This is a genomic window from Hymenobacter cyanobacteriorum (genome assembly GCF_022631375.1).
GTDB classification, from domain to species: Bacteria; Bacteroidota; Bacteroidia; order Cytophagales; family Hymenobacteraceae; genus Hymenobacter; species Hymenobacter cyanobacteriorum.
The window spans coordinates 228,388-284,028 of the sequence record NZ_JALBGC010000005.1 but is presented as its reverse complement, the minus strand read 5'-3'; the positions used below and the strand labels follow the sequence as shown (position 1 = coordinate 284,028).

The following is a 55,641-nucleotide window of genomic DNA, read 5'->3' as shown; positions in this document are numbered from 1 at the left end:
CCCGAAGCGCACTTCTTTGGCGGGCTGACCAGCTGGCTCCACCACTCTGGCGCTGCCAAGGCGTTCGAGGAGCAGCGCGAGGCGACCGTTGTAGAGTGAGAGGCGATGGGTGCGGTCGGTGTCGTTGCTGTGGTCGGCTTCAGCCAGGGCACGCTCGGCTTCGAGGGTAGCCAGCTCGGTGCGCAGCAGCTCCAGGCCGTGGGGCGTAACGTAATTGGGCGTGCCCGGCGGGAGGGCCGCCCGGGGCGGAATAATGGGCGGCGTTTGGGCGTCGTCTTCCCTGGTAAATCCTCGGCTCATGCTTCGGCAAACGCAGGCGCGGCGGACGGGTTGTGGGAGCATAGCGCAACCATCGGGGCCAAACCGCGGTTACCCTACGCTATTTCGCCGCTACCCTATCCCGATTCGTTCGCGCTATTGAATGTCAGAACTGCTTATTGAGCCCGCCGATGCGGCGGTTGCTCCTACCCTACCCACCCGCCGGCTCGACGGCGCCCTCGTCTGGCTCATGGCCCTCACCTGCGGGCTGGTGGTGGCCAACATCTACTACAACCAGCCGCTGCTGGCCGCCATTGGCCGCACTTTTCACCTCTCCGACAGCAGCGCCAGCCTAGTGGCCACGGCCACGCAAATAGGTTACACGCTGGGCATGCTGTTCGTGGTGCCGCTGGGCGATATGCTGGAGCGCAAACGCCTGATGCTGTTCATGCTGCTGGGCGCGGCGGCCTGCCTGGGGCTGGCGGCGTTTGCACCCAGTTTTGCGCTGCTGGCGATAGCCAGCATTCTTATCGGCATCTGCTCGGCGGTGCCGCAGCTGCTGCTGCCCATGGCCGCGCACCTGGCCCCCGAGGCCGACCGCGGCCGCATCGTGGGCCGCATCATGAGCGGCTTGCTGATTGGCATTCTGGCCTCGCGCACCGTGAGCGGCTACGTGGGCGCCCACCTGGGCTGGCGCGCCATGTTCGAAATCGCGGCCGGGCTGATGCTGGCGCTGTTAGGCCTGCTGGCCTGGCGGCTGCCGCAGGACCGGCCCAACTTCGCGGGCACCTACGGCGCGTTGATGAAGTCGCTGCTGACCCTGACCGCGACGCTGCCGGCCCTGCGCCGCTCGGCGCTGGTGGGTGGCCTGCTGTTTGCGGCCTTCAGCGTGTTCTGGACCACGCTGGCGTTTTTTCTGGAAGGCCCGGCCTACCATTACGGCAGCGACGTGGCCGGTTTTTTTGGCGTGATTGGGGCCGTGGGTGCGCTGGCCGCACCGCTGGCCGGCAAGGCCGCCGACACGCGCGGGCCCGATTTTGCCATCGGCGTAGGCATTCTGTTGGCGCTGGCGGCTTATGTGTTCATGGGCCTCACCAGCTACCACCTGGCCGGGCTGGTGCTGGGCGTGATTTTGCTGGATGTGGGCGTGCAGTCGGCCCACATCTCCAACCAGACCAAGATTTTCTCGCTGGTGCCCGAGGCCCGCAGCCGGCTCAACACCGTGTACATGACCGGGTATTTTACGGGCGGCTCCATCGGCTCGGTGACCGGCGGCCTAGCCTGGACCCACGGCGGCTGGGCCGGCGTATGCGTATTGGGAGCCGCCTTCGCGAGCGCGGCGTATCTGGTGAGCCGCTTTTACGGGCGCGAACCAGCCGCTGAGCAGGCTCACTAAAAAGACCGCGCTGGTTACCCGGCGCGGTCTTTTTATTCGTGCGTTCATCTGACACCTATTCAGCCGTTGCCAGCCGCGCCACGCAGGTTTTCAGGCTTTCGCGCCAGTGCGGAATGGCCACGCCCAGCGCGGTTTTGATTTTGGTTTTGTCCATCACCGAAAACGGTGGACGGGTGGCTTTAGTGGGGTACTCGCTGGTGCGGATGGGCGTGGTTTTCACCGCAATGCCGCTTAGCTCGAAGATGGCCGTCGCGAAGTCGTACCACGAAGTCAAACCTTCGTTGCTGTAGTGATAGAGGCCGTAGGCCGTGCTTTGGCTTTCAATAATACCTAGGATGACGCCGGCCAAATCGATGGCGTAGGTGGGCGTGCCCACCTGGTCCCAGATGACGCGCAGCTCGTCGCGCTCGCGGCCCAGCTTCTGCATGGTTTTCACGAAGTTGCCGGCAAACTCCGAGTACAGCCAGCTGGTTCGCAGCGTGAAATACCGTTCCGTGAGGCCTGGAATCACCTGTTCGCCTTCGAGCTTGGTGAGGCCGTAGATGCTAATGGGCGCGGTTTCGTCGGTTTCGGCAAGGGGCTGGTTGCCACTGCCGGCAAACACGAAATCGGTCGAAATCTGAATGAGCGTACTGCCGTGCTCGCCGCACAGGCGGGCCAGGTTCACCACGCCGTCGCGGTTGATGCGGCGGGCCAGGTCCACTTCGTCCTCGGCTTTGTCGACGGCCGTGTAGGCGGCGCAGTTGATGACGTAGGCCGGGCGGTGCTCGGCAAATAGCGCGGCCAGGCCTTCGGGATTGAGGATGTTGGCCTGCTCCTCGGCCAGAAAATGCAGGCCGGCGGTGCCGCGCTCGCGGGCCACGTGCGCCAGGCATTGCCCCAATTGCCCGGAGGCCCCAAAAACCAGTATTGTACTCATTGCTAAAACTCAGATTGGCCCGCAATTTAGCCCCGAAAGCGTAGGGTGCGGGGTTTGCCCCCGCCCGTCGTTGAACGACTCGCTGCTGAATCGTTCAACGACGGGCGGGGGCAAGCCCCGCACCCTACTGCGGCGGCAGCAGCTTCTGGCCCGCCGATACTTCCTTGCCCACAACCGCCTGCTTGTTTTTGATGGGCTCGAAGCGCACTTCGCGGGGTTGCTTCTCGCTAAGGTATTTCCAGTAGCGTAGCGGCATGTGGCGGCGGTGCAGCTTCAGGTTGCGGCGCTCGGGGATATTCACGTGGTCGAAATACGCCTGCCAGAGGTGCTTGAACAGCGGCTCCCGCTCATCGAGCACGGTGGCGGAAATGTCGGTGGCTTTCCGGCCCGTCGGGTTTTCAAACTGCACAATGTCGGTGCGCGTCAGGTCGTAGTACAGCCCGTAGTGGCGGCGGCGGTCGTAAATCAGCCAGCGCTGGTCGGCGTAGCGCTTGGTGAAGTGCGCGGCGATAAGCGGGAGCACGTCCATGTCGGGCTCGATGGTGGCGTGAAACAGCTCGTCGCTGGTTTTCTCGAAGCGCACGAAGGCTTCCATGCGGTGCTTTTCGCGAAACATCATCTGGGCCAGGCGCTGCACGCGGCGCACGTCGGCGTTGGCGTAGTTCTCGGCCACATCCACGGGCGAGCGCAGAGCCAAATCCACGTAGCGGAAAATCAGCAGTTCGCGGTCGGCATCTTCGCTGAGGAACACGTGGTAGAGGCGGGTGCGGGCCTCGTTGTCCATCGTGCGCAACAGGCCCTCCCACACGCGGGCCGCCAGCGCCTCATCGGTTTCGCGGTGGGCCGGCTGGGCAAAGAGGCCGGTTTGGGCCGTGCCTTCGGGCTGCACGCTGTTGGGCGGCGACTTGCTTTCGTAAATGCTGAACAGCACCGTAAGTAAGCCCTCAAACGTGCCGTCGTAGGTATAATCCAGCGGTGCGCCCGTAAGCCCGGGAGCCCCGGCCCGGCGTGGAGCAGCTGGTGTTGGCGTGGCAGCGGGGCGGCGGATGGGCTTCAAAGGCAGGTGGGCTTCTGGCGAAAACTTCTATATTTAAGCCAGCAAACAGCTGTCTTTTTTACACTTGGCCCCGACGATTTATGAACCTCGACACACTCCTCGGTCCCCTCAAAGGCGCTACCCGCCGCGAAGTCGGCGGCGCGCAGGTCGACGTGGTACGCACCGGCAATTCCCGCGTAAAACGGATTGTGTACCCGGTCGGTTTTCGCTGGTCGAAAGACATGAAGCCGGTGGTGGGCACCGAGCTTTGCCAGCACGCGCACGTGGGCTTTCTGGCGGCCGGCCACCTCAACATTCAGTATGCCGATGGTACGCTCGAGAAGTTCGTCGCGCCGCAGGTGGTGGCCATCGCCCCGGGCCACGACGGCTGGGTGGTGGGCAACTCGCCGGCCGTGCTCATTGAGTTCGATTTTGAGGGCGAAACCGTGGAGCGGCTGGGCCTGCGCCGCGATTAAGCAGTAGGTACCCTACGCGGCCTGCTGGCGCTGCTCGCCCTGGCGGCGGGCTTCGTGGCGGGCGCGGGCCTCGTCGTGCAGCTGGCGCACCAGCGGCATCAGCTCGCTGATGCGGCAGCAGCACGAAAGGCGGTTCACTTTATCGGACTGCGGCAGCACAACGGGCTGCGGCTGGGGCTGGCGGTGAATAACTTTCATCACAGAAAAAAGAATGTCGTGCTGCACGCCGCCCAATTGGCCGGGGTGCAGCAGCGGCGTGGAAGAATAGGAATTGAAGTCGGCTTTCATGCGGAAAATCAGGAGGCTTGGGCAAACAAATCGAGCTGCTGCGTGACGAGGGCCGAGCGTACCGAACCGGCCCCGAACAGAATCTGGCGGCGCACCTGCTGCTCGGTCAGTTCGCCGATAACGGGCTGGTGCTCGCCCCGGCAGGTGAGGAAATACTTGGCGCGCTTCAGCACCACACCCAGCTGGCGCAGCGTTTCCATATTAAGCGTGGCGAAGCGCCGGGCGGCGATGATGCGCTTGGCCGAGCGCGCGCCCACGCCGGGAATGCGCAGTATCATCTCGTAGTCGGCCACGTTCACATCGACCGGGAAAACGTGGCGGTTGCGCAGGGCCCAGGCCAGCTTGGGGTCAATTTCGAGGTCGAGGTGCGGGTGGGCGGGGTCGAGGATTTCGTCGGCCTGGAAGCCGTAGAAGCGCATCAGCCAGTCGGTCTGGTACAGGCGGTGCTCGCGGATGACGGGCGGCTGCGTGACTTGCGGCAAGCGGGCGTCGTCCGTCACCGGAATGTAGCCGGAGTAATACACGCGCTTCAGGCCGTAGCCCTGGTAAAGGCTGTCGGTGAGCTTGATGATTTGCAAATCGGTTTCGGCGCTGGCCCCCACAATGAGCTGGGTGCTTTGGCCGGCCGTGGCGAAGCCGGGCACTTTCTTGAACAGCGCCTTCTCTTCCTTATTCTGAATGATGCCGTCCCGAATCTGGGCCATCGGGGTCAGGATTTCCTGGTAGTTTTTCTCCGGCGCCAGCGTGGTAAGGGCCAACTCAGAGGGCAGCTCGATATTTACGCTGAGGCGGTCGGCGTAGAGGCCGGCTTCGGCAATCAACTCTTCGCTTGCGCCGGGAATGGTTTTGACGTGGATGTAGCCGTTGAATCGGTGCTCGGTGCGCAGCTTTTTCACGATGCGCACGAGGCGCTCCATCGTGTAGTCGGGGCTGGAGAAGATGCCGGAGCTCAGAAACAGGCCTTCGATGTAGTTGCGGCGGTAGAAGTTGATGGTGAGGTCCACGACTTCATCTACGGTGAAGGCGGCACGCTTCACATCGTTACTCCGGCGCGACACGCAGTAAGCGCAGTCGAAAATGCAGTGGTTGGTGAGCAGGATTTTCAGCAGGCTCACGCAGCGGCCGTCCTCGGTGTAGCTGTGGCAGATGCCCATGCCTTCGGCATTGCCGAGGCCTTTGCTTTCGTTTTTGCGCTTGCCCCCGCTGCTGCTGCACGACGCGTCGTACTTGGCCGCATCGGCTAATATGCTTAGTTTCTCCTGAATGCGCTCGTTCATGAAGTGGGACGTTGCTTTCGGCTTTAAAATTACGAATCAGCCCGCAATCGGGCACCATGTGTTAAGCTAATTTTTTTGGGAATAGTTTCTTTTTCCGGGAAAAACCTACGGCTATAGTTTCGCAACAGCTTAGTAAAACAACGCGTGCCGCACGCCCAACAGCCGGCCGGGCCGCAAACGCCTCCGGCTCCTTTTCGTACTTTGCGGCGTTGCCCTTACCCATGAGCTTTCGCGGTTATTATTTATTGGCCTGGCTGCCGGGCCTGCTCCTGTTGCTGGGGCTGGCCCGGCCGGCGCGCGCGCAGACGTTTGACCCGCGCTCGGCCGTGCCGCCCGACTCGCTGCACGCCACCCAAGAGGTGCTGCCCGCCCGCCCCGATTCGCTGCGCGAGCGGTTCGACCAGGAGCGGCTCATCAACCGGCTGCAGGCCTACACCCGCCGCAAAACCATCGTGGGCAAGGCCATGTCGGGTCTGCTCAATTTCACGCGGCGGCAGGAAGAGCAGGGCGGCCTCGATGCCGTGCTGCTCGACCGGCAGTTCGACCGCCACAGCTTCAAGATTGTGCGCCGCGTTGATATTCGGCCGCTTGATGCGTTCGGCTACAGCCTCACCGACTCGACCCGCCACCCGCGCACCTTCCTCGACAAAGCCGGCAACGGCCTGCACATCAAAACCTCGCGGGCCCGTATCCGGCAGGTGCTGCTGTTTCGGCCCGGCCAGCCGCTCGAGCCCCAGGCGCTGGCCGAATCGGAGCGCCTGCTGCGCCAGACGCCCGAAATCCTGGATGCCCGCGTGCTGGTGAACGAGCGCACCACCACCCGCGACAGCGTCGATATAGAAATCCTGACCACCGACGTGTTCAGCATCACGGCCGGCGTGCAGGTGGGCACGGCCACGTCGGGCACCATCACCCTCGGCGACCAGAACTTTCTGGGCCTGGGCCACCAGATTGAGAACTCCTATAATTACGGACGGGAGTACGACAACTCGCCCGGCGCCCAAACCTGGGCCTACGAGGGCAGCTACACGGCTCCGTTCCGGCACTTCCTGTATGCGCAGGCGCGCTACCGCGACGAGTTCAATTTCCGCTCGGGCGGGGTGTCGCTCAGGCGGGATTTCTACTCGCCGACCACTCGCTATGCCGGGGCCATCAACATCGACCGCTACGCGCTGAATATTTCGCTGGCCCCGCCCCCGCCCGGCCAACCCTACCGCTATTATCCGCTCAACTACGACGTGCAGGATGTGTGGGTGGGGCGCGCCCTGCGCCTGCGCTCCTACGACCTGGGCTACGAAAACCCGGGCCGCATCATTGTGGCTACCCGGGTGGTGCGCAGCCAGTTCCAGACCGTGCCCACGCCTACCCCGGTGGAGGTGCCCAACTACCAGAATTCTTACCACAACAGCACCCTGCTGCTGGGCACGGTGGGCTATTCGGTGCGCCGCTACTATAAGGACCGGTACCTGTTCGGCTTCGGCCGCACCGAGGACGTGCCGACGGGCACGCTGGTGAGCTTCACGGCGGGCTACGACATGAACAACGTGGTGCCGCGGCGCTATTTCGATGTGCGCCTGGCGGCGGCAGCCTTCAGCACCCGCACCGGCTACCTCTACGGGTCTGTAGACCTGGGCGGCTACCAGCGCCTCGATGCCGAAAGCCGGTGGGAGCAGGGTTTGCTCACGGGCGAGCTCACCTCGTTCACCAAGCTCTACCATGCCGGCAACTGGCAGTACCGACACTTTCTCAGCAGCCGCGCTACCATCGGCCTGAACCGGCGGCCCGGCGAGTTTCTGCAGGGCATCACCAACGACCGGGGCCTACGCGGCTTTTCGCCGGCCAACCCCATTCTGGCCACCAGCCGTTTTGTGCTCAACTACGAAACCACGTTGTTTACGCCGCTGTCACTGCTGGGCTTCCGGCTGGCCGGCATTGCCTTCGCCGATGCGGCCTGGGTAACCGACCGGCCCGGCGGCGGCTCGCCCTTTGCCGGCGCACCCTACACCGGCTTTGGGCTGGGCCTGCGTTTCCGCAACGAGTTCACGGTGCTGCGCACCTTCCAGCTGCTGCTGGGCTACTACCCGCGCGGCCTGAGCGCGGCCAACGGCATCCGCATGTACGAAAGCACCCGCGAAACCATCACCTTCAGCGATTTTGGGCTGGGGTCGCCCGGCGTGCCCGGCTACCAGTAGCCGGGCACTGCCCGGGCGCTAACGCAACAGCGCCCGGCCTTCTGATTGAGGGCCGGGCGCTGCGCTGGTAACTATATTAACGGGTAATTATCGGACACTAAAAGCGAACAAACGATAGCAGGCAGCGAAACCAGGCCTAGCGGCCCGAGTTGAAGGCGATGGGCAGGGTGCAGGCCACGCGCACGGGCTGGCCGTTCACGCGGCCGGGCTCCCAGGCAGGCATGGTCCAGATGAGGCGCAGGGCCTCTTCGTTGAGGCCGTTGCCGGGGCCACTTACCACGTGGGCATCCTGCACTTTGCCTTGGGCACTGAGCGTGAAGCTGATGTAGACTTTACCCGAAATGTGCCGCTGCAATGCCTGCTGCGGGTAACGGATGGATTTGCCTACGTAGGCGGCAAATGCTTTGTCGCCGCCCACAAACTGGGGCCGTACTTCGGGGTTCACAAACACCGAGTCGGGGTTGATGGCGGCCGGCGCGGCCGGGCCGGAAGGTGCAGCCTGGTTGGGGCCCGTCTGGGCCTGGCTATACCCGGTGGCAAACAAGCCCAGCAGCGCAGCGAAAACGGAAAAGCGTAAAGTATTTTTCACAGTGAGACAGGATAGATGATGTAAGCAAGGTGGTGGGCACAGTAACAACCTGCCCTAACTATGATGGAAAGCTACAAAATAGTTTTTAAGAAATTGACTTATCAACAGATTTTTGCTTCTTACAGTAGGCAAGCAAGGGAATACTATCGTGGCATTATTTAAAGGCTTAAAATCGGATAAATCGTATAATAACTTCTTTTGCGCGATTTAATGGCATTATTACGAGACTCCTTCATCAGATTGACTTTGCTTACCGGCCCGTTATTTTTTCGTTAAGCAAAACAGCATTATTCCGTAGAGTCAAAATTCCGTACCAGAAAAAGAATGGCCTTTGCTAGATTTGCAATCGTAAATCGACGATAAAAGTACAATGGCATCTCATAAGCGCGAGCACTTCACCGCTGCCGAGCAGCAACTGGCCGCCGTGGCCAAAGCCCTGGGGCATCCGGCGCGGGTGGCCATTGTGCGGCTGCTGGCCCAACGCCGGGTCTGCGTGTGCGGCGAGCTGGTGCTGGAGCTGCCGCTGTCGCAAAGCACCGTGTCGCAGCACCTGAAGGAGTTGAAAGCGGCGGGCCTAGTGCAGGGCGAGGTGGACGGGCCGCGCGTGTGCTACTGCCTTGATGCGGCCGGCTGGGCGGTGGCCCGGCGGCTGTTTGGCGATTTGCTGGCGGAAATGCCTGTTGCTGCTGCGCCAGATGCCGCTGGCTGCTGCTGAAGCCGAGGCCCTACCGAAACGGCCGCTGTTCCACTGTTTTTTCCTAAAAACCTTATTTCAACCAATCAACGCCATGAAAATTTTCGAGATGAAAGAGGCCCTGAACGGGCTGGCGGCCGTGAACTTCTGCCTGCCCGATGGGACGCAGTTGCCGGCCCATTTCCACGTGACGGAAGTGGGCTTGGTGAGCAAGCACTTTATCGATTGCGGCGGCGTGGAGCGGCGCGAAACGGTGGCCAACTTCCAGCTCTGGGAGGCCGGCGACTACGACCACCGGCTGGCGCCGCAGAAATTCCTGCACATCCTGAAGTTGTCGGAGAAAATTCTGGGTCGCGAGGATTTGGAGATTGAAGTGGAGTACCAGCAGGCTACCATCGGCAAGTTTGGGCTGGCGTTTGATGGAACGGATTTCCGGCTCACGGCCAAGCACACGGCTTGCCTGGCGCAGGATGCCTGTGGCATTCCGGCCGACCAGCAATTTGCGCTGCCGCAGCTGCAGGTAGCGGGCTGCACGCCGGGCGGTGGGTGCTGCTAGCACTACCCTTCACAACGGATTTCCCAGAGACTTATGCCTGATAAAAAGAACATTCTGGTGCTATGCACCGGCAACTCCTGCCGCAGCCAGCTGCTACACGGCTACCTGGCCCAAGCGCTGGGCGAGCGCGCGGCGGTGTACAGCGCCGGCGTGGAAGTGCACGGCCTCAACCCGCGTGCCGTGCGCGTGATGGCGGAAGACGGCGTGGACATTTCGGCCCACACCAGCAACCACGTCGACGAGTACGCGGCCGTGCCTTTCGACTACGTCATTACCGTGTGCGACCATGCCCATGAGGTGTGCCCAATGTTCCCCTCCACGGCCCAAAAGCTGCATCACAACTTCCCCGACCCAGCCAAAGCTACTGGCAGCGAGGAGGAAATTATGGCGCAGTTCCGCAGCGTGCGTGAACAGGTGAAGGCCTACGCGCAGGAATTCGTGCGGGCCGAATTTTAGGGGTAGGGTGCGGGGCTTGCCCCCGCCCGCCGTTGCTTAAATTTGAATCGTTCAACAACGGGCGGGGGCAAGCCCCGCACCCTACCCTGTTAAAGCCTTTCTGCCCTTATGACCCTGCTTCCTCTCACGGCGGCCCACTGGCCGGCCGTGCGCGCCATTTACGCCGAGGGCATGGCCACCGGCACCGCCACCTTCGCCACCGAGCCGCCCAGCTGGGAGGCCTGGGACACCAGCCACCTGCCCACCTGCCGCCTGGTGGCCGCCGATGCCTCCGGCACGGTGCTGGGCTGGGTGGCGCTGTCGCCGGTATCCAGCCGCTGCGTGTATGCGGGCGTGGCCGAGGTAAGCGTGTACGTGGCGGCCGCCGCCCGGGGGCGCGGCGTGGGCCTGGCCCTGATGCAGGCGCTGGTGACGGAATCAGAAGAAAACGGCCTGTGGACCTTGCAAGCAGGTATTTTCCCCGAAAACGCGGCCAGCCTGCGCCTGCACGAAGCCGTGGGCTTCCGGCAGGTGGGGCGGCGCGAGCGCATCGGCCAGCTACGCGGCGTGTGGCACGACACGCTGCTGCTGGAGCGCCGCAGCGCCGTAGTAGGCACCTCTAACCCCGTTTTGGCCTGATGCAACCGACGCTGCGAACCTGCCTGCTGGCCGAGGTGCTGGGCACTGCCATTCTGTTGATTTTCGGGACGGGCGCGGCCGTGGTCGATGCCCAGACGCACGCGCTGGGGCACGGCGGCGTGGCGGCGGCCTTTGGGCTGGTGGTGTTCATCATCATCCAGAGCCTGGGCGAAACCAGCGGCGCCCACGTGAACCCGGCCGTGACGCTGGCCTTCTGGGCGATGGGGCGGTTTGAGGGGCGGCGGGTGCTGCCCTACGTGGGGGCGCAGCTGGCGGGCGCGGCGCTGGGCAGCTTGCTGGTGAAGCTGATTGCCGGGCCGGGCTCCGACCTCGGGGCCACGCTGCCGGCCCACGGCCCCTGGCAGGCGCTGGGCATCGAAACCTTCCTCACCTTCTGGCTGATGCTGGTGATTTTCCGGGTCACCTCGGGCTCGAAAGAAGTGGGCATGCTGGCGGGGCTGGCCATCAGCAGCACGGTGGCGCTGGAGGCGCTGGTGGCCGGCCCGCTCACGGGCGCGAGCATGAACCCGGCCCGCTCGCTGGCCCCGGCGTTACTCAGCGGGATTTGGACGGATTGGTGGGTGTATATCGTGGGGCCGGTGGCCGGCGCGCTGCTGGCCGTGGCGGTGGATAAGTGGCTGCAAAGCCGCGAGGTTGTTCGGAAAGTCGCTGTTTAAAACGTCTGTCATCCTGAGCGCAGCGAAGGACCTCATTGCGGCTACAACCGTCTGAAATTACTGCAAGCTGTTCATCGGTGATAAGGTCCTTCGCTGCGCTCAGGATGACAGGATTTTCGACATTCGAACCAGTTCCAATAACGGCCTGCCCCACTGGCACCGCCGCAACCTTTCGGCCCGACGACCGGTTGCGGTGCTTTGAATCTTACAAGCTACCGCCATGACCACTGCCGCCCTGAGTGCCCTGTATGAGGAGCTGACACCCTGCACCGGCCCCGACCTGAACTCCCTGCTGCCCCCGGGCATTCAGCGCGAAATCGGCCATTTCAACGCGTTTGATTTGAGCAACCTCTGGGAGGCCAGCCCGCTGCGGCCCGCCACGCCGTATGCCTGCCGCTCCTTCTACAAAATCAGCTTGCTGCGCAGCCGCAGCTGCACCGAATACGCCAACCAGACCATCGCCATTGCGCCCGATGCGTTGGTGTTTTCGACGCCCAAGGTACCGTTTCAGTGGTGGCCCGCCGAGCCGCAGCGCGGGCATTTCTGCCTCTTCACGGCCGAGTTTCTACTGCCGGTACTCGGGGGCCTCACGCCGGATGAGCTGCCCCTGTTCCAGGCCGACGGCTACCCCGTGTTTCAGCTAACGCCGGCCGAAGTGGGGCGGGCGGAGGCCATTTTTACTCGCATGCACGAGGAGCTGGCCTCCGACTACGCCCACAAGTACGACTTGCTGCGGGCCTACGTGCTGGAGCTGCTGCACCTGGGCCAGAAGCACCAGCCCGCCACCACGCTGCACCCTGCCCACACGGCGGCGGCCCGGCTTTCGTCGCGCTTCGTGGAGCTGCTGGAACGGCAGTTTCCGCTCGCCACGCCCCAGCAGCGCGTGCGGCTGCGCACCGCCAAAGACTTTGCCGACCACCTGGCCGTGCACGTCAACCACCTCAACAAGGTGCTCAAGGACAGCACCGGCCGCACCACCACCGACCTCATTGGCGGGCGGCTGGCGCAGGAAGCCAAGGCCCTGCTGCGCCAGTCGGACTGGACGCTCTGGGAAATTGCCGACAGCCTGGGTTTCGTCGATGTAGCGCACTTCTCGCACTTTTTCCGGCGCTACGCGGCCGTGAGCCCCGGTGCGTTTCGGACGCTGGAAGCGGTGCCGGTTTGATTTCTACAAGAAGCTGATTGGCGGGTACAACACCGCCGGCAGTGGGCCGGAGGACCTTTGTCGTGTTCAAATCAACACCATCAAGAACCTCCCTATGAGTACTTCCAAAATCGCCCTGCTCACCGGCGGCAGCCGGGGCCTGGGCAAAGACATGGCCCTGAAACTGGCCCAGCAGGGCATCGACGTTATCCTGACCTACCACACGCAGCAGGCCGAAGCAGAAGCTGTGGTGGCCGAAATTGAAGCGTTGGGCCGCCGCGCCGTGGCCCTGCGCCTGAACGCGGCCGACATCAGCACGTTCGAGGCGTTTTTCGGGCAGGTGGCCACGGCGCTGCACGACACCTTCGGCACCGACCGTTTCGATTTTCTCATCAACAACGCCGGCACCAGCCTCAACGTCCCCATTGCCGAAGCGACGGAGGCGCAGTTTGACGACATGCTGAATATCCACTTCAAAGGCGTGTATTTCCTCACGCAACGGGCGCTGCCGCTGCTGCGCGATGGCGGCCGGATTGTCAATGTTTCTTCGGCCACTACGCGCAGCTCCTTCGCGGGCGTTTCGGTCTACGCCTCCATGAAAGGGGCCGTAGAGGTATTCACGCGCTACCTGGCCCTGGAGCTGGGCAGCCGGGGCATTGCGGCCAACGTGGTGGCGCCCGGCGCAGTATTTGGCGGCGGCGCCATGACCGATACGCCCGAAATCCGCGCCTGGGTGGCCCAGGCCACGGCCCTCGGCCGCGTGGCCGAGCCCGACGACATCGGCGGCGCGGTGGCCTTCCTCTGCTCCGAGGCCGGGCGCTGGGTGAACGGCCAGCGCCTGGAGCTAACGGGTGGCATGACGCTGTAAGGTCGTCAGAAACGTAAGTTCACGCTACAAAAAGGGCCCCAGTGCTACGCTGGCGGCCTTTTTTGCTTTACAGCATCCGGGGCGCTTAGTTCGTGGGCTGGACGCCAAACGGTTTTTCGATTTCCTGCGCGAGCAGTGATAAGAAGGTAGTCAGCAGCACAATCTAGTGTTAGATGGCTTGTGAAAAGACACGCCCCGACTAGCCGAGCTTGGCGCTAGTGTTTTTGGTACCACTCTTTAGCTAAACGCCAAGGCTGATATGCTGCCGCCGGCAATTGGACAGCGTATTCATCGGTAGCGTATTCATCGGTTCCTCCCAGTTCTAGCAAAACCGCTGCCACAGCATCTAACAGATACGTAGGAGTTGAGCCCATACCGCATAAGGCCTCATAGGACGGTTCCTCTAATGTTGGCAGCAGTAATGTGAAGCCGCCAGCTATTGTCTTACTTGATGCTTCTACGGCAAAGAAGCCTTGCTCATCCTTTACATATTCGCAGGTGATTTGCTCTGCTGTTAGCTCTTCCAATCGTGCGATGATTGTTTCGACTGTTGGCGGTTCGCCAGTAAAGCAGAATCTCTTTCTCAACAATCCCATACTGTAATTATACAGGAATTTATCATGGAGTAGAAAGCTGCCTTTAAACCTTGCTACCGATTGGCACAATCGCACGATAACGTCTGAACGGTTTTCGCCCGACCTTTGCCCCTTCAACCAACAATACCGCACCCTATGGCCAGCCTCCTCCTCGGCGATTACAACGACCTCGAAGTAGCCCGCGAAACCAGCATCGGCCTCTACCTCACCTCCGACGACGGCGACCTGCTGCTGCCCGAAAAGTACGTGGAGACCGGCACCCGCGTGGGCGACATCGTGCGCGTGTTCGTGTACCGCGACTCGGAGGACCGCCTCATTGCCACCAACCTGCGGCCCCTGGCGCTGGTCGACAGCTTTGCCGCCCTCACCGTGAAGGACCACGGCCCGGCTGGCGCTTTCCTGGAGTGGGGCCTGGAGAAAGACTTGCTCCTGCCCTACCGCAACCAGCGGCGCGACCTGCGCATCGGCGAGCGGGTGTTCGTGTACGTGTACCTCGACGAGGAAAGCGACCGACTGGTGGCTTCCACCAAATGGAAGCAGTTCCTGCAAAACACCCCATTCCAGGGCGAGCCCGGCGACGAGGTGCGCCTGCTGGTGGCCGACGAAACCGAGCTGGGCTACCCCGTCATCGTTAACGGGACGCACCAGGGACTGCTGTTTCACAACGAAGTATTCCGACCTCTGCGCCTGGGCGAGCAGCTGCCCGGCTTCCTGCGCCAGGTGCGGGCCGATGGCAAGCTCGACGTGCGCCTGCAAAAGGAAGGCTACGGCGAAGTAGAATCGGCGACGGATACGTTGCTCAAAGCCATTCAGGCCGCGCCGGGCGGCCGCCTGCCGCTGGGCGATAAAAGCCTGGCCGAAGACGTGTACCGCCGCGTGGGCATGAGCAAAAAGGTGTTCAAGAAGGCGCTGGGAGCTTTGTTCCGGCAGGGCCTGGTGCTGCTGGAGCCGGAAGCAACTATTCTGAAGTAGGGTGCGGGGCTTGCCCCCGCCCGTCGTAGAATGGCAGTCATAAGTCATCACCCTATATTTCGGAACACTCAACGAACTGTTCACCGACGGGCGGGGCAAGCCCCGCACCCTACATGGAACCTGCCCCACAGCGCCGCAGCATCCGTTACCAAGGATACGATTACAGCATGGCGGGTTATTACGCCCTTACCATATGCGCCCGCAACAAAGCTCATTTGTTCGGCAGCCTGGCAACCGGCGGAACAATACACCCATCCCCACTAGGAGAAATCGTACTAGCTGAATTGACAGCCATACCAAGCTATTTCCCAGCCGCCCGCCTTGATACATGGGTGCTCATGCCCAACCATTTGCACTGCATCCTGGTGCTAACCCGGAATAGGGCTGTGTCGGTAAGCACGATAGTTGGCAGCTTTAAATCGCGCTGTTTCGCGCGCTGGCGAAAACAAATAGTCGCAGGTGGTCAGCCAGCACCGCCCTCCTGCTGGCAGCGCGATTACTACGAGCATATTATTCGGGATGCCCGTGAATTAGAAGGCTACCGCAAATACATTCTGGAAAATCCCAACCGTTGGTAAGTGCGGGGCTTGCCCCCGCCCGTCGTTGAACGGTCAGTACCGATACCGTTCAACGACGGGCGGGGGCAAGCCCCGCACCCTACTTCAGCATCGCTCTGCTCGCCAGCCGCTTCAAGTAGCTGCCGTTTCGTCGCGCCGCGTGGCAACGCTCAGCCTTATTCCTTTACCAGTTTCAGCGCCTGCATACCGGCGGCAGTTGCCAGGCGCAGGGTGTACACGCCCGCGGGCAAGCGGCCGAAGCGCGTGGTTTCGAGCGCGGGCTGGCTAATACCGGCGGGCAGCGGCCCCAGCTCCTGGTGCAGCACTTCGCGGCCCAGCGCATCGAGCACCGTGAGGGTGGCCGTGGTGGTGGCTTGCGGCAGCTCCAGGCTCAGGTGCACGGCTTGCTGGTACGGATTGGGCCAGGCCAGCAGCCGGGCGGCCGGGGCATCGAACCGCACGGTGCGCACGGGCGAGAACGTGGCCGAACCATCGCGGTCGAGCTGGCGCAGGCGGTAGTAGCGCAGGCCGGCTTGGCCGGTTTCGCCGTCGAGAAAGCGGTAGCTGCGGGCGGCGGTGCTGCTGCCTGCGCCGGCCACGAAGCCCAGGTTGCGGAAGGCCCGGCCGTCGGGGCTCACCTGCACGTCGAAACCGGCGTTGTTGAGCTCGGTGGCCGTGTTCCAGGTCAGCAGGACATTGGCGCCCTGGCGGGCGGCTTCGAAGCGCACCAGCTGCACGGGCAGCGGGGCGGCCGCATCGCTGATGGCCAGGATGCTGAAGCCCGAAAGGCCGGCAGGGCCGGTGAGGGTGCGGGCCGTGGTGTTCACCGCCGTGTTGAAGTAAGTGCCGTAGCCGCTGTTGGCGCTGTTGCGCTGGCTGATGCGCTGGGCGGCCTCGCTGGCAATGGTGCCCAGCAGGGCCGGGTCATACGCCAGGGTGGGCTGGTAGGTGTAGCCGCTGCCGTCGGCGTTGGCATCGCTAAAATCGAAGTAGGCGTTGGCGTAGCGGGCCCCGGCCGCGAAAGGCGCGGGCGGCGTGGTGCCCGAATAGTAGCGGGCCACCACGCTAGTGGGCACGGTGCCGGTGGGGCCGTAGGCGAGGCTAGCCAGCAGCCGGCCGTTGAGCGAGAAGGTTTGGGCACCGCCCAGCGCCGGCGCGCCGGCTACTTCCAGCGGGTTGGGCAGGACGGAGGCCGACGGCGTTACCTCGTAGGCGCCCAGGTCGGGGGCGCCGGCGGCCACGGTGGTGGGGCGAGCGGTGCCGAGGATGTCGGTATCGACCACGGCCAGCTGCACACCCGTGCCGTTGAGGACGTAGGCGCTGGCGTCGGTGGTGTTGGGCTGCAGATTGGTGGCCGAGGTGAAGGCCGCCGTGTTGCCGCCCGACGACTTCATGGAGCTGGCATCTTGGCCGGTAGCGGCCTGCCAGGCGGCCAGCGTGCTGCGGTCCTGGCCCCCGAGGCGGCCCACGTATTCGGCCGAGCCCGTGCTACGCAGGTCGTAGAGGTTGTAGTCGATGGTGGTGAAGGGGTTGCCGGTGGCGGCCTGCACGTACACGGCGTAGTTGGTGCCCATCTGCCCGGCGTCGGGGTCGGCGGTGGTTTGCACGTTGCTCAGGATGTTGTTGCGCAGGTCGATGCCGCCGGCCCCGTTGGCCACGAAGAGGGCCGCGGCCACCTTGTTGGAATAGGGGTTGTTGGGCCGGCTGCCGTTGAGCTGCACCGAGTTGTTGTAGATGCTGTAGCCCGAGCCGCTCAGCACGCCGATGCCCATCAGCTGGGTGGTGTTGCTGGCTCCGTCGCCGCCGCCCGTCAGGTCGGCCACCACGTTGTTGCGCACCGCGATGTTGGCCGTGATGTTGCCGGGGTCGAGCGAAATGCCCCGCACACCCACGCTGCCGGTGCCCAGGTACTTGAGGGTGACAACCCGGTTGCGGGCCACCACCGTGCCCGGCGTGTTGCTGCCCACCACAATGCCGTAGAGGTTGGTGGTGTTCGAGCTGCCAAAGCTGATTTGATTGCCGCCGATGGTGGTGTTGCTGGCGTTGAACACCAGCAGGCCAAACGAGCTGCTGTTTGTGATGGTGTTGCCTGGCAGCGCAGCCGCGAGGCCGCCCAGCACGTTGCCGTCGTCGTTGAGGCCGGCCCCGGCCGCGTAAATCCCGATGCGGGCCGTGCTGATGGTGTTGCCCCGCAGGGTGTTGTTGGAGTTCGTACCGGCCAGATTGGTGGCGCTCACCTGGCTGCCGTTGATGGCGGCGGGGGCCAGGTAGATGCCATAAGTGGCGTTGGCGTTGGCGTTGTTGAGCGTGACGGTGGCGTTCAGGATGTTGTTGTACTGGCAGCCGTCGGTGGCCGAGTTGCGGAACAGGGCGTAGCCGTACTCCATGGCCCGGTTGTCGCCGCCCAGCAGGTCGCCCGCCGCAATGGTGGGGTTCTCGCCCACGTCAATGCCGTCGAAAGTCACGTAATCGGCCCCTTGCAGCTTGATAACGGCATCTTGCTGGCCAGCGGCGGCCGAGCTCGGCGGCTGCACCACGGGCTTGGACGGGCCCGAGTTGTCGCGCTGGAAGGTGATGGTGTTGCTGCTGCTGGTGCCGGCCGGCGAAATCAGGTTCAGGTTGCTTTCCAGGAACGTGCTGCCATCCTTCACGCCGAGCACGACCGGCCCGGCCACGCCCCGGCTGTTGAGGGCCGAGAAGGCCGCCGTCATCGTGGTGAAGTTGGGCAGCCCGCCGCCGCCGGGGTTCACGGTGTAAGTGCCGTTGAGGGCGCCCACCGAGTAGAAAGCCGCCGTGCTCAGGTTGAGCGTGGCCATGTCGTAGACCGACTGGCGCGGGTAGGCCGCAAAGTCGTTGGCAATCTGCGTCTGCGTCTCGCTGGTGGAGAAAATGTAGTAGTTGATGGACGTCCCCGTCTGCCCCGGAATGGTGCCAGTGATGGTGGTGCCGCTCACCGTCATCGGCACGATGGTGGAGGAAGCGTAGCTGTTGGTGGTGTAGCGCAGGAAGAAGTTTTCGCCGCTGCCGGGCACGGCGCTCAGCGTGGCCGTGATGGTGGCCGGCTGCCCGTAGCCCACCGCCGCGCCGGGCCCCGACGGCGCCCCGATGGTAACCGGGTTGAACGCGGTTTCCAGCACGGCCATGTCGTTGTTGGCGGCCGTGTTATTGGTGATGTTGAACGTGTAGTAGCGGCCACCCGTCACGGCGGGCAGGTAGCCCGGCTTGCCGTTGCCCCCGTTGTAGCGGGCCGAGGCCTCGCGGGTGCCGGGGTCGATGAACTGGTTGAAGCCGACTATCGTCACCGTACTGGCGTTGTCGTAGGGCCGCCAGCTAGAGCTGAAGTCGTTGGTACCGACCATGAAGTTCCATTCGCGGCTGCTGCCGCCCGAGGTGGCCTGCGCCCGGTACTGCTTGAAGCTGCCGCCGCCTTTGGTCGTGAGCGACTGGGCCTGGTAGTTGCCATCGACCACGCGGGTGCCGATGGCATTGGGCTGCTGCGCAGAGGCATGCAGGCTGGTGCCCAGGGTGGCGAGCACGCCCAGTGCCAGCACGCGGCTTCCGGCCGACTGCAGGGCAGCGAGGGCCCGGCAAGGTAAATTTGTACGCATAAAAAACTAGAGGGTGGGGAATAGAGAACGGGGCAATAAGCTTGTGCGCAGCCTGGCCAACCAGTAAAAAGCCAGATGAGTACGCAAATTTAAATCACTGGCCCTGAACGCCAAATGAAGCAGCAGCCCTACAACAAAAAGTAAACCCCGGCATGTTTTCCACCAAAGACAGCTGCCAGTCAGTTGATTACGGCCGTGGCAGGCGCTGCCGACCAGCGCGGGGCGGAAGCGACTGGCTCGGGAGGCCGGTTTCGACAAACGGGCTTTTGTTTCCGTATTCCCAATTCCTCGCTTCTTATCTCGTGCTATGAAAACCGCTTTACTCGCCGGGGCCACGGGCCTCATTGGTTCGCAACTGCTGCCGCTGCTCCTCGCTTCGGAGCGCTACGCCAAGGTGATTGTGGTGGGGCGCCGGGCCGTGCCCATCCTTCACCCCAAGCTGGTGCAGGTGACGACGGAGCTCGACAAGCTGGAAGATGTACGCCTGAAGCTGATTGCCGACGACGTGTTCTGCTGCCTGGGCACCACCATGGCGCAGGCGGGCTCGAAGGAGGCTTTTTTCAAGGTCGATTTCCTGTACGTGGTGCAGCTGGCGGCGCTGGCGGCGGGCAACTTCGCGGCGCAGTTTATGGTGGTGAGCAGCATGGGGGCCGATGCCGACAGCCGCATCTACTACAGCCGGGTGAAGGGCGAGATGGAAGCGGCCGTGCAGCAGGCGCCGTTTCGGGCCATTCATATTTTCCGGCCTTCGCTGCTGCTGGGCGAGCGGGCCCGGCCCCGCCTGGGCGAGCGGCTGGGCGCCGTGGTGCTGGCGCTGCTGCGCCCCCTGCTGCGCGGGCCGCTGCTGAAGTACCGGCCAGTGGCTGGCGCGGCGGTGGCCGCCGCCATGCTGCAAGCAGCCGAAGACGATGGCGGCGGCGTGCGGGTGCACGAGGCGGCGGGGCTGGTGGCTTAAGTCGAACCTGCGCGAGCGGCCCACCGGCGTCTACCCCGTCCGCATCCACGCCCAGGAAGGCACCGTGGTGAAACGCCTGGTGAAGGAGTAGCCCGGCCCGTAGCCGGAAGCAGCAAAAAGCCTCGCCAGTAGCTGGCGAGGCTTTTTTATAGATAATTACTGACGCTTATACTTCTCTTGAGTAACTGCATTATCAATCTGATTTCTAAATCCATTCATCAGTGCCAATACATTATCCAACAACTCAACATATTCCTCTTCATCAATTAAAATATCACGTCCGTGGGCAATTGCATTGCGCTTATCGAGCAATTTGACATCTATTAGATTGCCTTTAGAAATAAAATCATCAGGTTCAAGCCCAAGAGAGAGGATAATATTTTTGAGTACGGTAGAATTAAGATTATACTTTGTATTAACTTCCTCTTTTGACAAGCTAGAGATTCTATCATTCATCCCACCTTCAAAGAACGTCACAAGGTCAATAAGCGAAGCTATGCTATCTGCGTTTACGAAAGATATTTTCTGCCTCAGCGACAAAGCCAAAAAATTAACCGATAACTCGTTGTATTTGAATCTTCGCTTTCCCACAAAATTGATGTATGCTTTCCCGGTATTTTTAACAAATCCTTCCCAATGAGCATAAAGCATTGTTATACCTGACCTTAATAAAACTCGTCGCTTTGATTCAATCGAAGAGTTTGCAGAAATTAGTCCTCTAATATCATCTAATTCCTTTCTACGCCAAGCTATTTCCCTGCTCATAAAGTCGTAGAGCTCCTCTGCAGTTCCTCCTTTCATTTCTTTTTAGGGGTCTTCTTTGCGTTTGAAGCAGCAACCTTTGTAGTTTTTGAGTTTGCCCTAGGCATTGCCTCTGGCTTTAGCATCGAAAACATATTCCTGCCTAGCGGAATAATTGATGGTATACGAGATGATGCTCTTACTCCAGAACCGGAATTGGCTACAAAAACCCTGTTTGACCAAATTTCAGAGATTATTGCCACTAAATCAGTGTCCGATTTATCAACAGCCACAAAATTATACCCAACGCCTAACGCAACAGCTTCGAAAGCAGATAGCAAGAATCCGCCTGTGAATTTATGTTTACTGTTATCGTATTTTCTTAAGCACTCATCCCCAACGCGAGAATGCAGCAATTTGAATGTATTATCAAATGCATCTTTTTCTTTCTTTTTGTCAATGCTACCTTTTTCAAGTAGCTCTATCATTTTATTCGTAAGAAAATCATTGACATCTCCGACCTTTTTAAGCTCATCAGGCTCAATGGTTCTAAACAGAACGAATCTTAAGACTAAATCCATATCGTACTGCTCATCAACTGCCCTATCCGTCAACGAAGTACACGCCTTAAAATGCTCGTTATTTGCAAGCGTCCTTAACCAATCATAAAATTCGATATCCATCATAACCGCAATCGAGTTTCTTACTTCTTGCGGTGACAAAGAAGACCCTCCTGTATTCAAACGTTGAAAAAGTTCGTATTTACTAGTTTCGTTACTCTCCCGAAGAATAATACTTACTGTGATTTTTGTCCTCTTGATAATTAAGCGCTGAGCAACGGTAAGAGAGTTTTCCAACTCTTCATTTTCCCATGTTTTACCTTCTAAACCGGGCAAATATTTAGTTGACATCAAAACCAAAGGCGGAACGAGTTTGCCATTGTTATCTTTCAGGATGCCTAAAAGTTGATAGATGGTGGAGAGGCGTTGCAGCCCGTCTACTACATCCCATACCCCGTCGGGCCGTTGCGCCACGAAAACCTGAGGAATTGGAATACCAAGAAGAATTGATTCAATCAATCGTGTTTTTTGAGATGCGGACCATCTAAAAAATCTTTGAAATTCAGGGTGAATGTCAATTTCTCCCGACTCGTATATACTAATCCATTCGCCAATAGACATGGAGTAACCATCCGTTTTAATTTCAGTACGCGCTTTGTCGATTTGTTCCTGCAGTGTCATAAAATCCGAATTTTGTCAGTTAAACTTCGTTGCTTTAGGAGAAAGGTAAGCATCTATTAATGCAACAATAATCTGTTCGGCTTGCAAATGGTACGGCTAATAGCTCTTAATCACAAAAAAAGCCCCGCCAGAGCTACTGGCGGGGCTTTTCGTTGCTGCTCACGGCTTAGGCAGCGGGCTTGCCGGCCACGCCGGGTTGCGGGCCGCCCCCGCCCAGCACGATGAGCTTGGTGTAATCCTGGAAACGCTCCCATACCTCGTGCTTGGTGGGCAGGCTTTAGTAGCGGCGCAGCGACTTGCTGCGGTTGGCTTGGCCCGCAGCGGCGCGCTGAAACGACGATTGAACGCCCGGAAAGCAAGAGCTTCCGCCGGGCCGGGCGGCAGGGCGCTGCAAATAACCCGGGGAGCATGAGCTACTATCTTAGGGGTTTAGAAGACCGTTTTTCCGGCGAATTCCAGTCCGGATGGGAAGCGCGGGTTGGCCGCCAAACCGGGCTCCCCATTTTCCTTTCCCATGAAGCAGCTATACCTTTTCGCCGCCCTCTGGCTAGCGGTGCTCGCCCCTGCCCGGGCCCAAACCACCCTGTTTGCCGAAGATTTTGAAAGTGGCACCCTCGGTCGTTTCACCGCCGTCAACGCCCAGCAGGTGCCGGCCTGGTATGCCGGCGCTGCCCCCGGCAACGGTCCCCGCTGGGCCGGGGCGGCGGCGGCCTTTGTGTCGGCCACCGGCACCACCTACGGGCCACTGGCCGGCCAAAGCGGGCTGGTTCACTTATACAGCGACATTACGTTTCCGGCCGGCACCACCAAGTTCACGCTGCGCTTCGATTTTCGCAGCCAGGGGCTGCTGGCGGTGCACCTGGCCCCCACCTCCTACCTGCCCACGGCGGGGGTGATGCCCGATTACCTAGCCGCCACCCCGGTCACGGTCAATCTGCAAAGCGGGGGCGCCTATACCTCCACCTACCTGCCGCTTCCGGCCGCCGTGGCGGGCACTACGCAGCGCCTGATTTTTACCTGGGCCAGCAGCCCCGCGGGGCCGGCGGTGCTTCCGGCGGTGCTCGACAACGTGGAGGTAACGGCCGGCGCGCCCGCGCCCCTGGCGGGCACCTACACCCTCAACCGGCAGCTGGCCCGGGGCGCGCGCAATTTCCATAGCCTCACCGACGTCTTCTATCAGCTGAACAACGGCGGCACCAGTGCCCCGGTCAGCGTGGGCATTGCCGCGGGCCAGCGTTTCGACGAGCTCCTGCCCCAGCTCTGGGGCGAGAACGCGCACCCGGTAGTGTTTCAGAAACAAGGAACGGGGCCCAACCCGCAGCTGCAGGGCGGCAACATCGACCTGGTGGGGGCTCACCACCTCACCTTCGATGGCCTCGATGTGGTGCCCGGCCCGGGAGCCGTGGGCCCCGAAGCGGGGTACGCCATTTCGGGCGCGTTCGACCAGGGCAGCCACGACATCCGCATCCGCAACGCCACCATCATCATGCGGCAAACCCAGCCGCATACCAAAGGCATCTACCAGCGCAACCTGCTGCTGGCCAGAAGCGGGCCGGGCGATACGGCCCTCGTGAACCGGCGCATTCACTACGAAAACCTCCAGATTCAGCAGAGCTGCCACGGCATCTGGATAGCGGCCGGCGTGGGCGATGTGCCCGATTTCGACGTGGAAGTGGCGCACGTCACCATCGGCGACGGGACGCCGGGCAACATCGGCTACCCCACCAACGGCTACGAGGCCTACGGAATGTATTTCCTGCGGGTGAACGGCCTGAACGTGCACGACAACCTCGTGCAGGGCGTGGTCAGCCGGACCAACTACGCCGTGGGCATCTACGTGTATGAGTCGATGGGCCCGCTGCCGGCGGTGCTGGCCAACAACCGCATCCGCAACATCGAATTCCGGCACCCGGCCAACCCCGCTATGTTTCCGGCCATGCCGGCGCTGGCCGTGGGCCTGTGGCTGTTGCAGGCCCCCAGCGCCCGGGCACTGGCGGCCGGGCACCCGCTGCGGGTGTACAACAACGAAGTCAGCGACCTGCGGCACGGCCTGGCGGTGGGTGCGGCTATTCCGACCGACCGCAACGGCCAGACCCAGGGCGTAATCGCCACCTTGGGCGGCTTTGCCAGCAGCTCACTGCTCTTCGCCCACAACACGGTGGCCGTGGCGGCCCCGGGCTGGTCCAACTTCAGCAGCAGTGCCGTCATCACGAGCTCCCCGGTTCTGACGCTCGGCACGGCCGAGATTCTGAACAACATCCTGCTCAACACTACCCCGCCCATCGGTGTGCTTACCGCCTCCACGTATCAGTCGGTGCTGAATGTCGGCATTCCGGCCACCCAGGCCGCGCCGCCGCTCACCCGGGTGCGGTCAGACTATAATAACCTGGTACTGGCACCCGGGGGGCAGCGCTTCCTGGGGGCGTATGGCGCCGGCACGACGGGCGGCTCGCAGCAATATGCGTCGCTGGCCGCCTGGCAGGCCGCCGCCGGGTTCGATGCCCACTCCCTGGCCCTGGACCCGCAATTCAGCTCGGGCTCGGCCCCGCTGCGCCCCACCAATGGCGCGCTGGACAACCGCGGCACGCCCCTGGCCGCCGTCTCCACCGACCTCACTGGAACCCTGCGCGGGTCGCCGCCCGACGTGGGCGCGTACGAATTCAGCGGCACGGCTACCTCTGCCGCCGTCGGCCAGCCCCGCCAACCGGTGCAGGCCTGGCCCATCCCCTTTGCTGACCAGTTGCACCTGGCCATTCCTCCAACCTTTAGCGGCCCGCTGCAACTGGTGCTTCTGGACGGGCTGGGCCGGGTAGTGCGCCAGCAAGCAGTAGCCGCACCCAACGAATCGGTGACGCTATCGGGCCTGCAGGCGCTCCCGCCCGGCCCTTACTGGCTGCGCCTGAACAGTGTATCCAGGCCGCCGCTGGTGCAACGTCTGATGCACTAAGGGGCGGGCGGCGGTGGGCGGCCGGTGCATGGGCCTGCCGCGTAGGCGTCGAGTGTTTCTCCGGTTGCCCCGCAGCTGCCGGAGCTGGCCATTTGGTCGTCGCGGCCTTAGCTGGTTGTAGCAAAAAAGCCCTGCCAGTTGCTGGCGGGGCTTTTCGTTTCGCTCGCGGCTTAAGCATCCTGCTTCGCGTCGGGCGCGTCTTTGGGGCTGCCCCCGCCGAGGATGATGAGCCGGGGGCAGCCCCAGAAGCGCGGCCACACCTCGTGTTTGGTGGGCGAAGTTTTGGAAGGTTTGCACGGCGTGGAATTGGTCAACGCCTTCATCACACTATCCAAAAAACGACTAATATTACTGCCTTGTCTTTCCTTTAAAACCAGAAATATGCGCCATAACACGACGAAACTTGCGGCCCTGCTCCTGGCAGCGGCCTGCTTTGCCCCGCCGGCCTTTGCTCAGCCCAAGGCTAAGGCCAAGCCGGCGGCGGCCAAGACCGGCTCGTTTTCCCTACCCTACGAAAAATTTACGCTGGAAAACGGCCTGCAGGTAGTGCTGCACGAAGACCACTCCGACCCCATTGTAGCCTTCGCCACGGTGGTGCACGTGGGCTCGAACCGCGAGAAGCCCGGCAAAACCGGCTTTGCGCACTTCTTCGAACACATGTCGTTCAACGACTCGGAAAACACCCCCGTGGGGGCCAACCGCAAGCTGATTGAGGAATGGGGCGGGCAGCGCAACGGCGGCACCTGGAGCGACGGCACCCAGTACTACGAAGTGGTGCCCAAGGATGCCTTCGACAAAATCATGTGGATTGACTCCGACCGCCTCGGCTACATGATTAAGACAGTGACCACCGACGCCCTGGCCCGCGAGATTCAGGTGGTGAAAAACGAGAAGCGCCAGAACTACGACAACGTGGCCTACGGCTCGGTGAACGAGGTAATGCGCAAGAACCTCTACCCTGCCGACCACCCCTACAACTGGACGGTGATTGGCTCGCTGCCCGATTTGCAGGCCGCCACCCTGCCCGACGTGCAGGAGTTTTACCACCAGTACTACGGCCCCAACAACGCCACGCTGGTAATCGCCGGCGACATCAACATGGCCGAAACCAAGGCCAAAGTGCAGCGCTGGTTCGGCGAGATTAAGAAGGGGCCGGCCGTGCCGGCCCTCAAGCCCCGCCCGGCTGGCCTCACCCAGACCAAGTCGCTGTATATGGAGGACAACTTTGCCCGCCTGCCGCAGCTGCAGATGGTGTTTCCCAGCATTCAGGAGTACCACCGCGACACCTACGCCCTGCAAGTGCTAAGCGAGCTGCTGGCCGGCAACCGCACGTCGCCGCTGTACAAGGTGATAGTGGAGGAGCAGAAGCTGGCGCCCGGCGTACTGGCCTATCAGAACAGCAGCGAGCTGGCGGGCGAGTTCACTCTGCAGGTGCGGGCCAACCCCAACACGAGCTTGCAGCAGGTGCACAGTGCCATCGAGGAAGGCCTGAAGCGGTTCGAAACCCAGGGCTTTTCCGACACCGAGCTGGCCCGCATTCGCGCCAAAATCGAAACCGACCTGTATTCCGGCGTGGAGTCAGTGCTAAGCAAGGCCCTGCAAATGGGCCGCGACAACGAGTTCGCCGGCGACCCGGCCTACCTCGCCAAAGACGCCCAAATGGCCCAAGCCGTGACCCGCGCCGACGTGATGCGCGTGTACAACCAGTACCTGAAAGGCAAGCCCTACGTGATGACCAGCGTGGTGCCCAAGGGCCAGCAAAACCTGGTAGTGCAGGGCGCGCAGCTGGCCACCGTGTACCAGGAAAAAGTGGTGGCCGGGGTGCAGAACGAGGACGTGGGGCAAGGCAAAGAAGCCGTATTTGAGAAAACTGTCACCAAAAACGACCGTTCCGAGCCGGGCTTCCTGCAAACGCCGCTGTTTAAGATGCCCGCCATCTGGAACGCCTCGCTGGCCAACGGCCTGAAAGTGTACGGCATCGACAACCGCGAAATTCCGCTCGTGACCTTCGACGTCACCATTCCCGGCGGCCACTCCCTCGACCCACTGGCCAAGGCCGGCACCGCCTCGCTGGTGGCCCAGATGCTGACGCAGGGCACGGCCAGCAAGACCCCGGCCCAGCTGGAGGAGGCCATCGACCTGCTGGGCGCCAGCATTTCGGTGAACAGCACCGCCGAAGAAATCCGGGTGCAGGCGCGCTGCCTGGCCCGCAACTTTGCCCCCACTCTGGCCCTGGTGCAGGAAATGCTGCTGCAGCCCCGCTGGGATGCCGCCGAGTTTGCGCGCCTGAAAAGCTCGCTGGCCACCAACCTGAAAGGCCAGGAAGCCAACGCGGCCGTGTTGGGCAGCCAGAACTTTAACCGGCTGCTCTACGGCCCCAATCATATTCTGAGCTACCCCACCACCGGCACGCTGGCCACCACGGCCGGCATTACCCTGGAAGATTTGAAGGCGTACTACAACACCAATATTTCGCCGTCCGGCGCGGCCGTGCACGTGGTGGGCGCCATCGACCAGAACACGGTGGCGACGGCGCTAAAGCCCCTGGAAACCAGCTGGGCCGCCAAACCCGTGCGCCTGGCCCAGCAGACCCTGCCCGCGCAGACGCTGGGCGGCAACGTGTACTTCATTGACGTGCCCGAGGCCAAGCAGTCGGTGCTCTACATCGGCCGGCTGGCCCTGCGCGGCACCGACCCCGACCTGACCAAGGCCACCTTCGCCAACACCTTGCTCGGGGCCGGCTCCAGCGGACGCCTGACCCAGCTGCTGCGCATCCAGAAAGGCTACACCTACGGGGCCTATTCGGCGGTGCAGGAACAGCAGGAAATGGCCCCTTTCGTGGTTTCGACGAGCGTGCGCGCCAACGCCACCGGGGCCTCGCTGCAGCTCATCCGGGACTTGCTCACCAACTACGGCCCCACCTTCAGCCCCGCCGACGTGGAAACGGCCAAAAGCAAAATCATGAAGGGCAACACCCTGGCCTACGAAAGCCAGGGCGCGAAGCTGGGCATCCTGCGCCGCATCAGCAAGTTCAACAAGTCGCCGAAGTTTCTGGAGGACGACCAGCAGCAGCTGATGAAGATGAGCGTGGCCGATTTCCAGGCCACCATCGGCAAGTACATGGCCGAGAAAGACCTGGTGTATGTGGTGGTAGGCGACAAAGCCACCCAGTACGAGGAAGTGAAGAAGTTTGCCAACGGCAAGCTCACCCTGCTCGATGCCACGGGCAAGCCGGTGAACTAGGCGCGGGGCCAAGGAGTTAGGATAGGCGCTTCCTGAAAGTCATTCCTTTTTTCCACGCGTACTCCGAAAGCCGGGAAATACGACTGGTTACTACCCCTTCGAATGATGCTACAGCCTCCTAGCGCTGCACCCGCTAGCCTGCTTAATTGAGCTTATTCATCAAAAAAGCCCCGTCAGTACCTGGCGGGGCTTTTTGTTTCTGTCGCGGCGTAGGCGGCGGGTTTGCCACCTCGCGCGCCGCTCGTTACTTCTTCAGAGGGTCGTGGCCCCAGTTCATGAGGGAATAGCGCCAGGGCGACGTCTCCACGTCTTTCTGGTGGTGCGGGCCCTGGGCCAGGTGGCGGCTCACGTAGCTGTGCACCTTGTGCATGTGGGCTTCGTCGTCGGGCGTGAGGTCGGCCTTTTTCTTGTGCAGAATCTTGATGATGTGCTCGCCGGAGTGGTGGCCGATGCTGGTGCCGTCGCCGCTATCCTGCCCCACCGACTTCGATTCCTCGGTTTTGAGCCACTTTTCCAGCTCGGCGGCCGTCATGTTCACATCGTGTTTGAAGGCGGTATAAATGTCGTCCGCGCCGGAAGTTTTGGGGGTTGCCATATTGAAAGTGGTTGTGGGTGAAAGCCTGTTTCTACCAGCGTACTGCTGCCCGCGCGGCGGGGTTGCACCGGGCTTCCGCCGCTTCCCGCTACGGTTGAGGCTTGCGGCGGCGGAGCAGCCCGGGCAACGGGACTGACGCGGTGCTGCGCGGCAGAAAATCCGGGCCCGGCCCTGCGGCACGAACGCCGCGCCAGCCGCGCCGCCCGCCGAAATCCGGCCGTTGGCCGGTGGGGCTGGCCGGTGGCCGGCCGGCACTTCCCGGCGCATCAGTTACTTTTGTCCAACTTTTATCATTCCCAACAACTGTTTTCCCATGCATTATTTACGTCTTACCGCCCTCCTGTTCCTGCTGCTGCCCGGCCTGGCTGCCAATGCCCAATCGAAGAAAAAAAGCGGCGGCAGCGGTAGCAGCGGCAATTCGGGCTATAGCACCGGCATCGGTTTGCGCGGCGGCGGCTGGTCGTCGGGCCTCACCGTGAAGCACTTTTTGGGCAGCGGCAAAGGCGTGGCCATCGAGGGCCTGCTCACGACGGAATACAAAGCGCACGGCGGCCGCCTCACCATTCTGGGCGAGAAGCACCTCGGCGTGGCCGACATCAAAGGCCTGAACTTCTACTACGGCGCGGGCTTCCACGCCGGGGCCTACCAGGGCCGCTACTACTTCGCCGACGAGCGGTTTTACTACAACGGCCGCAAGGGCGACAAGTATTTCCTGATTAGCAACCGCGACGGCTACTACTACGACGAGAACACCTACATCGCCGTCGGCGCCGACCTCATCGCCGGCCTCGAATACAAGCTGCCCGACCTGCCCTTCGTGGTGGGCATCGACTACAAGCCCTTTTTTGAAGTGTTCCACGGCTACACCGGCTTCTACAACGACGCCGCCATCAGCCTGCGCTTCACGTTCTAGTTAGATTTCATTTTGATAAAAGGCCCCTCCAGCTACTGGTGGGGCCTTTTTTTGTTGGGCTGCGGGCCCATGGCGCGGCTACCCCGCTCCGGCCGGTACTGGCGCCCTCCCGGTGCGCCGCCGCATCAGGAGGCGCTGGCGCAGCTGCAGAAACGGCTTTTCTACCACGGCATGCAGCAGTTCTGCCCCGGCTAGCACCGTGGCCAGGCACAGCAGCAGCATGGCATTGCTTTCCGGCTCAATGCCGCGGGCCGAAAACCAAGCCTGCGTGAGGTGAAAAACGCCCTTGTGCGTGAGGTAGATGGCAAACGACAACGCCGCCACCTTCGCCGACACCCGCCATGCCGTGCCGTGCAGCACGCTGCCCGGACTGAGGGCCGCCGCCACCAGCAGCCCATACCCCAGCGCCACCAGCGGAAACCCGAAGATGGACGCCCCAAACGCCTGCGGCTCGCGGCACACCCAAAAGGCGCCGGCCAGCACCACCAGGCCCAGCAGTGCCACCCGATTGCCGTGCCGGGCCAGCCGCGCCGCCACCTGCGGCCGGCAGTGGAACAGGGCCGCAATGGCAATGCCCACCAGCAGGCCATCGAGCCGGTTGTAGGTGGGGTAATACAGGTACTTGTACCAAACCAGCGTGGCCTGCTCGGTGCCCAGCTGAGGCGCCACGGCCCCGTACCAGCTCAGCAACCGCGCCCCGAAGCCCAGTAGCACCAGTGCGGGTAGCACTGCCGCCGCCCATCGGCCCCGGCGGCCGGGAGCCAGCGCCAGCAGCCCCAGCGGCAGCAGCAGGTAAAACTGTTCTTCCACGCACAGCGACCAGGCGTGCGAAAATGTGCCGCTCACGTGCAAATCCAGCCCAAAATTCTGGGTGAAGGTGAGGAATTTCCACAGCGGCGGCAGCGCCTCGCGCTCCCGAAAGGCCGGCACGCCGAAGTACAGCGCCACCACCACCAGGTAGGCCGGCAGAATGCGAAACGTGCGCTTAATGAAATATTCGGCCAGTGAAAGCCGCCCGCGCCGCGCCAGCTCCCGCAGCAGCTGCGCCGCAATCAGGTAGCCGCTCAGCACGAAAAACAGGTCGACGCCGGTCCAGCCAAACTGCCCGGCGGCGTCCAGCCATTCGGGATGCGGGAAAATGCGGTAGTGAAACAGCAGCACCTGCCCAATGGCCAGGGCGCGCAGGTGGTCGAGGCCGGGCAAATGGGCAGGTATGGCAGATGCCGGCGCAGCAGTAGGGTTCGTCATGCAGAAACGCAGCCAGCGGCTGGTGCTCAAAAGTAACCGGCCCTGCGGCTCCGGTCCGTCGGCATCGGCCCATAGCCAAGGCCCGGCAGTATCTCAATATTGCCATCAGCCCCTACTTTTACGCCTCACCCTTGCCCCCCACCGCGCTATGAGCGACTTGATTCAATTCGTTGCCAACTACGACGACCTTTCCACTGACAAAGGCTACCAGTTCAAGTTTCACTGCGACAAGTGCCGTAATGGCTACATGTCGCGATTTCAGCCCAACGCCATCGGCATTGCGGGCAGCCTGCTGCAGGCGGCCGGCAGCTTCTTCGGCGGCCTGGGCGGGGCCGAAAACGCCGCCTACCACATCCAGCGGGCCGTGGGCGGCAAGGCCCACGACGAAGCCCTGAAAACCGCCGTGGCCGAGGGCAAGCAGCAGTTCAAGCAGTGCACCCGCTGCGGCCACTGGGTGTGCCCCGATGCCTGCTGGAACCACAGCGCCGGCCTCTGCGAAGACTGCGCCCCCGACGAGCAGGAGGAGCTGCGCGCCCAGCAGGCCCAGGCCGCCCGCGAGCAAATCCACACCAAAACCCGCGAGCAGGACTACACCCAAAATCTCGATTTCCTGAACCGCGACGCCCTGCTGCAATGCCAGAGCTGCCAGGCCAAGCTCGCGCCCGGCCAGAAGTTCTGCCCCAGCTGCGGCACTCCCGCCACCGCCCAAACCCAGCCCCGCCACTGCACCAGCTGCGGCGAGGCGTTGAAGCCCGAGCAGAAATTCTGCCCCAGTTGCGGCACGAAAGCGGGTTAGCTGGAAGAGTTGAGTTTTGAGGGTTGAATGTTGAGTGAAAAGAACGTCATGCTGAGCGGAGCGCAGCGCAGTCGAAGCATCTCTACCGCAGTAGTAATCCAATCGATAGGCTTGCATTACGCGGTAGAGATGCTTCGGCTACGCTCAGCATGACCGTTCTTTCTTCCTCGTAACTCAACATCCAACCCTCAAAACTCAACCCTTCCCCCATGGCCACCGTCAAGCCCATCCTCCGCATTTTCGACTACGCCAAGGCCATCGAATTCTACCTCGACTGGCTAGGCTTCACCCTCGATTGGGAACACCGCCCGGCCGGCAGCCCCGGCTACCTGCAAGTCACGCGGGGCGACATCACGCTGCACCTCTCCGAGCACCACGGCGACTGCGCCCCCGGCGCGCGCATTTTCATCGACGACTTCGCGGGCCTGCCCGCCTACCATGCCCACCTGCTGGCCCGCCCCTACCCCCACAACCGCCCGGGCCTCGATGTGCCCTTCTACGACCCCACAGCGCTGGAAATGACGGTGATTGACCCGTTCCACAACCGACTCACGTTTGTGGAGCGGGGCTAGCCGGGCCGGCGGTTGAACCCCGACGGCAGTACCTTGTTGGGATATTGCCACGTAAGCGTTTTCATGCCCGATTCTTCCTCTTCTTCGCTGCCGGCCGGCCTACCCCCGGCGGAAGACCTGCTGCAAACCGTGCTCAGCACCTCCCAGAACGGCATTATGCTGATGCGGCCGGTGTACGACGCGGCGGGCCGCACCATCGTCGACCTGGCCGTGGCCTACCTCAACCCCGCCGCCCAGCAGATGCTGCGGCTGCCGGAGCACCCCGCCGAACCGTTCCTGACGCTGTACCCCACGGCGGAAGCGGCCGGCGTGTTCAGCTTTTACCGCGATGCTTTTTTGAGCGGCGAGGAAGCCCGCCGCCAGAACAACTACCAGCACGACGGCCTCGACGGCTACTACCTGCTGGTGGCCCGGCGGCAGGGCGAAGTGCTGGTGGTGAACTTCACCGACACCAACGACCAGGCCCGCACCACCATCGTGCAGGAGCTGCGCGCCACCCAGGTGCGCGAGCTGGAGGCCCGCGCCGAAACCGAGCGCCAGCGCCAGCAGCTGGAACAGATGCTGCACGACGCCCCGGCCATGATTTGCGTGTTCGACGGCCCGCAGCACGTGTTTCAGTTCGTGAACCCGCCCTACCAGGCGCTGGTGGGCGACCGGCCCCTCGTGGGCAAGCCCATTGCCGAAGCCATGCCCGAGCTGGTGGGCCAGCCCATTTTCGGCCTGCTCGACAGCGTGTACCAGACCGGCGAAACCTTCCGGGCCTCGGAAATGCTGGTGCAGCTCGACCACGACAACGAGGGCCGTCGTGAGCTCGAAAAGCGCTACTATAATTTCATCTACCAGGCCCGGCACAGCCCCCAAGGGCCCATCAACGGCATTTTTGTGTTTGCCTACGATGTGACGCCGCAGGTGCTGGCCCGCCAGGAAGTGCAGGTGCTGAACGAGGAGCTGGCCGCCATCAACGAGGAGCTACGGGCCAGCAACGAGGAGTTCCTGACCAGCAATGCCGCGCTGGCGCTGTCGGAGCAGGCCCTGCAAACGCTCAACCAAGAGCTGGAAACCCGCGTGGCCACCCGCACCCACGAGGCGCAGGCCGCCCGCGCGGAGGCCGAGCGCCAGCGCACCCAATTGCACAGCCTGTTTATGCGCGCCCCGGCGGCCATTTGCATTTTGTCCGGCCCCCAACTAGTGTACGAATTAGTAAACCCCGATTACCAGGCCTTGTTTCCGGGCCGGCCGCTGCTGGGCCAGCCAATTGTGAAGGCCCTGCCGGAAATAGCCGACCACGCGGTATACCGCACGTTCCGCCAGGTGTTTGAAACGGGCATCACGCACGAAGAACCCGGCCTGCTCATTCCCATCCAGCGCCCCGATGGTTCCGGGCTCGAAGACCGGTACTTCAACTACGTTCAGCAGGCCCGCTACGACGAAAACGGCCAGATTGATGGCGTGCTGGTGTTTGCGTTTGAAGTGACGCAGCAGGAGCTGGCCCGTCGGGCCACCGATGCCGCCGCCCAGCGCCTGCGCCTGCTTACGGATGCGCTGCCGGTGCTCATTTCCTACATCGACCGCGAGGAGCGGTACCAGTTCGTGAATCAGTCGTACTACCGCTGGTTCGGCCTTGAACCCGAGATGATGGTGGGCCGCTCGGTGCTGGAAATCCTCGGCCCCGTCGCCCACGCCGCCGCGCAGGGCTACATCAACCAAGCTTTGGCCGGCGAGCGGCTGTCGTTTGAAGTCCGCATGCCCTACCGTGACGACTTCGTGCGCCACATCCACTCCGACTACATTCCCGACGTGCAGGGCGGCGAAGTGCGCGGCTTCTACGCCCTCGTCGCCGACATCACCGAGCAGGTGGAGGCCCGCCAGCACGTGCAGGAGCTCAACGAGGAACTGGCCGCCATCAACGAAGAAATGCTGGCCGCCAACGAGGAGCTGCGCGACACCAACGACCGTCTCAACCACACCAACGTGGACCTGGACACCTTCGTGTACACGGCCTCGCACGACCTCAAAGCCCCAATTGCCAACATCGAAGGCCTCGTGCTGGCCCTGGCCGAGCAGTTGCCCGAAACCACGCGCCAGGATGCCGACATCCGGCATTTGCTGGGCTTGATGAGCGGGTCCGTCACCCGCTTCCAGCGCACCCTCGACCACCTCACCGACGTGAGCAAGCTGCAGCAGGCCCACACCGAGCCCGCCGAAGCCGTGGACCTGCTGGCCCTGGCCGAAGCCGTGCGCCTCGACCTGATGCCCGCCCTCGCCGCCGCCGACGGCCACTTGCTGCTCGACCTCGGCAGCTGCCCCGTGGTGCGTTTCTCGCCCAAAAACCTGCGCAGCATTCTCTACAACCTGCTCAGCAATGCCATCAAATACCGCGCCCCGGGCCGGCCCCCGCGGGTGGTGCTGCGTTCGGCCTGCACCGATGGGCAGGTGCGGCTCGAAGTGCACGACAACGGCCTGGGCCTGACCGAGGAACAGCAGAGCAAACTGTTCGTAATGTTCCGGCGGCTGCACACCCACGTCGAGGGAACAGGCGTGGGCTTATACATGGTGCGCCGCATCGTTGAAAACGCGGGCGGCAGCATTACGGTAGTGAGCCAGCCGGGCGTTGGCAGCACCTTCACGGTGCGGTTGCCCGAGCACTTGTAAACCTTGCGTACGTATTTGCCGTAGGCGCAGCCTATGCAAAAGCTACGCAGTGTGCTGTTGGTCGACGACGACCCGACCAATAACTTTCTGAATCAGCGGTTGCTTAGGCGCCTCAATGTGGCCGACCAGGTAGTGGTAGTTGAAAACGGCCAAGAAGCTCTGGCCCTGCTCCAGCCCGCCGGCTCCGACGGCGTGGCCCCGAGCTTCCCATCCCTCATTCTGCTTGATATCCAGATGCCCATTATGAACGGCATCGAGTTTTTGCAGGCTTACCAGGAATTGCCCCCGGCCCAGCGGCGCAACACGACCGTCGTGGTCCTTTCCACTTCCGTCGATGCCCGCGACCTCAGCCGCCTCGACGACCTGCCCGCCGCCGGCCGTCTCAACAAGCCTCTGACGCCGGAAAAAATCGAGCAGGTAATGCAGCTGCATTTCGAGCGCCAGCAGGCTGGCTAGTCAGCCCGGCCCGACGGGCTTCTGCACGCCTCTTTGCCTGCGTTCAGGGATTCGTCATTTGCCCGATGAAGAGAATGGTGCCCGTCGATTTTTCGCGGATGAGGAACAGAAACGGGCGGTCAATCATCACCGCCTGCGGCAGCGAAGTCGTGACAATTCCCACCGACGTTACCGCCGCGGCCTCGGTGCCCTCTTCGTTCACGTCCAGAAACGTCTTGTGCTTCACCTGGCTGATGGCCAGGCCCGGTCCACCTCCGGCCAGCATGCGGCCAAAATTGGCCTGGCCCGAGAAGGCCACGCCCATGCCCAGCTGCGTGAGGGCCTGGTTGAGCGACTTCTCGTATTCGAGCCGGAACTTGGGCAGGCGCAGTTCCTGGCCGGTCGAGTCGGCCGCCGCCAGCCAGGCATTGAGTTGGGTGCGCGTAAGGCGGCCGGCCACGCTGGCCAGTGTATTCTGCCCCTGCGGCACCACCAGCGTCATGCTGAAGCGGCGGTTGCCGTAGGGCAGGTCAATAACCAGTTGCTGGGCATCGTGGTAGCGGTGGTAGCGGCCGGTTTTCAGGCTCATGAAATCCTTGGTAGCTGTGCTGCCGTTTTCGCGGTAGAAGGGCCCGGGGCGGGTGTCCTGCGGGTCGAAGCGGTAGGTCCAGCTACCCTTGAAGTAGAGGGCGTTAATCAAATACATCACGTCGTCGGCCGTCGTGCCGTCAACAATGCTGGGGATTTTGCCGCGCGTTTGCGTATTCACCCAGCCGTTTATCAGGTCTTTCGCGGTGGGCGAGGCGAAGTTCACGCCCTGCACCGTGGCCCCGAAATACTGCTGATTGGCTTGCACAAACGGCGCCTGCAGCTGGTACTGCTGCCCGTACCAGATGGAGTTGCCCGTGGTGAACGTCACCTTCGGGTCGAGCCCGCCAAGCAGGGCAAACACGCTCTGGAACGACTCGTTGATTTCGGTATCGGTTTGCGGCTGGAAACCCAGCGTCTGCTTCATATCGGCCTTGGTACTGCCGTCGGCTCCGTTGTAGGCCATCGTCAGGGCCGCCGAAATGCTGAGCGGCGAGATGCACAGGTTGTCGGCCGGAGCCTTGCCGCGCAGCGCCTCGAAAGCCCGGAAAGCGAAGTCGTTGGCGCTGGCTACGGTGTTGCGCTCGGCGCCGGTGAGGGCGCGCGTGGGCAGGGCCACCGGGTCGGGCACGGCCACATCGGCCTTGTGGCAGGCGGAGGCCAGCAGCAGCACCCCGGCCAGCAGGCTCAGCCCGGAAGATTGTCGAATAGCAGTGAGCATGGAGCAGAAAGCAGTAAGGGTTATAAGCTAGGCCGCGAGCACCGCCGCCACTAAAATGCCTGACCGGCCAGCCCGGCCAATGGTTGCAGCCCGCCGGCTGGCTAATTTTTTTAGCCGTACTTTACGGCATGATTGAAGAACTGAAGAGCCCCACCGGCCGCGTCTACCTCACCATCGACACGGACACGACCAACCGCTGGGTGTTCGTGGACTGGATGGGCTACCTCACCGCCGACAGCATCCGGACCGGGGCGGCTGCCTACACCAGCGCGTTGGCCAAATCGAAGTTCAACTGCGTGCTGAACGACACCCGCTCGGTGCGCGGCCCCTGGGACCATTCCATGGACTGGGTCATCAACACCTGGGCCCCCAACGCCGCCGCCGCCGGCCTCAAGTACTTCGCCCTCGTTTCCACGCCCGAGTCGCTGGCCGATGGCTCGGCCGCCAATTTCTACGCCCAGCTCACTGCCTTCCACGCCGAAGTATTCGATAACCTGAGCACCGCCCGCGCCTGGCTGCACCGCATGCAGGCGCAAGGCTAGAATCTGGAGAGGAAGCCCCGGCAAAGAATAAATAGAACGTCATGCTGAGCGAAGTCGAAGCATCTCTACCGCAATAGTAAATAGATTACTTGCGCGGTAGAGATGCTTCGACTTCGCTCAGCATGACGTTCTTCAATTGATACTTGATGCGCTGGTTTTCAGCTCAAAAACCCCAACCCTACGCCGCCAGCGGCAGGCTCTTGCGGCTATACCGCTCCCGGTACGCCAGCGGCGACACGCCCGTAATGCGTTTGAACAGCGTGCGGAAGGCCTTGGTATCGGAATAGCCCACCGAATACATCACCTCGCTCACGTTTTCGCGCGAGGTTTCGAGGCTCATTTTGGCGGCTTCGATTTTCACGCGCTGCACGTATTCGGCCACCGAGTTGCTGGTGGCTTTCTTGAAGCGGCGCTCGAAATTGCGGCGGCTCAGGCAGCTTTGGGCGGCCAGTTCGTCCACCGAAAGCTTCTCGGCAAAGTGCTGCTCGATGAACTCCTGGGCTTTTTTGATGGGTTCGTCGTCGTGGTCCTTCTGGCCCCGGAAGATGACGAACGGCGACTGGCTGCGCCGGCCAATGTCAATCTGAAACACCTTGGCGCAGCACACGGCCATGTCGCGGCTCACGAACTTCTCCACCAGGTACAGCACCAGGTTGAGGTAGGAATAGGCCCCGCCGCTGCTGTAGAGGCCCTGCTCGTCGGTTATCACCTGCTCGGCCACGAGGTGCACGGCCGGGTACATGGCCGCAAACTGCGGCGCGCCCAGCCAATGGGTGGCGCACTGGCGGCCGTCCATGAGGCCGGTGGCAGCCAGCAGAAATGCGCCCAGGCACAGGCTGGCCACTTCGGCCCCGTGGGCGTGCTGGCCGGCAATCCAGGCAATGAGGTCGTGATTCAGGGCCACGGCTTCGGCCAGGTCGCCGTGCGGGGCCGGAATGATGATGAGGTCGGTGCGGAAATCCTCGTCGATGGTGCGGTGGGCGTGCAGCGTGAACAGGCCCCGGTTGAAGGTTTTGTGCTTGGTGAGGCCCACCAGCTCAATCTGGAAGGCGGGCGGCTGGCCCGCGCCCGCCAGCAGGTCGTTCACTTGGCTCAGCACCTTGTGCGGCCCCTCGATGCTGCCCACCACCGCATCGCCGGCCGGCACCAGAATAGAAACATGTTTCATGGCTCAAATGTAGGCATTGGCCTGTCGTATTCAGCCCCCTATTTGGGCGCAATTCACCCCTTGCACCCCGGCATTTTGCTAATACATTTGCTAAACCAGTTAGACAAAAACAAACCAGCCTTCACCTTCTCATCTCAACCGAACGCCATGAAACCTCGCACCACCGCCCGCCTCTATTGGACGCTCACCATTATCTTCTGCCTGATGATGATAGCCGACGGCATTGCCGGCCTTATGCACGAGCAAAACGGCGTCACCGCCATGAAGCAGCTCGGCTACCCAATCTACATCATGGACATCACGGGCGCGGCCAAAATCCTGGGCGCGCTGGCCCTGCTCCAGCACAAGTACCGCATGCTAAAGGAATGGGCATTTGCCGGCTTCGCCATCGACTTCGTTGGAGCGGCTGCCTCGGTAGCGCTGGCCGGCATGGGTTTCGTGGCCACGCTGCCCGCGCTGGTGCTGACGGCCGTGCTTTTCGGCATTTATTTCCTGTGGAAGCGCTACCTCATCAGCCGCACCCAAATGGCCAGCGCTTATGAACCGGAAGCCGCTTTTGCGACTCCGGCGGCGGCTACGCTGTAGTGGCGCTATTTCTATTACAGAACGGTGGTGGAACGGTCATGCTGAGTTTGTCGAAGCATCTCTCCTGAACGCAATTGATGATGGCTGCAACGAAGCGGTAGAGATGCTTCGACAAGCTCAGCATGACCGTTCTTGCCTGGCCTCATACCCAATCAATAATCATTCAACCAATCATTCATCAACCCCCAAACCTCCCAATCACATGGCCTCTCTCAGTCCCCACATCGCATTTCCCAACGGCACCTGCCGCGAAGCCCTCTCCTTCTACCACAGCTGCCTGGGCGGCGAGCTCAATCTGATGCGCGTCGGCGATTCGGGTATGGCCGAGCACATGCCCGCCGAAGCCCAGGACCAGATTATGCACGGCACCCTCACCACCGATTCGTTCGTGCTCATGGCCTGCGACGCGCTCGATACCCGCCGCCCATTCGCGCCCGGCAACAACATCGCCATGTGCCTGGATTGCCGCAGCGACGAGGAAATCAACACTCTTTTTGCTAAGCTGGGCGAAGGCGGCACCGTCGTCGACCCGCTGGCGGATATGTTCTGGGGCGGTAAGTTTGGCACGCTCATCGACCGGTTCGGCACGGAGTGGCTGTTCAATTTTGGCAAGACCGCCGGCGAATAATTGGCTTTTTATTCCTTTCCCATGAGCAAAGTAATTGCCGCCGAATACCTCACGCTCGATGGCGTGATGGAAAACCCGGCCTGGACCGCCCCCTATTTCAACGACGAGCTGGGCGAGTTTCAGGGCGAGCTGATGGCTTCCAGCGATGCCCTGCTGCTGGGCCGCGTCACCTACGAGGCGTTTGCCGGCGTGTGGCCCAAAATGCCCGATGCCCCCGGGGCCGAGCGCATGAACAGCCTGCCCAAATACGTGGCTTCGCGCACCCTGCACACGGCCGAGTGGAACGCCAGCATCATTCAGGGCGACGTGGCTGCCGAAGTGGCCCGCCTGAAGCAGGAGCCCGGCCAGAACCTGCTCATTTTCGGCAGCGGCCAGCTGGTGGAATACCTGCGCCAGCACGGCCTGATTGACGAATACCGCCTCATGATTTTTCCGGTGGTGCTGGGCAGCGGCAAGCGGCTTTTTGCGGAAGCGCCTACCGATTTCAAGCTAAAATCGTCGCACACCACCAGCACGGGCGTGCTGGTGCTCACCTACCAACCGGCTACTGCCTGATTTTTATGGACTTTAAGCTGGAGCTCATCCCCGTGCCGGTGGCCGACATCGACCGCGCCAAAGCCTTTTACACCGAGCAAGTCGGCTTCCGGCTCGACCACGACGTGCGGCCCGGCGCCACGGTGCGCGTGGTGCAGCTCACGCCGCCGGGCTCGGGCTGCTCCATCGTGCTGGCCGAGGGGCTGGCGGGGCTGGCCATGCCGGCCGGCTCGTTGCGCGGCCTGCACCTGGTGGTGGCCAACATTGCCGCCGCCCGCGCCGAGCTGGCCGGCCGGGGCGTGGCCATGGGCGAAATTCAGGATATGGGCGGGATTAAGTTTTCCGCTTTCAAAGACCCCGACGGCAATACCTGGACTTTGCAGGAGATTCCGGGGCGGCAGTAGCACGAACTGTGCAGTCGTCATTCCGACGCAGGAGGAATCTGGGTAAAAGCCGCCTGAGCGGATTTACCCAGATTCCTCCTGCGTCGGAATGACCTTTTTTATGCCACCACCGGCAGCGTGAACGAAAACGTGCTGCCGCTGCCCAACTCGCTCTCCACCCACAGCCGGCCGCCCTGCGTGGTGATGAACTCGCGGGCAATGCTCAGACCCAGGCCCGAGCCGCCACGGTAGCCGCTTTTGTCGGGCAACTGGGCGAAGCGCTGGAAGATTTTCTCGTGATGCTCCGGCGCAATGCCGGGGCCGTGGTCCTGCACGCTCACCTGCACGAAGGCCCCGGCCAGCGCGGCGCGCACCGTGAGGGCAGCCCCCACCGGCGAGTACCGGATGGCGTTGGCCAGCAGGTTGATGAGCACCCAGGTGGTTTTTTCCACGTCGGCACGGGCTTCAGGCAAGTTTTCGGGCAGTTGCAGGTCGAGGCGCAGCTGCTTGTCGGCGAGCTGGGGCTGCACGGTGGCGGTGGCATAGGCTACCACGTCGGCGAGGCTGGTGGGGCGCACGTCGAGCTGGATGCCGGCGCCCGCGTCGAGGCGCGACACGTCGAGCAGCTCGGCCACCATGCGCTGCAGGCGCTGGGTTTCCTGGCGGATGTAGCCGGTCACGCGCTGGCGCTCGTCGGCGGGCAGGCGCTCATCCTGCAGCAGCTTGGTGTTGAGGTTGATGCTGGAGAGTGGCGTTTTCAGCTCGTGCGACACTGTGGCGAGGAAGTTCGATTTCACCTGGTCGAGTTTCTTGAAATCGGACACGTTGCGCAGGGTGAGAATATGGCCCACGAATTCCGTTTTCTCGGTGGCTTCGTTGAATGACACCAAATCCTGCACCGCCAAGTGGTAGAAGGCTTCTTCGCCGCGCTGGGCAATGTGCAGCAGCGGCGCTTCGGCCACGGCGGCCTCGCGGTTGGGCGCATCCAGCGGCTTTAGCATAGCCTGAAACAGGTCGTTTTCGAGGCGCACGGTGGCGGCGGGTCGGCCCACCAGTTTCTCGACGGGCAGGCCCAGCAACTCGCACAATACCGGGTTGGCCAGCAGAATGTGGCGGTTTTCATCGAGTAAGAGCAGGCCTTCGTCCAGCGTGTTCACGATGCTGGCGGCGCGGTTGCGCTCGGTTATCAGCCCGGCTTCGGTGGAAGTGCGGTACTCGCGCAACTGGCTCAGCATGCGGTTGAAAGCCCGAGCCACTTGGCCGAATTCGTCGTGGCTTTCCTGCGGGATGCTGGCCGAAAAGTCGCGTGCGGTGGCGTGGTCGAGGGCGGCCGTGAGCTTGCGCAGGGGCTGGACGGCAGCCTCGGGCACGCTGCTGGCCAGGGCCAGGGCCAGCAACCCGGCCAGCGTGATGAAGATGAGCAGGTTGCGGTTGGCCTGGTCGGCGCGCTGGTTAGCGGCCTCGGTTTTGCGATTCAGGGCGTCGGTGTTCAAGGCCATCATCTGGTAAGTGAGCCCGCCGAGCGTGTAAGGCTCGGCCGTGATGCCCAGCGGGGAGGGCGGGCCAGCAGTGGCCGCGCGCTGCGTCTGCTGCTGGTGCTGCTTCAGCTGCGCAGTCAGGTCGCGCAGGTCATCAACGACCTGCTGCTCGCCGGGCTCGGTCACGTTGCGGGCCTCGGCATTCAGGGCAGCCACGAAGCGGGCCGTGCCGGCCGTGTCGGCCAGCGGCTGGCGGGCCAGTTGGTCGAGGCTGCGCAGCATGGTCAGGCCCAGATTTACAGAGTACAGGTTGGCCTTGAGCACGTCGCGCGAACTGCGGTCGAGCTGCCGCAGCGAGTAATACGCGTAGCCCCCAATGCTGAGCACCAGCAGCAGCATGGCCAGAAAGCCGAGGTTGATTTTGGTTTTGAGGTTCATGTTTGAAGAACGATGTAGAGACGCAACACTTTGCGTCTCGTCGTTGCTGATGTTGTTTACACTGCACGGTCCCGGTCGTTCAACGACAAGACGCAAAGTGTTGCGTCTCTACATCGTTCAATAACCTCAATACGTCACCAGATACACGTCCAAATCGCTGCCATCGCCCGCCACGGCGCGCAGCAAATCCGACGTCACGCCGCGCCGGCTCAACTGACCCCACCAGTCCTTTTCGCTGGTGATGCCGCAAACCAGCAGCGTGGCGTTTTTCTCGGCTGCCACCCGCCGGATAGCGCCCACCACGTCATCGTCCTTCACGCGCAGAATCTGCGCCCCCAGCTCGGCAGCGAGCTGTAAGTTGTTGAGCAGGTGGCGCTGGGTGGCCAGCCCGATGCGCTCGGCGGTTTCGCGGCCGGTTTGCACATAGAGCACGTACCAGGCGGCGGCCGCGAAACGGTCGGCCAGCCGCGAGGTCTTGCGGATGATTTCCTTGGCTGCCCGGTCGTTGGAGTTGATGCAGGCCAACAGACGGTCGTCGTTGCGACGTTGCGGAGCCACAGCGGGCGCGCCGCCGGCTTCGGATTCTACCTGCCGGCCCAGCAACTGAGCCACCTCGCGCACCGCCAGTCGCCGCAGCTGCAGCAGGTTTTCGGCCTGGAAAAAGTTGGCCAGCGCGGTGGGCACCTTGGCCGGGTCGTAGATTTTGCCTTCCTCCAGGCGGGTACGCAGCTCACCCACGGTCAGGTCCACGTTCACTACCTCATCGGCCTGCTTCAGGAGTTGGTCGGGGATGCGCTCGGTCACGTCGGTGCCCGTTATTTTCAGCACCTGGTCGTGCAGGCTTTCGAGGTGCTGTACATTCACGGCCGTAATCACCGAAATGCCCTGCGCCACGAGGTATTCCACATCCTGCCAGCGCTTCTCATGGCGTGAGCCGGGCACGTTGCTGTGGGCCAGCTCATCCACGATGACGACCTGTGGCCGGCGCTGGATGATGGCCTCCACGTCCATTTCCTCTACCGCGTGGCCTTTGTAAAAAACCTGCTTGCGGGGCAGCGATGGCACGTTTTTCAATTCGGCCACGGTGCCGGCGCGGCCGTGGGTTTCGATGTAGCCGATGAGGACATCGACGCCGTGCTGGTGCAGGTCGTGGGCTTCCTGCAGCAGGCGGTAGGTTTTGCCCACGCCGGCGGCCAGACCCAGGTACACCTTCAGCGTGCCGCGCCGCCGCGCCTGCACCAGACGCAGGAACCGCTCGGCGGATTGGTCGCGGGGGTCGGCAGCGATGGGGTTCATGAGGAATGGTAGGGTGCGGGGCTTGTCCCCGCCCGTCGTTGAACGGAATCGTTGTAACAGTGTGAACGACGGGCGGGGGCAAGCCCCGCACCCTACCTCGCTTTAAAACGACAGCGCAATGCTCGTCGTCACGTTGCCGTAGCTGCGGTTATCCGCATTGTCGGTCCGTGCAAATACGCCTCGCATCCCGTTCAGATACCGGCCCTCTACCCGAAACACCACGTTGCTGGCCGGCAGGTAATCAAGGTTGAGGGAGCCGCCGGCTACGCGAAAATCACTGTCCAGTCCCGCCGGCATGATGCTGCGGATGATGACGCCGCGCTCGGCGTAGTAGTATTCGCCGCGCAGCGTGGCCGAGAACTTATCGGCCAGCTTCTGCTTCACAAACACCGAAGCGGCGTGCCAGGTATCGTATTTCTCGCTGCTCTCGCCGCGCTGCTTGCCCACATCAAACACCGCGTCCAGGCTGGTGCGCTCCGAAGCCGCGTAGGTGAGGTAAAAATCGTGGAAATAGCGCCGGCGAATGGGCGAGCCCACGGCCTGCTCGTTGCCATAAAAGGTGCTGCTGTTGATAAGCAGCTTGTCCGACGGCTTCCACTGAATCTGGGTGCCGAGAGCTTTGGCCTGGTTGGTTTCGCGGATGTTCTGCCAGCCGTTCAGTACCAGTCCGGTCAGCGTCAGCTTGGGGCCGACTTCGTAGGTGAAGCGCGCGCCGGATTCGTAATACGGCGAATTCTCGGCCATAATGGAGCGCGTCAGCGTCCAGTTATCCTTCGAAATAGACGACTCAAACCCGATGTGCGAACCGAAAATGCCCATGTCGAGCCAGGCCTTGGCAAAAGGCCGGAAACCCGCGTAGGCCTCGTACACGTGCCGCAGCACCGGGTCTTCGTTGGCATAGTTGGCGCTCACGTAGGTGCCGGCGTGCAGGCCCACAGCCCCGCGCACCTTGCCGTCGTCGTAGCGCACACCCACGAGGCCCTGGTTGATGGTGAACTCGTTCTGGCGGCCGTGCGAGTACAGGAAAGCCTGCCGGTCGTTGTCGTTGGCGTGGTCGAAATCGTAACCGTAGTAGGCATCCACGAAGCCATAGTAAGTGAGCGGGCCGGGCGTGGTAATGGGCGCAACGGGTGCGGCGGGCGTCGGCACGGCCAGAGCCGGGTCGGTGGTGGGGGCCGTTTGGGCCAGGGCAGCACTCGTGCACAAGACTGCGAGAGCGGGAGTTAGAAGATTTTTCATGGAAAGCTGGCCCGCATCAGGCGGACCAAAGAGAATAGAAAGCCGCAGATGACACGGCCATTAAATCGAATTTCAGGCAAACCTATTACAGCCCGGCCAGCGCATCCAGCGCCAGGTTTAGTTTGAGCACGTTCACGTGGTCGGGGCCGAGGGTACCGGGCTCGATTTGCTGCTGCACCAGGGCACGCACGCGAGCTTCCGGCAGCCGGCGGGCGCGGGCCACGCGAGCCACCTGCACCAGCGCCCCGGCGGGCGACAGGTGCGGGTCGAGCCCCGAGCCGCTGGCCGTTATCAGTTCAGCGGGCACGTCGGCGGCTTTCACGCCGGGGTTTTGCAGGAGGAAGGTATCGAGCCGGGCCTTCACCACGGCGAGGTATTCGGGGTTGCTGGGGCCTTTGTTCGAGCCGGAGCTGGCATCGGCGTGGTAGTCGGCCGCCGAGGGGCGCGAGTTGAAATACTCGGGCCGGTCGAACTTCTGGCCCACGTTGGCGAAGCCCACCACGCGGCCGTGGCGGCTGATTTGCACGCCCTCGCCGTGGCCGGGGGCCAGTTGGGCAGCGACGGTGATGAGAGCAGGGTACAGCCCACAGCACAGCACCAGCATGACGAGGGTGAGGCGAAGGGCGGAAAGGAGTTGGGTTTTCATTGGTCTTTTACAGATGTAATTTTGATTTATGCTCGAAAGCCCGATTCCAAATAATCAAGTGGTTACCGTGATGGTAGCACAAACCACGTTTGCCGTGCTCACAATACTTGGGCGGCGTTACCGCGTCGATTATCTGGAGAAAGCCGAAGCACGTCTTAAGCCAGGTGTGCGGGGAGAGTTTGTAATTTGTTCAGAGCATCCATTGCTTCTTGGCTACAACAGCCGCAGCGCTACTGTATATATCAACTCAAAGCCACAAGAGCCGGAGGAGCTTTTTTTCAGGATTCGAGAACAAATTCAAGCTGGATTCCAGGGATGGCGTGACTGGCGCTGTGTGTTATTTGGGAAAGGAAAAGGCGGTGAAAATCTGCTCCGCAAGAACTTGACCGACGGGTCGGGGATGTTGTTAGAAAGCGCCCCAGTGACGATTGCAAAAGCTGTCATCGCTACTTGTGCTGAACATGGGGTTTCAACTTATATCATCGGCGGCCTCAACGAAGACGCACCAGCCATTCCAAAATATCACCTGCTACTTATCGGTGACGGCTACGTCATTGCGCAGGATTTTCGCTTTACCGAGGTTTTTCACAAGAATATTCCCACTAGCAAGTCCAGCACCTTAATCCCGATAAACGGCACCACCACCCCGCCCAGGCCATAAATCAGCAGATTCCGGCGCAGCAGGGCCGAGGCGCCCACCGGCTTATAGGCCACGCCTTTCAGCGCCAGCGGTACCAGCGCGGGGATGATGAGGGCGTTGAAAATCACGGCCGAGAGAATGGCCGACTGCGGCGACTTTAGGCCCATGATATTCAGCGCGCCCAGAGCTGGAATGGCCACCATGAACAGCGCCGGCACGATGGCGAAGTATTTGGCCACGTCGTTGGCGATGGAGAAAGTAGTGAGCGTGCCGCGCGTCATCAGCAGCTGCTTGCCGATTTCGACCACTTCGATGAGCTTGGTGGGGTCGTTGTCGAGGTCGACCATGTTGCCGGCTTCCTTGGCGGCCTGGGTGCCCGAGTTCATGGCTACTCCTACGTCGGCCTGGGCCAGGGCGGGGGCGTCGTTGGTGCCGTCGCCCATCATGGCCACCAGTTTGCCCTGCTGCTGCTCGGCGCGGATGTACTGCATCTTGTCCTCGGGCTTGGCTTCGGCGATGAAGTCGTCGACGCCGGCTTTTTCGGCGATGAATTTCGCGGTGAGTGGGTTGTCGCCGGTCACCATTACGGTTTTGATGCCCATGTTGCGAAGCCGCGCAAACCGCTCCTGGATGCCGGGCTTGATGATGTCCTGCAATTCCACTACGCCCAGCACCCGGTCGTCCTGGCTCACCACCAGCGGGGTGCCGCCGTTGCTGGCCACGGTTTTCACGCGGTCGGCCACATCGTCGTGGTAGGCGTGGCCGGCGGCTTCGGCCAGCTTGCGGATGGCATCGGCCGCGCCCTTGCGGATGCGGGTGCCGCCGGCCAGCGTGACGCCGCTGCTGCGGGTTTCGGCGGTAAATTTGATGAGCTCGGCCCCATTCAGGCGGCTTTGCAGCTGCGTGGGGTCCACTTTGTGGTCGCGGGCCAGCTCCACGATGCTCTTGCCCTCGGGGGTTTCGTCGGTAAGGGAGCTCACCGTGGCCTGCTCGATGAACTCCTGCATGCCTACGCCGGGGGCGGGCCAGAAGTGCGTAGCCTTGCGGTTGCCGATGGTGATGGTGCCGGTTTTGTCGAGCAGCAGCACGTCGATATCGCCGGCCGTTTCCACGGCCTTGCCGCTCTTGGTGATGACGTTGGCGCGCAACGCCCGGTCCATGCCGGCGATGCCGATGGCCGAGAGCAGCCCGCCGATGGTGGTCGGAATCAGGCACACAAACAGCGCAATAAACGAGGCCACGGCAATGGGCGTTTTCGAGTACTCCGCGAAGGGCTGCAAGGTCACGCACACAATCACGAAGACCAGCGTAAAGCCCGCCAACAGGATAGTGAGGGCAATTTCGTTCGGCGTTTTCTGGCGCGAGGCGCCTTCCACCAGCGCAATCATCTTGTCGAGAAACGACTCGCCCGGCGCGGTCGTCACCTGCACCACAATGCGGTCGGAAAGCACCTTGGTGCCGCCCGTGACGCTGGATTTATCGCCTCCCGCCTCCCGAATCACGGGCGCGGATTCGCCGGTAATGGCCGACTCGTCGATGGTAGCTAGGCCTTCGATAATCTCGCCGTCGGTGGGAATAATCTCGCCGGCTTCGACCACGAAAACCTGGCCTTTTTGCAACTGTGCCGAGTTCACGGCCTGCAGCTGGCCATTTTCGAGGCGCACGTTGGCGGGCGTATCCTGACGGGTTTTGCGGAGCGAATCGGCTTGGGCTTTGCCCCGCGCCTCGGCAATGGCCTCGGCGAAATTGGCGAACAGCAGCGTCAGAAACAGCACCACGAACACCGTGCAGTTGTAGCCGAAGCTGCCCTGCGCCGCATCGGGCCGGAAGAGCAGGCCGATGGTGACGAGGAACATCACCACCGTCCCGATTTCCACGGTGAACATCACCGGGTTGCGGAACATGGTGCGCGGGTCGAGCTTGACGAAGGCCTGGCCGACGGCTTCGCGGACTAGCGCGGGTTGAAAGAGGGATTGGGATTTCATTTTAGCTATTAGCTGACAGCTGTTAGCTGCTAGCTTTATGTTCAAGAAAATAGCAGAGGAAGTAACCGTTGAGCTAACAGCTAATGGCTGACAGCTAGCAGCTAAAAATCAATACAGCGTAAAATGCTCGGCCAGCGGCCCCAGGGCCAGCGCGGGGAAGAAGGCCAGCGCGGCGATAATCCAAATCACGAAGAAGACCATCACGCCGAACGTAGCGGTATCCACGCGTAGGGTGCCAGCGCTTTCGGGGATGTACTTTTTGCGGGCCAGCAGGCCGGCAATGGCCACCGGGCCGATGATGGGCAGGTAGCGGGCCAGTATCATCACCACGCCGGTGCTGATGTTCCACCACGGCGTGTTGTCGCCCAGGCCCTCGAAGCCCGAGCCGTTGTTGGCGGCCGAGGAGGTGAATTCGTAGAACATTTCCGAGAAACCGTGGTAGCCGGGGTTGGCCAGCCAGCCGGCGTATTCGGTGGGGTTGCCGGCGTAGAGGTGGGCCGACATGGCCGTGCCGGCCAGAATGAGCAGCGGGTGCAGCAGGGCCACGATGATGGCAATTTTCATCTCCCGCGCCTCAATCTTCTTGCCCAGCAATTCCGGCGTCCGCCCCACCATCAGCCCCGAGATGAACACGGCAATAATCACGAACACGAAGAAGTTCAGAAAGCCCACCCCCACCCCGCCGTAAAAGGCGTTGGTCATCATGCCCAGCAGCTCGGCCATGCCCGACACCGGCATGTGCGAGTCATGCATTGAGTTCACCGAGCCACAGCTGATGACCGTGTTGGTGATGCCCCAGTAGGCCGAGGCCGCCGCGCCGAAGCGCACTTCCTTGCCTTCCATCGCGCCCAGGCTCTGGTCGGCCCCCATATGGGTAATAGCAGGGTTGCCGTGCATCTCGTAGTACACTGTGGGGGCCAGCAGCAGCAGGAAGCCCACCGTCATCACGCCCATTACCATGTAGGAGAGCCGGGGCCGCTTCAGGTAGTAGCCGAAGGCAAACACCATGGCCAGCGGAATGAGCACGAGCGCAAAATTCTCGACGGCGTTGGTGAGGTAGGTGGGGTTTTCGAGCGGGTGCGCCGAGTTGGCCCCGAAGAAGCCGCCGCCGTTGGTGCCCAGCTCCTTGATGGCAATCATGGCGGCGGCCGGGCCGCGGCTCACGTTCACCGAGTCGCCCTGCACGGTCACGATGGGCGCCTTGCCGGTCCAGTTCATGGGCGTGCCCTGAAACACCAGCACCAGGGCCACCACCGTGGCAATGGGCAGCAGCACGCGGGTAATGCTCTTCACGAAGTAGTCGTAGAAGTTGCCCAGCTTCTCGGTGGTGCCCTCTTTCAGGGCGTTGAACACGACCACGCAGGCGGCCATGCCGGTAGCCGCCGTCACAAACTGCAGAAAGGTGATGGCGAACAGCTGGGAGAAGTACGTCGCGCCCGACTCGCCTGAGTAGTGCTGCAAATTGCAGCTCACCAGAAAGGAAATGGCCGTGTTGAAGGCCTGGTCGGGCGTCATGTTGGGGTTGTGGTCGGGGTTGAGCGGCAGGCTGCCCTGGAAGCAGAACACCAGCATGGCCCAGACAAACCAGGCCAGATTGATGGTGAGCAGCGCCCCGAGGTGCTGCTGCCAGGTCATGCCGCGCTTGGCGTCGATGCCGCCCGCGCGGAACAGCAGCCGCTCCAGCGGCGCGAGGAAATCGGTCCAGCTTTTTTCGCCGCGGTAAATGGTGGCCAGGTAGCGGCCCAGCGGCAGCGCCAGCAGCATCGTGCTGCCGAAAATGAGCAGGATGCCGAGGAGTTCTTTGTTCATCATGGTGGGTTAGGGTCTCAACTGAACGTCATGCAGAGCGTAGCGAAGCATCTTGCCAGAGGCAGCAATTCAATCGTGGCCACGACCGTGAATAGTGGTGGCACGCGAGATGCTTCGCTGCGCTCTGCATGACCTTTCATCGTTAAAATTTCTCCGGTTTCAGCAGCACGTAGCCCAGGTAGGCAAACGTGGCGACGGATAGCACAAGCAGGGCGAGCATCATGGCGCGGACGGGGGTTAGATGTGGTCGAAAAAATCGACCGATTTGTAAAAGACCCAGAAGCAGCCGAGGCCGGCGGCGTACAGAATCGGGATGAAGAGCAAGGGAGCCATAGGGCAGTCGATTGTTGAGGTGTGCCGGCCCCCTCGCCAAACCTGTTCCGCCTTTCCGTCGAGCCAATAATTTCTCTCCAACACCCTTATTCACAGCGAATAAAATTTTAATTTATTCAAATCCAGAAAGCCCCAAACGCAGAAAACCGGGTCATTCTGACCCGGTGCGGCGGTCAGAATAACCCGGTTTCTTCCGTTTCAGCAGCGGCTAAAGCGCTGGCTGCGGCAGCTACTTTATCAGCTTTGCCAGGGTAGCGCCCAGCTCTGCGCCGCGCAGGTTGGTGGCGACAATTTTGCCATCGGGACCCACTAAGTAATTCTGCGGAATGGACCGCACGCCGTAGCGCTGGGCGACGGCATTTTCCCAGCCTTTCAGGTCGGATACCTGCGTCCAGGCTAAGTGGTCATCCTGAATGGCTTTCAGCCATTTTGCGCGCTCTCCTGGCTTGTCGAGCGATACTCCCAGGATGTCGAAGTTACGGTCCTTGTATTGGTTGTATACTTTGGTGACGGCCGGATTTTCGGCCCGGCAGGGGCCGCACCAGCTGGCCCAGAAATCAACCAGCACGTACTTGCCGCGGTAGTCGGACAGGCTCACGGTTTTGCCATCGGGGGTGTTCTGGCTGAAGATGGGTGCGGGCTGGCCCACGCTCACTTCTTTTAGCGCCCGCACCATGTTGCCGTAGTCGCGGCCCTGCGGCGTGTTCTTAAGGGCCGGGTTAAGCGCTTCGTAAAGAGGCCCTACGGTAACGTATTGGGGTAGCTCCAACATGCGTACGCCCAACAGCGCATCCAGGCTGGCCATCGAGTTGGGGTTGTCTTTGACAAAAGCGTAATTGGTCTGCACAATTTCCTTATTCAAGGCCTCAAAACGCGCCTGCATCTGCTCCCGAAAGCCGGGAGCCTGACGTTGGGCCTCGGTCATTTTCTGAACTTCGGCACCTGTTGCGTTCATGCGAGCCAAAGTCGGCTTCATCATCGCATCCAGCCGCAAGTAGTCGGCCATTGTTGGGCCGCCTTTCACGGCAGCGTGGGCCAGCGAATCCGGGCTGGTAATGGTCACGGTGCCGGGTTCCAGATAGATGCGGGTTTGGTCGCGATAGGACCGCATAAAGTCGCCCAGGCGGCCACTGCGACGGAGTATGACGTCGGCAATAACAGGCACCTGAGAAGTGCCTTTCAACTCGAACGTGCCGCTTTTCAGCGTTGCCGAATCCGTTATGGTCATTCCCTGCAACAGGTACACTTTGGCCGGGGCGGTTATCGTCCGGGCCAACTGGCCTTTCACGGTGCAAGTGAATGAAGTTTGGGCCTGGGCCAGGCAAGGCAGGGCCAGCAGCGCAACGAGTAGGGGCTTGCTCATGGAGTGGAATGGAGGGTTGGACGAGTTTCCTAACGCATATGGTCGGCCAGCTATTGCTCTAACGCACAGAATTGTATAGTGGCTATAAATACCTGAGCAACTGCCTACAGCCCGTACTCCTGAATCTTGCGGTAAAGCGTTTTGGTGCCGATGCCGAGCTGGCGGGCGGCTTCCATCTTGTTGCCGCCGGTGTCGATCAGCACCTGCCGAATCTGGCGTTTTTCCTGGGTGCGCAGGGTGCGGTCGGTGGCCTCGTCGAGGCCCGGCGCGGGCAGAATGTGGTGGAATTCGGGCGGCAGGTCGTCCACGGTCAGGGTGTCGCCGTCGGCGAGGATGGCGGCGCGCTCCAGCACGTTCTTCAGTTCGCGCACGTTGCCGCGCCAGTCGTGGGCGCGCAGCTGGGCCAGCACGTCGGGCCCGAGGCCGTGCAGGCGGCGGCGCAGCTTGGCGGCGAAGAACTGCAGGAAATAGTTAGCCAGCTCGGGCACGTCGTCGCGCCGCTCGTTCAGGCCCGGCACGGGCACCGTGAACACGGCCAGGCGGTAGTAGAGGTCGGGCCGAAAATTACCGGCCTCGGCCTCCTGGCGCAGGTTGCGGTTGGTGGCGGCCACAATGCGCACATCGATGCTGGTGGGCCGGGTGTCGCCGAGCTTGGTGAACTGCCGCGTCTCCAGCACCCGCAGGAACTTGGCCTGCACGTTCAGCTCCAGTTCGCCAATCTCATCCAGAAAAATGGTGCCGCCGCTGGCTTCTTCCAGCAAGCCCTTTTTGTCGGCCAGCGCCCCCGTAAAGGCGTCTTTCTTGTACCCAAACAGCTCCGATTCCAGCAAATCCTTCGGAAAAGCCGAGCAGTTCACGGCCACAAACGGCTTGCCGCGCCGCGGGCTGGCCTGATGGATGGCCTGGGCAAACAGCTCCTTGCCCGCGCCGGTGGGGCCTTCCAGCAGCACGGTGCTGTCGGTGGGCGCGGCGCGCTGGGCCAGCTTTTTGGCCTGTTCCAGGGCCGGCGCGTGCCCAATCATTGAGTCGAAGCTGTACTGGGTACCGACTTTTTTTTCCAAATCGGCCACGCGGCGCTGCAGGCGGGCCTTCTCGGCGGCGCGGTCCACTACCACGATGAGCTGGTCGTCGGAGTCGCCCTTGGTGAGGTAGTCGAACGCGCCTTCCTTCATGGCCCGCACGCCGTCCGGAATGGTGCCGTAGGCCGTCATCAGCACCACTTCGGCCAGGGGGGCGAGGGCTTTGTAGCGGGGCAGCAGGTCGAGGCCGCGGCCGTCGGGCAGCTTCACGTCGCTCAGCACCACCAGTATTTCATCGACGTGCTCGCGGAGGGCTTCGAGGCCGCGCATGGCATCGGGGGCCTGGCGCACGGTGTAGCCTTCCAGCTCCAGGGTGCGGGCCACGGCCTGGCGCAGCATGGCTTCGTCGTCGATGAGCAGAATGGTCCCGTTGGGCATGGCGCGAAAGCAAAAGAGGCGCGCAAAGTACGGTTGCCCGTGCCTTGCGCGCCTCTTTTGCTTTTTCAAGTCGTGGCTTGGTTAATCTTTAAGCTTGGGAGGCTTAGGTACCGGGGCAGCCACCACCAGCGTGTTGGCGGGCAGGGGCACTTCGCGCGAGGTTTCGAATTTGGCGGCTTCGGGGTTAGTTTCGTCTACGCGGCGCTGCACCACGCGCAGGTGGCGGGCATCGGGGTGCAGCACGGCCAGGTCCTGGCTGATACCGGCGGCGGCGTCGTAGCTGCGAAAGCCCATCAGCATGCCCTCGGGGAAGTTGGCGGCTTTGGCTTTGTCGCCGGTCACCATGTCGGGCAGGTTCGGAAATTTGCCCAGGTCGATGTCGAGCGGCTGGCTGCCCTGCACCAGCAGGTGCGCCAGCACGCGCGGGTGCTTGGGGTTGTCGGGGTTGGCGGTGGGCTTGAAGCTGAACGAAACCTTCATGGTTTCGGCATCCTTGAGCGCGGGCGCAGCAGCGGGTGCGGGCGCCGTGGCCGCGGCATCGGGCGCCGTGGTGGTAGCCGCGTTGGCCGAGTCGACGGCAATGGGCGTGACGGGCGCGGTATCGGCAGTGGTGGCGGGCTCGGAGGTGGCGGGCGGCGTTTGGTTGCAGCCAGCCAGCAGCACGGCGGCGCTCAGGGCAAAGTAGGCGAGTTTCATAAGTGGCAAATGGGTGAGAATGGCCGGGCAAATTCAGCTCTGCAAGATTAAGCAAAATTGCGCGGGCGGCCATCATTCGCGCCTTTCTCGCTACCACTGCGGCAGCCTATTGCTGCACCTTGCTATTCAGCCACAAAAAAAGCCCCACCGGACTGCGGTGGGGCTTTTCAGAATAACTCCATTTGAAACCGGGCTTACCAGCGGCGGCCATGCCCGCGGCCGTAGCCCCGGCCGTAATACACCGGGCGCGGCGCATAGTACACCGGGCGGGGAGCGTAGTACACGGGGGCCGGCGCGTAATACACCGGCGGGGGCGGCGGCACGGCATACACCACCGGCGGACGGGGGGCATAGTAGCGCGGGCCGTAGTAGGCCCGGGGCGGGTAGCCAAACGAAATATTGGCGCGAACCTGCGCGGCGGCCGGGCGACTAAAGGCGCCGGCCAGCAGCAACATTACCAGCAAATAAAACGAGCGGGTTTTCATGAGATAAGGCGTTTAATGAGTGGACGACAGGTCAATATACGGCACTTAGACGGTGCCCGGACACCAAGGTTTAACGCCGAACGGTATCAAAGCTGGTCTTGGCTGCCAGCTGCAAAATCCGCGCCAACCGGCTACAGCCGAATGCGGTAGGTGGCGTCGGTGGCCCCGCCCAGCAGGCCGTAGCCCTGGCGCACATTGCCGGCCAGCGGGGCGGGCTCGGCAAAGGGGTTGCCGTCGGAGTCATAGTAGCGGCGGTTCGAGAGGTAGAAGTTGTAGGTATCGGCCGTGAGGCTGCTTACCGTCACCTCAATGAAGGCGGGCTGCGGACACGGCCCCTGCGAGTAGCAGCCGGTGCTGTAGCGCACGTCGGTGGCCAGGGTCAGGCGCTCGCCGTTGTGGTTGGTGTCGGCAAAGGGCTGAATGCCGTAGGCCCCGAGGCTGTACTGCTGTTGCGCGCTCGATAGCTGAAACTGGTCGATACTGGCCGCATTGGCTTGGCTGTCGCGGTCGGCTTCTACCGTGCCATAGCTATAGGGCTGGCCCTGGGCATCGAGCATGCGGGCAAACGCCACGTAATAGTTGGTCGCGTTGGGGTCGTCGCGCACGGTTACTGTCAGCCGGCCAGTTGCGTAGTAGCCACCACCGGCGGAGGTAGTGCGGGCCTGGTAAGCCGCGCTTTCGATGGTCGGCGCCGCCGGCAGCGTGAGCGAGCTTTCGGCCGTTTCGAGGCCGGGCAGGGTGGCCCGCAGCGTGTAGGGCTGCCCCGGCTGGGGCCGGAACCCCAGCACCGGACGGTAGTAGCCGGGGGTGCCGCCGTAGCCCGACGCGTAGTTATCGGCAATGGGGCGGTAGCGCTCCACCACGCGGCCACTCGCATCGCGCAGCTCCACAGCGGCATCGGGCCGCCCGTTGAGCTGGTCGGTGCTGAACACGCGCTGGCTGTTGCTCACGTAGAGCTGCCGCTGCCGAAACAGCTCAACAAACGACGAGTCCAGCGGGGCGGGCGTGAGAACGTAGAACAGCGACACCCGCGGCGTGTGCGGCGGCTCGGGCAGGTTGGTGGCCGTTTCGCAGCCGGCGAGGGCGAGGGCGGTGAGGAAGACAGAGCGGCT

The 55,641-nt window shown here is 62.3% G+C and carries 53 protein-coding genes (2 of these 53 cut by a window edge); 26 read left to right on the top strand and 27 right to left on the bottom strand.

Going from position 1 to position 55,641, the window contains the following annotated elements; genetic code table 11:
* Window positions 1-300, bottom strand: partial view of a GreA/GreB family elongation factor gene (locus tag MON38_RS19075; protein WP_241937757.1) — the 5' portion only. Its footprint begins 225 nt before the window's first position; the window shows 300 of its 525 coding nt (coding positions 1-300); its start codon is at window positions 298-300; its stop codon lies off the left edge, out of view.
* 121 nt (window positions 301-421) lie between these two features.
* Between MON38_RS19075 and MON38_RS19070 the strand changes: the two genes are divergently transcribed.
* Complete coding sequence (locus tag MON38_RS19070; RefSeq protein WP_241937756.1) at window positions 422-1,654, top strand: MFS transporter; 1,233 nt, start codon at window positions 422-424, stop codon at window positions 1,652-1,654.
* A 55-nt stretch (window positions 1,655-1,709) separates the two neighbouring features.
* Here the strand turns inward: MON38_RS19070 and rfbD are convergent, their stop codons facing one another.
* Window positions 1,710-2,573: a dTDP-4-dehydrorhamnose reductase gene (gene rfbD, locus MON38_RS19065; RefSeq protein WP_241937755.1), complete on the bottom strand. Its 864-nt coding sequence runs from the start codon at window positions 2,571-2,573 to the stop codon at window positions 1,710-1,712.
* A 124-nt stretch (window positions 2,574-2,697) separates the two neighbouring features.
* Window positions 2,698-3,630, bottom strand: a complete 933-nt coding sequence (locus MON38_RS19060; protein WP_241937754.1) for a TIGR03915 family putative DNA repair protein — start codon at window positions 3,628-3,630, stop codon at window positions 2,698-2,700.
* 80 nt (window positions 3,631-3,710) lie between these two features.
* Between MON38_RS19060 and MON38_RS19055 the strand changes: the two genes are divergently transcribed.
* On the top strand, window positions 3,711-4,085 hold the full coding sequence (locus tag MON38_RS19055) for a cupin domain-containing protein (RefSeq protein WP_241937753.1): 375 nt from the start codon (window positions 3,711-3,713) through the stop codon (window positions 4,083-4,085).
* 12 nt (window positions 4,086-4,097) lie between these two features.
* Here MON38_RS19055 and MON38_RS19050 read toward each other — a convergent pair whose 3' ends face one another.
* Together MON38_RS19050 and MON38_RS19045 are read right to left on the bottom strand one after the other, a co-directional pair.
* On the bottom strand, window positions 4,098-4,373 hold the full coding sequence (locus MON38_RS19050; RefSeq protein ID WP_241937752.1) for a hypothetical protein: 276 nt from the start codon (window positions 4,371-4,373) through the stop codon (window positions 4,098-4,100).
* Between the two features lie 8 nt (window positions 4,374-4,381).
* Complete coding sequence (locus tag MON38_RS19045; RefSeq protein ID WP_241937751.1) at window positions 4,382-5,650, bottom strand: putative DNA modification/repair radical SAM protein; 1,269 nt, start codon at window positions 5,648-5,650, stop codon at window positions 4,382-4,384.
* A gap of 221 nt (window positions 5,651-5,871) precedes the next feature.
* Here MON38_RS19045 and MON38_RS19040 point away from each other — a divergent pair, with 221 nt between their 5' ends.
* Window positions 5,872-7,842 carry a BamA/TamA family outer membrane protein gene (locus MON38_RS19040; RefSeq protein WP_241937750.1) on the top strand — a complete coding sequence of 657 codons (1,971 nt, stop codon included), beginning with the start codon at window positions 5,872-5,874 and terminating at the stop codon, window positions 7,840-7,842.
* Window positions 7,843-7,978: 136 nt separating this feature from the next.
* Here MON38_RS19040 and MON38_RS19035 read toward each other — a convergent pair whose 3' ends face one another.
* Entirely contained in the window at window positions 7,979-8,431 is a 453-nt protein-coding gene (locus tag MON38_RS19035) for an energy transducer TonB (RefSeq protein WP_241937749.1), read from the bottom strand.
* Window positions 8,432-8,801: 370 nt separating this feature from the next.
* Here MON38_RS19035 and MON38_RS19030 point away from each other — a divergent pair, with 370 nt between their 5' ends.
* The 7 genes from MON38_RS19030 to MON38_RS19000 all read left to right on the top strand — a co-directional run bounded on the left by MON38_RS19030 (window position 8,802) and on the right by MON38_RS19000 (window position 13,444).
* The gene (locus tag MON38_RS19030; protein WP_241937748.1) at window positions 8,802-9,146 is read left to right on the top strand and encodes an ArsR/SmtB family transcription factor; all 345 of its coding nucleotides are present in this window, start codon (window positions 8,802-8,804) and stop codon (window positions 9,144-9,146) included.
* A gap of 73 nt (window positions 9,147-9,219) precedes the next feature.
* Complete coding sequence (locus MON38_RS19025) at window positions 9,220-9,681, top strand: DUF6428 family protein (RefSeq protein WP_241937747.1); 462 nt, start codon at window positions 9,220-9,222, stop codon at window positions 9,679-9,681.
* A gap of 33 nt (window positions 9,682-9,714) precedes the next feature.
* Window positions 9,715-10,137 carry an arsenate reductase ArsC gene (locus MON38_RS19020; RefSeq protein ID WP_241937746.1) on the top strand — a complete coding sequence of 141 codons (423 nt, stop codon included), beginning with the start codon at window positions 9,715-9,717 and terminating at the stop codon, window positions 10,135-10,137.
* A 108-nt stretch (window positions 10,138-10,245) separates the two neighbouring features.
* Window positions 10,246-10,755, top strand: coding sequence for a GNAT family N-acetyltransferase (locus tag MON38_RS19015; protein ID WP_241937745.1), 510 nt, complete (start codon window positions 10,246-10,248; stop codon window positions 10,753-10,755).
* Window positions 10,755-11,432 (top strand): MIP/aquaporin family protein, encoded by a 678-nt coding sequence (locus MON38_RS19010; protein ID WP_241937744.1) that lies wholly within the window; start codon window positions 10,755-10,757, stop codon window positions 11,430-11,432. The genes MON38_RS19015 and MON38_RS19010 overlap by 1 nt, the downstream gene beginning before the upstream one ends.
* Window positions 11,433-11,652: 220 nt before the next feature.
* Window positions 11,653-12,597, top strand: coding sequence for a helix-turn-helix domain-containing protein (locus MON38_RS19005; RefSeq protein WP_241937743.1), 945 nt, complete (start codon window positions 11,653-11,655; stop codon window positions 12,595-12,597).
* 94 nt (window positions 12,598-12,691) lie between these two features.
* Window positions 12,692-13,444, top strand: a complete 753-nt coding sequence (locus MON38_RS19000; RefSeq protein ID WP_241937742.1) for an SDR family NAD(P)-dependent oxidoreductase — start codon at window positions 12,692-12,694, stop codon at window positions 13,442-13,444.
* 215 nt (window positions 13,445-13,659) lie between these two features.
* Here MON38_RS19000 and MON38_RS18995 read toward each other — a convergent pair whose 3' ends face one another.
* The gene (locus MON38_RS18995; RefSeq protein ID WP_241937741.1) at window positions 13,660-14,040 is read right to left on the bottom strand and encodes a hypothetical protein; all 381 of its coding nucleotides are present in this window, start codon (window positions 14,038-14,040) and stop codon (window positions 13,660-13,662) included.
* 135 nt (window positions 14,041-14,175) lie between these two features.
* On the opposite strand from MON38_RS18995, the gene MON38_RS18990 reads away from it, so the two are divergent.
* Together MON38_RS18990 and MON38_RS18985 are read left to right on the top strand one after the other, a co-directional pair.
* Window positions 14,176-15,012: a CvfB family protein gene (locus MON38_RS18990; protein WP_241937740.1), complete on the top strand. Its 837-nt coding sequence runs from the start codon at window positions 14,176-14,178 to the stop codon at window positions 15,010-15,012.
* A gap of 113 nt (window positions 15,013-15,125) precedes the next feature.
* Window positions 15,126-15,590 (top strand): transposase, encoded by a 465-nt coding sequence (locus MON38_RS18985; RefSeq protein WP_241937739.1) that lies wholly within the window; start codon window positions 15,126-15,128, stop codon window positions 15,588-15,590.
* 155 nt (window positions 15,591-15,745) lie between these two features.
* Here MON38_RS18985 and MON38_RS18980 read toward each other — a convergent pair whose 3' ends face one another.
* Window positions 15,746-19,177 carry a beta strand repeat-containing protein gene (locus MON38_RS18980; protein WP_241937738.1) on the bottom strand — a complete coding sequence of 1,144 codons (3,432 nt, stop codon included), beginning with the start codon at window positions 19,175-19,177 and terminating at the stop codon, window positions 15,746-15,748.
* Window positions 19,178-19,484: 307 nt separating this feature from the next.
* Here MON38_RS18980 and MON38_RS18975 point away from each other — a divergent pair, with 307 nt between their 5' ends.
* Entirely contained in the window at window positions 19,485-20,132 is a 648-nt protein-coding gene (locus tag MON38_RS18975) for an NAD-dependent epimerase/dehydratase family protein (protein WP_241937737.1), read from the top strand.
* A 156-nt stretch (window positions 20,133-20,288) separates the two neighbouring features.
* Here the strand turns inward: MON38_RS18975 and MON38_RS18970 are convergent, their stop codons facing one another.
* Window positions 20,289-20,933, bottom strand: coding sequence for an MAE_28990/MAE_18760 family HEPN-like nuclease (locus tag MON38_RS18970; RefSeq protein WP_241937736.1), 645 nt, complete (start codon window positions 20,931-20,933; stop codon window positions 20,289-20,291).
* The gene (locus tag MON38_RS18965; protein WP_241937735.1) at window positions 20,930-22,114 is read right to left on the bottom strand and encodes a DUF262 domain-containing protein; all 1,185 of its coding nucleotides are present in this window, start codon (window positions 22,112-22,114) and stop codon (window positions 20,930-20,932) included. Before MON38_RS18965 ends, MON38_RS18970 begins: the two co-directional genes overlap by 4 nt.
* Before the next feature lie 514 nt (window positions 22,115-22,628).
* Between MON38_RS18965 and MON38_RS18960 the strand changes: the two genes are divergently transcribed.
* A complete protein-coding gene (locus MON38_RS18960; protein WP_241937734.1) occupies window positions 22,629-25,061 on the top strand; it encodes a T9SS type A sorting domain-containing protein in 2,433 nt (810 codons plus the stop codon).
* A 170-nt stretch (window positions 25,062-25,231) separates the two neighbouring features.
* Here MON38_RS18960 and MON38_RS18955 read toward each other — a convergent pair whose 3' ends face one another.
* On the bottom strand, window positions 25,232-25,387 hold the full coding sequence (locus MON38_RS18955) for a hypothetical protein (protein WP_241937733.1): 156 nt from the start codon (window positions 25,385-25,387) through the stop codon (window positions 25,232-25,234).
* 55 nt (window positions 25,388-25,442) lie between these two features.
* On the opposite strand from MON38_RS18955, the gene MON38_RS18950 reads away from it, so the two are divergent.
* Complete coding sequence (locus tag MON38_RS18950; protein WP_241937732.1) at window positions 25,443-28,304, top strand: M16 family metallopeptidase; 2,862 nt, start codon at window positions 25,443-25,445, stop codon at window positions 28,302-28,304.
* 244 nt (window positions 28,305-28,548) lie between these two features.
* Here the strand turns inward: MON38_RS18950 and MON38_RS18945 are convergent, their stop codons facing one another.
* Entirely contained in the window at window positions 28,549-28,899 is a 351-nt protein-coding gene (locus MON38_RS18945; protein ID WP_241937731.1) for a DUF3140 domain-containing protein, read from the bottom strand.
* A 313-nt stretch (window positions 28,900-29,212) separates the two neighbouring features.
* On the opposite strand from MON38_RS18945, the gene MON38_RS18940 reads away from it, so the two are divergent.
* Entirely contained in the window at window positions 29,213-29,812 is a 600-nt protein-coding gene (locus MON38_RS18940) for a hypothetical protein (protein ID WP_241937730.1), read from the top strand.
* A 78-nt stretch (window positions 29,813-29,890) separates the two neighbouring features.
* Here the strand turns inward: MON38_RS18940 and MON38_RS18935 are convergent, their stop codons facing one another.
* Complete coding sequence (locus tag MON38_RS18935) at window positions 29,891-31,060, bottom strand: acyltransferase family protein (RefSeq protein ID WP_241937729.1); 1,170 nt, start codon at window positions 31,058-31,060, stop codon at window positions 29,891-29,893.
* Window positions 31,061-31,208: 148 nt separating this feature from the next.
* Here MON38_RS18935 and MON38_RS18930 point away from each other — a divergent pair, with 148 nt between their 5' ends.
* The 4 genes from MON38_RS18930 to MON38_RS18915 all read left to right on the top strand — a co-directional run bounded on the left by MON38_RS18930 (window position 31,209) and on the right by MON38_RS18915 (window position 35,536).
* Window positions 31,209-31,856 (top strand): zinc ribbon domain-containing protein, encoded by a 648-nt coding sequence (locus MON38_RS18930; protein WP_241937728.1) that lies wholly within the window; start codon window positions 31,209-31,211, stop codon window positions 31,854-31,856.
* A gap of 209 nt (window positions 31,857-32,065) precedes the next feature.
* Window positions 32,066-32,428 carry a glyoxalase superfamily protein gene (locus MON38_RS18925; protein ID WP_241937727.1) on the top strand — a complete coding sequence of 121 codons (363 nt, stop codon included), beginning with the start codon at window positions 32,066-32,068 and terminating at the stop codon, window positions 32,426-32,428.
* A gap of 63 nt (window positions 32,429-32,491) precedes the next feature.
* On the top strand, window positions 32,492-35,080 hold the full coding sequence (locus tag MON38_RS18920; RefSeq protein WP_241937726.1) for a PAS domain-containing protein: 2,589 nt from the start codon (window positions 32,492-32,494) through the stop codon (window positions 35,078-35,080).
* Window positions 35,081-35,113: 33 nt separating this feature from the next.
* The gene (locus MON38_RS18915; RefSeq protein WP_241937725.1) at window positions 35,114-35,536 is read left to right on the top strand and encodes a response regulator; all 423 of its coding nucleotides are present in this window, start codon (window positions 35,114-35,116) and stop codon (window positions 35,534-35,536) included.
* Between the two features lie 43 nt (window positions 35,537-35,579).
* Here MON38_RS18915 and MON38_RS18910 read toward each other — a convergent pair whose 3' ends face one another.
* The gene (locus tag MON38_RS18910) at window positions 35,580-36,824 is read right to left on the bottom strand and encodes a serpin family protein (protein WP_241937724.1); all 1,245 of its coding nucleotides are present in this window, start codon (window positions 36,822-36,824) and stop codon (window positions 35,580-35,582) included.
* 128 nt (window positions 36,825-36,952) lie between these two features.
* On the opposite strand from MON38_RS18910, the gene MON38_RS18905 reads away from it, so the two are divergent.
* Entirely contained in the window at window positions 36,953-37,366 is a 414-nt protein-coding gene (locus MON38_RS18905; protein ID WP_241937723.1) for an STAS/SEC14 domain-containing protein, read from the top strand.
* 178 nt (window positions 37,367-37,544) lie between these two features.
* Here MON38_RS18905 and MON38_RS18900 read toward each other — a convergent pair whose 3' ends face one another.
* Window positions 37,545-38,534, bottom strand: coding sequence for a GlxA family transcriptional regulator (locus MON38_RS18900; RefSeq protein WP_241937722.1), 990 nt, complete (start codon window positions 38,532-38,534; stop codon window positions 37,545-37,547).
* A 147-nt stretch (window positions 38,535-38,681) separates the two neighbouring features.
* Between MON38_RS18900 and MON38_RS18895 the strand changes: the two genes are divergently transcribed.
* The 4 genes from MON38_RS18895 (at window position 38,682) to MON38_RS18880 (ending at window position 40,685) form a co-directional block, all read left to right on the top strand.
* Window positions 38,682-39,119, top strand: a complete 438-nt coding sequence (locus tag MON38_RS18895; RefSeq protein WP_241937721.1) for a DoxX family protein — start codon at window positions 38,682-38,684, stop codon at window positions 39,117-39,119.
* A 202-nt stretch (window positions 39,120-39,321) separates the two neighbouring features.
* A complete protein-coding gene (locus MON38_RS18890; protein WP_241937720.1) occupies window positions 39,322-39,747 on the top strand; it encodes a VOC family protein in 426 nt (141 codons plus the stop codon).
* Window positions 39,748-39,768: 21 nt separating this feature from the next.
* Window positions 39,769-40,302: a dihydrofolate reductase family protein gene (locus MON38_RS18885; protein WP_241937719.1), complete on the top strand. Its 534-nt coding sequence runs from the start codon at window positions 39,769-39,771 to the stop codon at window positions 40,300-40,302.
* A 5-nt stretch (window positions 40,303-40,307) separates the two neighbouring features.
* Window positions 40,308-40,685 carry a VOC family protein gene (locus MON38_RS18880; RefSeq protein ID WP_241937718.1) on the top strand — a complete coding sequence of 126 codons (378 nt, stop codon included), beginning with the start codon at window positions 40,308-40,310 and terminating at the stop codon, window positions 40,683-40,685.
* Between the two features lie 98 nt (window positions 40,686-40,783).
* On the opposite strand, the gene MON38_RS18875 is transcribed toward MON38_RS18880, so the two are convergent.
* The 4 genes from MON38_RS18875 to kdpC form a co-directional block, all read right to left on the bottom strand.
* Window positions 40,784-42,580 (bottom strand): HAMP domain-containing sensor histidine kinase, encoded by a 1,797-nt coding sequence (locus MON38_RS18875; protein ID WP_241937717.1) that lies wholly within the window; start codon window positions 42,578-42,580, stop codon window positions 40,784-40,786.
* 126 nt (window positions 42,581-42,706) lie between these two features.
* Window positions 42,707-43,876, bottom strand: coding sequence for a sensor protein KdpD (locus tag MON38_RS18870; RefSeq protein ID WP_241937716.1), 1,170 nt, complete (start codon window positions 43,874-43,876; stop codon window positions 42,707-42,709).
* A 102-nt stretch (window positions 43,877-43,978) separates the two neighbouring features.
* Window positions 43,979-45,082, bottom strand: coding sequence for a porin (locus MON38_RS18865; protein ID WP_241937715.1), 1,104 nt, complete (start codon window positions 45,080-45,082; stop codon window positions 43,979-43,981).
* A gap of 118 nt (window positions 45,083-45,200) precedes the next feature.
* Window positions 45,201-45,761, bottom strand: coding sequence for a potassium-transporting ATPase subunit KdpC (gene kdpC / locus MON38_RS18860; protein WP_241937714.1), 561 nt, complete (start codon window positions 45,759-45,761; stop codon window positions 45,201-45,203).
* A gap of 28 nt (window positions 45,762-45,789) precedes the next feature.
* Here kdpC and MON38_RS18855 point away from each other — a divergent pair, with 28 nt between their 5' ends.
* Window positions 45,790-46,422: a hypothetical protein gene (locus MON38_RS18855; protein ID WP_241937713.1), complete on the top strand. Its 633-nt coding sequence runs from the start codon at window positions 45,790-45,792 to the stop codon at window positions 46,420-46,422.
* Here MON38_RS18855 and kdpB read toward each other — a convergent pair.
* The 8 genes from kdpB to MON38_RS18820 form a co-directional block, all read right to left on the bottom strand.
* Window positions 46,347-48,386, bottom strand: a complete 2,040-nt coding sequence (kdpB, locus tag MON38_RS18850; RefSeq protein WP_241937712.1) for a potassium-transporting ATPase subunit KdpB — start codon at window positions 48,384-48,386, stop codon at window positions 46,347-46,349. The genes MON38_RS18855 and kdpB overlap by 76 nt on opposite strands.
* 108 nt (window positions 48,387-48,494) lie before the next feature.
* On the bottom strand, window positions 48,495-50,195 hold the full coding sequence (gene kdpA, locus MON38_RS18845) for a potassium-transporting ATPase subunit KdpA (RefSeq protein WP_241937711.1): 1,701 nt from the start codon (window positions 50,193-50,195) through the stop codon (window positions 48,495-48,497).
* Window positions 50,196-50,337: 142 nt separating this feature from the next.
* Window positions 50,338-50,415, bottom strand: a complete 78-nt coding sequence (gene kdpF / locus MON38_RS23025; RefSeq protein ID WP_422388757.1) for a K(+)-transporting ATPase subunit F — start codon at window positions 50,413-50,415, stop codon at window positions 50,338-50,340.
* Window positions 50,416-50,757: 342 nt separating this feature from the next.
* A complete protein-coding gene (locus MON38_RS18840; RefSeq protein ID WP_241937710.1) occupies window positions 50,758-51,891 on the bottom strand; it encodes a TlpA disulfide reductase family protein in 1,134 nt (377 codons plus the stop codon).
* Window positions 51,892-51,995: 104 nt separating this feature from the next.
* A complete protein-coding gene (locus tag MON38_RS18835; RefSeq protein ID WP_241937709.1) occupies window positions 51,996-53,348 on the bottom strand; it encodes a sigma-54-dependent transcriptional regulator in 1,353 nt (450 codons plus the stop codon).
* Between the two features lie 81 nt (window positions 53,349-53,429).
* A complete protein-coding gene (locus MON38_RS18830; protein ID WP_241937708.1) occupies window positions 53,430-54,044 on the bottom strand; it encodes a hypothetical protein in 615 nt (204 codons plus the stop codon).
* Window positions 54,045-54,238: 194 nt separating this feature from the next.
* Entirely contained in the window at window positions 54,239-54,529 is a 291-nt protein-coding gene (locus tag MON38_RS18825; protein ID WP_241937707.1) for a hypothetical protein, read from the bottom strand.
* Window positions 54,530-54,660: 131 nt separating this feature from the next.
* Window positions 54,661-55,641, bottom strand: the 3' portion of a protein-coding gene (locus tag MON38_RS18820) for a DUF4249 domain-containing protein (protein WP_241937706.1). It continues 9 nt past the right edge of the window; 981 of the gene's 990 nt are visible here — the last part of the coding sequence; its start codon lies beyond the right edge, outside the window; it ends in the stop codon at window positions 54,661-54,663.

Excerpts from the sequence above, each read along its gene's own strand:
- MON38_RS19070 (WP_241937756.1), top strand. The coding sequence starts at position 422 with ATGTCAGAACTGCTTATTGAGCCCGCCGATGCGGCGGTTGCTCCTACC.
- rfbD (WP_241937755.1), bottom strand. The coding sequence starts at position 2,573 with ATGAGTACAATACTGGTTTTTGGGGCCTCCGGGCAATTGGGGCAATGC.
- MON38_RS19055 (WP_241937753.1), top strand. The coding sequence starts at position 3,711 with ATGAACCTCGACACACTCCTCGGTCCCCTCAAAGGCGCTACCCGCCGC.
- MON38_RS19050 (WP_241937752.1), bottom strand. The coding sequence starts at position 4,373 with ATGAAAGCCGACTTCAATTCCTATTCTTCCACGCCGCTGCTGCACCCC.
- MON38_RS19045 (WP_241937751.1), bottom strand. The coding sequence starts at position 5,650 with ATGAACGAGCGCATTCAGGAGAAACTAAGCATATTAGCCGATGCGGCC.
- MON38_RS19040 (WP_241937750.1), top strand. The coding sequence starts at position 5,872 with ATGAGCTTTCGCGGTTATTATTTATTGGCCTGGCTGCCGGGCCTGCTC.
- MON38_RS19030 (WP_241937748.1), top strand. The coding sequence starts at position 8,802 with ATGGCATCTCATAAGCGCGAGCACTTCACCGCTGCCGAGCAGCAACTG.
- MON38_RS19025 (WP_241937747.1), top strand. The coding sequence starts at position 9,220 with ATGAAAATTTTCGAGATGAAAGAGGCCCTGAACGGGCTGGCGGCCGTG.
- MON38_RS19020 (WP_241937746.1), top strand. The coding sequence starts at position 9,715 with ATGCCTGATAAAAAGAACATTCTGGTGCTATGCACCGGCAACTCCTGC.
- MON38_RS19015 (WP_241937745.1), top strand. The coding sequence starts at position 10,246 with ATGACCCTGCTTCCTCTCACGGCGGCCCACTGGCCGGCCGTGCGCGCC.
- MON38_RS19010 (WP_241937744.1), top strand. The coding sequence starts at position 10,755 with ATGCAACCGACGCTGCGAACCTGCCTGCTGGCCGAGGTGCTGGGCACT.
- MON38_RS19005 (WP_241937743.1), top strand. The coding sequence starts at position 11,653 with ATGACCACTGCCGCCCTGAGTGCCCTGTATGAGGAGCTGACACCCTGC.
- MON38_RS19000 (WP_241937742.1), top strand. The coding sequence starts at position 12,692 with ATGAGTACTTCCAAAATCGCCCTGCTCACCGGCGGCAGCCGGGGCCTG.
- MON38_RS18995 (WP_241937741.1), bottom strand. The coding sequence starts at position 14,040 with ATGGGATTGTTGAGAAAGAGATTCTGCTTTACTGGCGAACCGCCAACA.
- MON38_RS18990 (WP_241937740.1), top strand. The coding sequence starts at position 14,176 with ATGGCCAGCCTCCTCCTCGGCGATTACAACGACCTCGAAGTAGCCCGC.
- MON38_RS18985 (WP_241937739.1), top strand. The coding sequence starts at position 15,126 with ATGGAACCTGCCCCACAGCGCCGCAGCATCCGTTACCAAGGATACGAT.
- MON38_RS18980 (WP_241937738.1), bottom strand. The coding sequence starts at position 19,177 with ATGCGTACAAATTTACCTTGCCGGGCCCTCGCTGCCCTGCAGTCGGCC.
- MON38_RS18975 (WP_241937737.1), top strand. The coding sequence starts at position 19,485 with ATGAAAACCGCTTTACTCGCCGGGGCCACGGGCCTCATTGGTTCGCAA.
- MON38_RS18970 (WP_241937736.1), bottom strand. The coding sequence starts at position 20,933 with ATGAAAGGAGGAACTGCAGAGGAGCTCTACGACTTTATGAGCAGGGAA.
- MON38_RS18965 (WP_241937735.1), bottom strand. The coding sequence starts at position 22,114 with ATGACACTGCAGGAACAAATCGACAAAGCGCGTACTGAAATTAAAACG.
- MON38_RS18960 (WP_241937734.1), top strand. The coding sequence starts at position 22,629 with ATGAAGCAGCTATACCTTTTCGCCGCCCTCTGGCTAGCGGTGCTCGCC.
- MON38_RS18950 (WP_241937732.1), top strand. The coding sequence starts at position 25,443 with ATGCGCCATAACACGACGAAACTTGCGGCCCTGCTCCTGGCAGCGGCC.
- MON38_RS18945 (WP_241937731.1), bottom strand. The coding sequence starts at position 28,899 with ATGGCAACCCCCAAAACTTCCGGCGCGGACGACATTTATACCGCCTTC.
- MON38_RS18940 (WP_241937730.1), top strand. The coding sequence starts at position 29,213 with ATGCATTATTTACGTCTTACCGCCCTCCTGTTCCTGCTGCTGCCCGGC.
- MON38_RS18935 (WP_241937729.1), bottom strand. The coding sequence starts at position 31,060 with ATGACGAACCCTACTGCTGCGCCGGCATCTGCCATACCTGCCCATTTG.
- MON38_RS18930 (WP_241937728.1), top strand. The coding sequence starts at position 31,209 with ATGAGCGACTTGATTCAATTCGTTGCCAACTACGACGACCTTTCCACT.
- MON38_RS18925 (WP_241937727.1), top strand. The coding sequence starts at position 32,066 with ATGGCCACCGTCAAGCCCATCCTCCGCATTTTCGACTACGCCAAGGCC.
- MON38_RS18920 (WP_241937726.1), top strand. The coding sequence starts at position 32,492 with ATGCCCGATTCTTCCTCTTCTTCGCTGCCGGCCGGCCTACCCCCGGCG.
- MON38_RS18915 (WP_241937725.1), top strand. The coding sequence starts at position 35,114 with ATGCAAAAGCTACGCAGTGTGCTGTTGGTCGACGACGACCCGACCAAT.
- MON38_RS18910 (WP_241937724.1), bottom strand. The coding sequence starts at position 36,824 with ATGCTCACTGCTATTCGACAATCTTCCGGGCTGAGCCTGCTGGCCGGG.
- MON38_RS18905 (WP_241937723.1), top strand. The coding sequence starts at position 36,953 with ATGATTGAAGAACTGAAGAGCCCCACCGGCCGCGTCTACCTCACCATC.
- MON38_RS18900 (WP_241937722.1), bottom strand. The coding sequence starts at position 38,534 with ATGAAACATGTTTCTATTCTGGTGCCGGCCGGCGATGCGGTGGTGGGC.
- MON38_RS18895 (WP_241937721.1), top strand. The coding sequence starts at position 38,682 with ATGAAACCTCGCACCACCGCCCGCCTCTATTGGACGCTCACCATTATC.
- MON38_RS18890 (WP_241937720.1), top strand. The coding sequence starts at position 39,322 with ATGGCCTCTCTCAGTCCCCACATCGCATTTCCCAACGGCACCTGCCGC.
- MON38_RS18885 (WP_241937719.1), top strand. The coding sequence starts at position 39,769 with ATGAGCAAAGTAATTGCCGCCGAATACCTCACGCTCGATGGCGTGATG.
- MON38_RS18880 (WP_241937718.1), top strand. The coding sequence starts at position 40,308 with ATGGACTTTAAGCTGGAGCTCATCCCCGTGCCGGTGGCCGACATCGAC.
- MON38_RS18875 (WP_241937717.1), bottom strand. The coding sequence starts at position 42,580 with ATGAACCTCAAAACCAAAATCAACCTCGGCTTTCTGGCCATGCTGCTG.
- MON38_RS18870 (WP_241937716.1), bottom strand. The coding sequence starts at position 43,876 with ATGAACCCCATCGCTGCCGACCCCCGCGACCAATCCGCCGAGCGGTTC.
- kdpC (WP_241937714.1), bottom strand. The coding sequence starts at position 45,761 with ATGAAAACCCAACTCCTTTCCGCCCTTCGCCTCACCCTCGTCATGCTG.
- MON38_RS18855 (WP_241937713.1), top strand. The coding sequence starts at position 45,790 with ATGCTCGAAAGCCCGATTCCAAATAATCAAGTGGTTACCGTGATGGTA.
- kdpB (WP_241937712.1), bottom strand. The coding sequence starts at position 48,386 with ATGAAATCCCAATCCCTCTTTCAACCCGCGCTAGTCCGCGAAGCCGTC.
- kdpA (WP_241937711.1), bottom strand. The coding sequence starts at position 50,195 with ATGAACAAAGAACTCCTCGGCATCCTGCTCATTTTCGGCAGCACGATG.
- kdpF (WP_422388757.1), bottom strand. The coding sequence starts at position 50,415 with ATGCTCGCCCTGCTTGTGCTATCCGTCGCCACGTTTGCCTACCTGGGC.
- MON38_RS18840 (WP_241937710.1), bottom strand. The coding sequence starts at position 51,891 with ATGAGCAAGCCCCTACTCGTTGCGCTGCTGGCCCTGCCTTGCCTGGCC.
- MON38_RS18835 (WP_241937709.1), bottom strand. The coding sequence starts at position 53,348 with ATGCCCAACGGGACCATTCTGCTCATCGACGACGAAGCCATGCTGCGC.
- MON38_RS18830 (WP_241937708.1), bottom strand. The coding sequence starts at position 54,044 with ATGAAACTCGCCTACTTTGCCCTGAGCGCCGCCGTGCTGCTGGCTGGC.
- MON38_RS18825 (WP_241937707.1), bottom strand. The coding sequence starts at position 54,529 with ATGAAAACCCGCTCGTTTTATTTGCTGGTAATGTTGCTGCTGGCCGGC.